Origin of the sequence: Aminivibrio pyruvatiphilus, assembly GCF_004366815.1 — a bacterium.
Lineage (GTDB): Bacteria > Synergistota > Synergistia > Synergistales > Aminobacteriaceae > Aminivibrio > Aminivibrio pyruvatiphilus.
The window spans coordinates 1-57,671 of the sequence record NZ_SORI01000016.1; the positions used below are offsets into that span (position 1 = coordinate 1).

Genomic DNA, 57,671 nt, shown 5'->3' on the forward strand with positions numbered 1-57,671 from the left:
AAGACCTGAAAAACCTGAAAAAGGGTAAGAAAGAAAGGAAACGGGGAAACGAAAACAGTTCATTTCCCCGTCCGGGGAGTTATCCCTTTACTTGAAGGAAAGAACCTGCGGATTTAGGGACATGGAGACCAGGACCTTTTTCCGGAACACGCGGTTCCAGATGAAAGCCTTTCAGCCTTCTTTATTGTGTTCAAAAATACAACAGAAAATGGGACACCATTCTTTGACAAAATACAGCGTGCATGGTATTTGTTATTTGCTGTGTGATATATTTGACTTTCGCCAGTTGTTGTTTTTTGATTCACAACATATCAGACCGAGCATCCGTCCCGAACGCCGGGGAAAGGAGGCCTGCAGGGAATTCCGGCTCCATTCGCTAAGAAGGCCGTTTTTGGAGAGCACCCGGAAGGGTGTCCATGTCCAGCAGAAAAAGGAGATGACCATGGTGAATCAGCGATTAACCAAGATAGGCGTTTCAATCCTCATTCTTTTCGCCCTGATGCTTTCCCCCCTGTCCATGCAGACCGGTTTCGCCCAGAGCAAGGAAACCGATGCCGAAAAGGCACCCTTCATGTACTCCCTGGCGGCTACCTGGGAAGGGAAGGGAATCGTCCGGTACCGCATCGCCGTCCAGCCTGCGGAGGACACCGTTCTTGAAGGCCTGAAGATCGTTGCGGCAAACCCGGCGAAGGGGAAAGTTTCCGTGGTGACCGCCGGAGCGGCCGCAGCGGAGGACAAAGTGGTCCTCGCGATGGACAAGACAACCCCGGGAAAGGTACCCATGCTTGAGTACACCGTCCTCACAGACGCCGCAGGTCCAGACGCGGTGAAACCCGTCTCCGCGGAAATCTTCTGGAAGGACAACGGGAAGGACGTCTCGACGAAGACGGACGCCGTGGGCGGCGACGGTTTTGTGGGCGGCGAATGCACGGTCATCGACAAGTATGCCCGTACCCCCGAGCTTCCGAAGTATTACCCCTCCGGCAAGGACCTCGGTGTGCTGACCGGCTCGTGGTACGAGATGGGGGTCCAGTACGGCGAACGCTCCGGCCGTGAGATCGTCGATTTCTTCGACTACCGGTTCGGTGCCCACGTGGAGAAATACGGTCTCAAGCACCTGCTCGAGGATATCAGCCGCTACGAGGCCCAGGCGAAACTCTTCTTCCCCGAGGGACTCGAGTTCGCCAGGGGCATCGGCGACGGTGCAGAGAAATTCCTCTCCCAGTCGAAGTTCCACGGAGACATTTCCAACTACCTCAAGATCGTCTTCATGAACTGCGACAACTGCCTCTTCTACGGACACCCCGGACCTGCGGACGCCGACCACGGCCTTCCTCCCAGCAGGCTGGCCGACGTCAGGGAAACCTCACCGGTCCAGGACGCCTGCTCCATGATCGCCCTTCTCGGCTCGAAAGGAGCCACCGCCGACGGCACCTCCATGCTGGTCCACAACAACGACGGCGACTTCATCGACGAGACCTGGAGATATACCTACATCGCCGCACCGACGAACGGCAACGCCTTCTGGTCCTCCACCACGCCGGGCAAGTTCTTCGACATTATGGGTGCCAACAACCAGGGACTGGCCATGGCCCTCACCGTGGGAGGAAACAAGACCTGGATCCCCAGCCAGAACATCTATGAGCGGGCCTTCGGCGTCACCTTCCAGTACATCCTCCTCAAAGCCCTTTCCACGGCGAAAAGCGTTCCCGAAGCCCTTGAGCTGGTGACAGTGGCAACTCCTGAATACCGCAAGGCCACGGGAAGGAAAACGCTCCTGAGAACCCGGCACAACAACTACATCATGCTGGACAAAAACGAGGCCCTGGTGGTCGAAGTCACGGCCAACAGGTATGCCGTCCGGCGGCCCGGCGACTACGGCGAGGATCCCGGCTACATCGTGGCCACCAACCACTTCGTGGCCGACCACAGCTACGACGTCAACAACGAGAAGACCGAATTCCCCATGACCTTCTTCGGAGACGACGTGTACGCCCCCATGAGCGCCACCCGCTACTACACCGGGTTCTGGCAGGCCAAGATGAACTTCGGAAAGCTCGATGCAGACAAGATCCGGAAGATCTGGACCTCCCACTCCTACATCACGAAGAAGGGCGAGCTCGTGGAAAAGATCACCGACGGGAAACAGTGGATTTCCGCCCATCTTGCCAGCAACACCGTCTGCAGCCATGACGGCGGGTACCCGGAAAGCTACATCGGTTCGACCACGGACACCAAGATCGTGACCGTGGACTTCAACCAGGTCCGGTACTCCGTGGGCAGGCCCTGCGAGTACGAGGGAATGCCCAGGATTTTCGATCTCCACCCGTACAAATAGAAAACGCCAGTGCACAGGGAAGCGGACCCTCCGGGGTCCGCTTCCTCTTTTTCGGGCCCCGCCCACCCATTTCCGGAAAAAATCCCCTTGCCCTTCCGCCCCGGGGAGGATACGCTAGTGTGCATTCATGGAGATACAAAGGAGGCGATCCCGTGAAACCGGGACCAACAGCCCTTGATCAGTTTGTAAAGGCGACGGATTTCCTCCGGAAAAGGGCCGCGGAAGAAGGCAGGGACGCATTCCTCGCCCTCCTTCCCGAAGAGGGAATTCCCGGGGCCGGGGACACCCGTACGGCTGCGGCCCGTGCGGAAAGCCGGGCCCTGGAGGTTGCCTCGCCCGGTTTCGCCCGGGTCCTCGGCCTGGAGGACGAAGGGAAGGCAGCTCTCTTTGCGCTGAGACTGCAGGAGCACCTCCCCCCCTTTCCGGTATCCGCACCTGCAGTGGACCGGAGCATCCCGCCTCTCCGGACGGGGCTGGCTGCCGCAGCGGGGGCCCTGATCGGCATGGGGCTTATCTCTCCTCTCACGGCCCTCTTTTTCGGCTCCCGGGAGGCGGGATTCCTTCTCGGCGCGTCCCTGGGGGCCTTCGGCCTCTCCCTGGCCGCCCTCCGCCTTCCCGAAAACCGGAAGCTGCTCTGGGCACTGGCGGCCCTCCTCGGCCTGGCCACACTCCGGGAGGCTCTCGTCTTCCTCGGGTCAGGATCCCTTCTCTCCCGGGGCTGGAAGCTCATCCGGACGAACCGGGGCTCCCTTTCCCGCCTTGTGCTCTTTCCCGTCCTCCTGGCCCTGGTGCTCCTGCTCGGCGGAAGAACGGAACAGATAGACAGGAGGGCCTCGGCAGAGAGAATCAAAGAAGACCTCTCCTCCTGGCTCGAAGGGGCCGCCCGGGTGGCCTTCCTGATGGGGACTACTGAAACGGGTGCCGGATCAGCCCCCGCCGGCGGGGAACTGGCTGCCCTCGCGGCGAAAATTCTCACCCTGGAGGGGGCTGCCCAGGACGACCTGGCTGCCGGAATGGACGAACTCGCCGGGGACATCCGCAATCTCGGCTTCGGCAGCGGCGGGGAGACGGGGGAATTCGCCTGGGATCCCCAGGCGGCGGACCGGTTCGAGGTCTTCGGGTATATCGAACCGGGCGACCGGGTGAGGGTGGAGCGCCCTCCCCTCATGAAGGACGGCAGGGTTCTCCGCCGGGGGCTGGTGCGGAAGGTGCGCAGGCCATGAGCGGCCGCTCCGTGCTCGCCGCCGATTTCGGCACCACAAAGACCTACTTCTCCAAGTGCCCCGGTGACGACCCCTCGCCGGTGAGCATCGATTTCGGTGACGGAAGGGACGGTATCCCCTCCGCCATCCTCTACAGGGAGGGGAAGGAGCCCCTGGTGGGGCAGACGGCCCTGGACACCTACGGCGAGGCCTCACCGGAAGAGCGGCGCACCCTGCGTCTGCGCACCAACTTCAAGGCCGACCTCGTCCGTTCGGAAGCGGCAAGAGCCGCGGCAGCCGACTTCCTGTCCGCCGTGCTTGCCGGTGCGAGAAAACAGCATCTCGACCTGGAGCCGGACCGACGGCAGGTTCTGTTCGGCGTTCCAAGCGAGGCGGACGATTCCTTCCGGTCCGCCCTCCGGGAAACGGCCAGGCGGGGGGGCTTCGGCCTCCCGGATCTCGTGGACGAGCCGAAGGGGGCCCTGCTCTACCACATCAGGCAGGGGGACATTTCCGCCGAGCAGGCCCTGGAGGGCGTCCTCGTGGCGGACTTCGGGGGCGGCACCTGCGACTTCGCCTTCCTGGAAGGAGGGAAACCGGTCCACTCCTGGGGGGACATGAACCTGGGCGGGCGGCTTTTCGACGACCTCTTCTACCAGTGGCTCCTCGACCGGAATCCCGGCCTGGAAGAGAAACTGGAGGAACAGGGATCCGCCTACTTCGTCCAGTCCCACCTCTGCCGGGAAGCGAAGGAGTTCTTCTCCCGGTCCATGGCCCGGGACAGGGACGAAGCCGTATCGAAGGTCCTCCCGGGCTACGGGGGAATACGGAACATGACGTGGGCGGAATTCCGGCGCCGGGGATCCTCCTGGTCCCCCTCGGCCTTTCTGCGGCGGGAGGCGCAGGGGGAGGGCGGCACAGGATTTCCGGCAGAAGGTGCGGACCTTTTCGGCCTGTTCAGGGAGTGCCTCCTCTCGGGACTGAAAGAGAAGGGGATCGATCCCCTGAGGATCACCCTGGTCATCCTCGCGGGGGGGAGCAGCCTCTGGCCCTTCGTCCCGGACATCCTCAGGGAGGAACTCCGCTTTCCCCTCCCTGCACCACAGGCTCAGGAGGGGAGAACCCTTCTCCGGAGCGAACGGCCCTATGCCGTCATCTCCATGGGACTGGCCCTTCTCCCGGCTCTGACGGCGAAGTTCGCCTCCGTCAGGGAGGCGCTCGCTTCGGAGCTTCCCGGCTTTCTGGAGCACGAGATGGGGCCCGTCCTCGCCAGGAGGTGCGCCGCCGTGAAGGAACGCATCCTCGCCGGGGCGGGGAACGAATTCTTCCGGAAGAAGCTGCGCCCCCTGCTGGAGGAGTTCCGGAACGCGGGGGGATCCCTCGCGTCCCTCCGGAGGCGGCTCGACGAACGGCTCGCCGCGGAGGCTCCCCTGCTCCGGAAAAGCCTGGAGCATAATTTTCCCCTGGTGCTTCCAGGCCTGGCGGAGGAAACCCGGGAGCTCACCGTCCGGTGGTTCGCCCGCCACGGCGTCGCGGCTCGTCCGGGAAGGGCCTCCCTCAGCGCCGGGAACGGCCGGAAGGAAGATTCCATCTCCCTTGAAATTTCGGGAATGGACGGCGTGGTGAACGTCCTCGCCGGAGTTCTCGGCAGCCTGGTCACCGCCGGAGGGGCCCTGCTCTGCGGGGGCTCCGGCGCGGCACTGGTGGCCGCGGGCCCGGTGGGGCTGGCGGTGGGCGGAGCTGCCGGGCTTGCCCTGTCGGTACTCCTGGTGCGGTGGGGACGGGACAGGGTGAAGAAAATGGCGGAGGAGATTCCCCTCCCCCCCGCTGCCGCCGTTCTTCTCATGACGGAAGCGGGCGTGGCGGAAGCGGAAAGGAACCTCGAGGAAGCCATGGGAGCCTGGCTTGATTCCAGGCTTGCCGCGACCAGGAAAGAGCTTGAAGATCATGTCCGCACCCTGGTGGCGGACGAACTGAAATCCCTGACGGAGATCGGAGGGCTGCGGCCGGCCCCCTGACCCGAGCCGAAGGAGGAACCGCCATGGAATGGACCGCCTTTCTCACCTATGTTCTCATCGCGTCCCACACCCCGGGACCGAACATCATCTTCGCCATGAACACCGCCAGAATCCACGGCTTTTTCGGAGCCCTGCCCCTGGTGTCCGGCATGATCTCCGGGCTCGTGATCATAATGACGGGCTGCGCGGCCTTCAACCTGCTGCTCGTCCGGCTTCTCCCGGCAGTCCTCCCCTGGTTCAGGGCGGCGGGGGCGGCCTACATCCTCTGGCTCGCATGGAAGATCGCCTTCCCGAAACCGCGGGAGGGAGGGGAAGAAGGCTCCGTTCCTGCGGCACCCGGCTTCCGGCAGGGATTCGTCCTTCAGTTCCTGAACCCGAAGGTCATCCTCTTCGGCCTGACGGCCCTCTCCGCTTTCGTCATTCCATGGACATCCTCGAAAGCCTGGCTCTTCGGGACCGGCCTCTTCCTCGCCCTGGCCTGCTCGAGCGGAGTGACGGTCTGGACTGCCCTCGGTGCGGCCCAGAAACGGATCATGTCCAGACAGGGGCGGGCCGTGGATCTGATCATGGGCGGCCTGCTCGCCTGGTGCGCCTTCTCCGTCTCCGGCCTCGGAAATATCATCTTCCGGTAACGGTTTTCAGGGAACGGCGTCTCCGGGCGACAACCTACGCACCGCTTCCACCTCACTGACAGCAGCACAAACTGCGAAAGAGTGAAAGAGGGGGCAATTTTCCTGCCCCCCTTGGAGCGGACGCTGATGCCCTCCGGAACGGGACCGAAATTCTCTTCTCTGTTTTTCTTCCTGCAGTTTCTGTCCTCACACCTTCAGTCAGGGTTTCACAGAGTGCAAGCGGAGCCTGATAGCACCGAATTATGTTTTCGTGCTACTATATGGCCGTCCAGGTTCATCATCCGAAAAGGAGTGGGCTTTCATGAATCGGTTCCGCACGTGCTTCCTGTACGTCTTTGTTTTTCTCTCCATCACCATCCCGGCATGTGCCGGTGAGATCACCGTGACCGACAGCCTTGGCCGGTCCGTCGCCGTCCCGGCTTCCCCGGAGCGGATTATCGGCTCGGGGTCCGGGGCGCTCCGGCTGATCGTCTATCTTCAGGCCCAGGACAGGGTGGTCGCCGTCGACTCCGCCGAACGACGGGTTCCCGGCCTTGCCGTCCTGACGTCGGCCCGGCCCTATTCAATCGCCAATCCCCAATTCCAGGAGCTTCCCGTCTTCGGCGAGTTCCGGGGGATGGACAATCCCGAACTGATCGCCGGGCTCGCCCCCCAGCCCCAGGTGATCTTCAAGGTCTCCCCCCTCTCGGGCCCTCATCCGGACCATCTCACCGCCAAGACGGGCATTCCGGTGGTAGGCCTGAAGTACGGCAACCTCACCGACAAAAGGGAGGAGTTCTATTCTTCCCTCCGCCTGATGGGAAAAATCCTCGGTAAAGCTGAACGGGCTGAGGAAATCATCGCCTTCTTCGAGGGACACCTGGCGGAACTTGCGGCCCGCACGGCGGACATCCCCGGCGGCAGGCGCCCCTCCTGCTATATCGGCGGCGTGGCGTCCCGGGGAGCCCACGGCTTCACCTCCACGGAGCCCGGATACCCGCCCTTCCTGTACACTGGGGCGAAAAACCCGGCGGCAGCGCCGGGAGAAAAGACGTCGGCCGTCGTCCAGATTTCAAAAGAAAAACTCCTCGAATGGGATCCGGATATCCTCTTCGTGGACCTGAGCACCACCACGGCCGGGGAGCAGGCAAACGCCCTCCACCAGCTCCGGCACGATCCGGTCTTCTCCTCCCTGGCCGCAGTGCGGGAGGGGAGGATATGGGGTGTCCTGCCCTACAATTCCTACACCATCAACTACGGGTCGGTGCTCGCCAACGGCTATTTCGTCGGCAAGGTCCTCTGCCCCGAACGGTTCGAAGACGTGGATCCTGCGGCGAAGGCCGACGAGATCTTTACGTTCCTGGTGGGAAAGCCGGTCTTTTCGGTCATGAACGAGGGGTTTTCGGGGCGGGTTTTCTCGAAGATCATTCTTGAGGAGTAGCGCCGTGCATCTGGAAGGACACGGCCTCTCCCCGGACTACGAACGGCACGTGGGGCGCAAGAGGATCTTTCTTTTCGGACTGGCGGCCGCCTGCCTGGTGATGGGAATTTTCTCCGTCTCCCGGGGGGCCGTCTCCATCCCTGTCGCCGACGTGGTGAGCACCCTCCTCGGCGGCGGGGAGGCGAAATGGCGCATCATCGTGCTGAACATCCGCCTTCCCCAGACCCTCGCGGCCCTCCTTGCGGGCGGAGGTCTCTCCCTGGCGGGGACGGTGATGCAGTCGGCGCTCCGGAACCCCCTGGGCTCCCCCTTCACCCTCGGCCTGTCCAACGCCGCGGCTTTCGGCGCCGCCTTCTCCATTATCGTGCTGGGAACGGGCAGCATGCAGAGCAGCGCCGTAAACGCCGTCACCATCGTCAACCCGTGGCTGACCACCGGGGCGGCCTTTCTCTCGTCTCTCCTCTGCATGGGGATCGTGCTCGTCATCTCGTCGGTCACCAGGGGCATGCCGGACGTAATGATCCTCGCGGGGGTGGCCCTCAGCTCCCTCTTCACCGCGGGGACCATGTTCCTGCAGTACTTCGCCGACGACAGTCAGATCGCCGCCACGGTCTTCTGGACCTTCGGGGATGTCTCCCGGGCCTCCTGGCGGGACATTCCCCTTATGGGAGGCCTGCTGGCCGCGGCCTTTCTCCTGTTCTTCCTCCGCCGGTTCGACCTCAACGCCGTCGACTGCGGCGACGAGACGGCCCTTTCGCTGGGAGTCCCGGCGTCCCGGATCCGCATGGAGGCCATGGTGGTCACGTCCCTGCTGTCGGCGGTGATGGTGGCTCTTCTCGGAGTGATCGGCTTCGTGGGGCTGGTCTGCCCCCACATGCTCCGGCGCTTCCTCGGGTCGGACCACCGCTTTCTCATCCCCGGATCGGTGCTGATGGGGGGACTGCTTCTGCTGGCCGCCGACACGGGCGCCAGGCTCGCCTTCGCGCCCCGGACCCTCCCGGTGTCCGTGTTCACGGCCTTCCTGGGGGCGCCGGTCTTTCTCGCCCTCATCGCCCGGAGGCGACGGACATGATCCTCTCGGTGAACGGAATCTCCTTCGCCTACAGGGGAGTGCCTGTGCTCGAGGACGTGACCTTTTCCCTTGCCGAAGGAGAGATGGCGGCGCTGCTGGGCCCCAACGGCACGGGAAAAACGACCCTGCTGAGGACGATCAACGGCATTCTCCGCCCCGCGGGGGGTACGGTGCTCATGGAGTCCAGGGACGCCCATGTTTGCCCTCCCCGGGAACGGGCGAAGTTTTTCGCCTACGTTCCCCAGCGTGGGGAACCGGTCAGGCTCACCGTCTTCGACGCCGTGCTGCTCGGCCGCCGGCCCCACCTGGGGTGGGCCGTGGAGCGGCGGGATCTGGAAAAGGTGGAGTCCGCCCTCGAAAGCCTCTCTCTTGAACGGTTCGCCCTCCGCTATCTTGACGAGCTCAGCGGAGGGGAGTTCCAGAAGGTCCTCCTGGCCCGTGCCCTGGTCCAGGAACCCCGGGTACTGCTCCTCGACGAGCCCACGAGCAGTCTCGACCTGAAAAACCAGCTCGACATGCTGGCCGCCCTCAGGAAAGTGGTCAAGGGGCACGGCGTGGCCGCCCTCCTGAGCCTCCACGACCTGAACACCGCCTTCCGGTACGCCGACAGGCTGCTCTTCCTGAAGGACGGATGCATCCGGGGGATGTTCCTTCCGTCGGAGGTTCCGGGGGAAATCATCGCCGATGTCTACGGCGTGCCCGTGGACATCGTCCGCCACAAAGGCGTCCCCCTGGTGGTGCCGTCGTGACTTCCGGCGCCCTCTTCCGCCCGGAAAAGGGCGCAGCGTTCACTTCTCCGGCAATGCACGGGAAAAACCTTTCTTGTTTTTCATTCCCTGCATCACCCCCGCAAGGGCTCCGTATCATAGCACGGAACAACATACACTTCCTTTTCTGATTACCGTGCCCTGGAACATGCTTTCCGAATAGATCATTTACACAACAAGAGGCGGCGTATTGTATGCCCCTCCGGTCAATCAGCATCCTCCGCATGCATATATAGAAATTTTTGCATGTTTATGGTCATGTGATATGATGCATTGTATTAACATAAAATTCACTTCATCTGTTTCTGTCTTGTATTCCAGGTATTTGGAGTGGCTGAACGCAACGAACCGTTTCCTCCGGCTGCAGGAAAAACAGGCATGAGGAATACACGGCGCCATCGAAGGGTCTAATGCCGCACTCCCGGCTCCGTCCGTCGGATTCGGAAGTGTGGCATTTGTAAAGTTTCCGGTTCCGGGATTTTCCCCCTGAAAAGAATTATGTAATTCACGGACGATCAAACGAAGCGACTCTCGACGAAAGATTGCCTATCCTGACCGAAAGGCGGTGAATACGATGTTCAATACCTTATACCGTCTTGGAGCGGCCCGCTTCCTCCTGTACTTCGCCGCAGTGTTCCTTCTTTCCGGGACGGGACCATCCTGCGCTTCTCCGCAGTATGAAGAATTCAACTGGGAAGCTCTTCCGGTGCACCTCCTCTTTGAAAACCACGGAGCCCCCATGATGCTGCTCGACCCGGAGACGGGGGTCATCCTCCACGCAAACCGTGCTGCGCGGATTTTCTACGGCTACCCGGATCTCTCAGGAATAAATATCAGCCGGATCAACACCCTTTCTCCCGAGGAGATTTACCGCGAGATGCAGCGGGCGCGCAGCCAGAAGGAGAACCACTTCAACTTCCGCCACAGACTGGCGGACGGTTCCGTCCGGGACGTGGAAGTCTACTCCTACGCCGTCACCGTTGAGGGACGGGACCTGCTTTACACCGTGGTAATCGACCGGACGGAGGTAGCCGCAGCCCTTGGGGCGCTGAAAAAACGAAACTTATGGATCGTCGGACTGCTGGTCGCCGCCATTCTGGCCCAGTCCGGCGTTCTTCTGCTGCTGTCGAGGGCTGTGGCACGCCGGAAAAAAGCGGAGAGCGCACTCGAAAAGCAGCTCGCTTTCGCCCGCTCGCTGATCGAAGTCATCCCCAATCCTGTCTTCGTAAAAGACAATACGGGGCGCTGCCTGAGCTGCAATGAGGCTTACAGGAAAATGACGGGACAGCCGGAGCAGGAAATACCTGGAAAACCCGTCCAGGATATTCATTCCATGGAGAAAGATGACGAATGCTGGGAAAGGGACGATGAAGCCCCTGTTTCACATGGAACACGGAAATATGAACGGCAGACGATGAACAAGGCTTCGGGTGAACGCAGAACCGTTATTTTCAACGAGGCTCCCTTCCTTGACGAAAGAGGGGAAATTGCGGGCCTCGTCGCCGTCATCACCGACATTACGGAACGGAAGCGGGCCGAGGAGGATCTCCGGAGAACCCGCGACTACCTCGACAAGCTGATCCAGCATGCCAACGCACCGATCATCGTGTGGGGCAGGGATTTTCGAATCATTCGGTTCAATCACGCCTTTGAGCACATGACAGGATATTCCGCCGATGAAGTGCTCGGCCGTCGGCTTGACATCCTCTTTCCCGACGGAAGCCGCGAACAGTCTCTCGAACTGATAGAGGAAACTCTCGGCGGGGAATTCTGGGAGATGGTCGAGATACCTATCAGGCGCAAAAGCGGCGAAATCCGCTTTGCCCTGTGGAATTCGGCAAATGTCTTCGCCGACGACGGAGCCGACCTCATTGCCACCATCGCACAGGGTGTCGATATCACCGAACGAAAGCTCGCCGAGGAACGGCTCCGGGAGACCCTTGCCAACACCCGCGTGCTCCAGAAGGAAGCCGAGTCCGCCAACCGGGCGAAATCGGCCTTCCTGGCAAACATGAGCCATGAAATACGCACGCCCCTCAACGGCGTCATGGGCTTCATCGAGCTGCTCGCTGATACGCGGCTCGACGACACCCAGCGCGAGTACATAGGCCATATCAACACCTCCGCCCATCTTCTGCTGGATATTATCAGCAACGTTCTCGACATTTCAAAAATCGAGGCGGAGCGGTTCGAGCTGAATCCCGTTCCGTCGGACATTCGCCGGCTGATTGAATGCTCCCTCGTTCCCGTCCGTACATCCGCCGACAAAAAGGGCATTCTGCTTTCCGCACGAGTGGAGGAGAACGTTCCGGCGAACGCCGTCTTCGACCCTGTCAGGCTGGAACAGGTACTCGTCAACCTGCTGAGCAACGCCGTCAAGTTCACGGACAGGGGAAGCGTGGAACTTCTGCTGAGCTTCGCCCCGCTGGCGGAAAACCGGGGAGCCTTCACCTTCTCCGTCAGGGACACCGGTATCGGTATTTCGCCCGGGGAGATTAAGCACATCTTCGACCCCTTCTACCAGGCTGACTCGTCCAAAACGCGAAAATACGGCGGAACCGGGCTCGGACTTTCCATATCCCGGCGCCTTCTGCAGCAGATGGGAAGCTCGCTCGAGGTGGAGACCGCTCCGGGCCGGGGAAGCAGATTCTTCTTCACTGTGTGCCTGCCGTGCGAATCAGGAACGGAAGAGGCAATTCCGGCAGACCGCAATGCCCTTCCCCAGGGAAACCCAGTCCCGTCCGGGACCGGGAGCTTAAAAGAAAAAGCCGTCATACTCATTGCCGAGGACGAGCGGGTGAACAGGAAGATGCTCTCCCTACTCCTCTCAAAACTCGCCCCTTCCGCCTCCCTGGTACAGGCCGAAGACGGGGAACAGGCCGTCGCCCTCTTCCGGGAACACAGGCCGGACCTCGTTTTCATGGATCTCCAGATGCCCGGGAAAGACGGTTTTCAGGCGACCGCCGAAATCCGGGCGATGGAGACGGAAAAGACTCCAGCGGAGAGGCGTTCCTTCATCGTCGCCATCACGGCAGACGCCCAGCGGGAAACCAGGGAAGAGTGCCTCGCCCGGGGGATGGACGCCTACCTCCCGAAACCGCTGCAAAGGGAAGAAATCAGGGCAGTCCTCGATCACTGCCTCGGAACGGAGAGACCATAGAGAGGAACAACGAATTCCGGCCCCCGGCGAAAAAAGGTTGAGCCGGAACAGCATCCCCCTCAGGGCAGGATCCGGACCTTTTTCAGCGACCTGCCGCAGTCCCGCAGCACCGTGGCGTCGCCTTTGATCCTGCCCAGGAGGGCTCCCGGCGACGCCATTTTCGGCTCGCTTCCGGAACTTGCCGGGGTGGGGCCGAAAAAGATGCACAGGGCGTTGCCCGCGGGCCAGAGAGCCACGTCGCCGATTTCGAAGACGTCCTGGAGTCTGTCGGCGCCGGAGTCCACCTTTTCATTCAGGGTGCCGTAAAACTCGTCGCCCCAGCGGGACATGGAAATCTCCTGGGGCAGCGTCTTCACAAGGTTCCGGGCGGCGTCACCGCCGCAGAGCTCCACTTCGAAGGTGTGCTTTTCCGTCTGGATGATCTTGATCACGGGCCTCCTTTTCGATTTATCCGCCTTCATTCTATACCACGGCCGGACGCTGTATGCAGAAGAGGGATCCGTGGTACAATTTAAGAAAACGGAACCGAAGGGAACGTGGGATCAGCATGATGGAATCTCCCCTGGCTTTTCTCGCCGGAGAGAAAGAAACATCCTCCGGCCCCGTCAGGCGAACTCTGGAGTTTGCCCTTTTCGACCTGGACGGAACCCTCATCGACAGCGAAGACAATCACTACGAAAGCGACCGGATCCTCCTCTCCCGGCGGGGCATTTCCTTCTCCAGGGAAGACAAGGCCGCCTACGTGGGAAAGGACATCTACGAGATGGTCCGGCGCATCAGGGCCAACTACGGCCTGGAGGACGACGTGCAGGCCCTCGTGGACGAGAAGAACGCCCTGTACCGGAAGATCGCGCTTACGTCGAGCAGGCTCTATCCGCCCATGCAGCCCCTTCTGGAAGGACTCGCGGAAAGAGGGCTCCCCATGGCGGTGGCCACGGGATCCAACAGCGCCATCGCCTCGGAAATCCTTGACGTGCTGGGCGTCCGCTCCTTTTTCACCCATATCGTCTCCTCGTCGGAAGTCCGCCGGGGAAAGCCCGCACCGGACATCTTTCTCGAGGCCGCCCGGAGAATGAACAGGGCCCCTGAAGCATCAGTGGTCTTCGAGGACACGAAATACGGCGTGGAGGCGGCCCTGAACGCGGGAATGACCTGCGTCGCCCTGCCCGCCCCCGGTGAGAGGACCGACGATCCGCTCTTCCGGAAAGCCTCATACCTCGTATCCGGAGGACCTGACGCCCTGGACACGGGCGACTTCTTCAGATGGCTCGACCCCCTTCTGTAACCGCCCGCCCTCCCCGGGAAATCCGCGGGGAGGGCTTTTCTCTCCCGAGGATCCCGGGGCCCCAGGACCCGGCACTATTGAGAACAATGGATTCTGCCTGGGGCATTCTTTTCCTGATATAATACCGCCACGGCCCGGAAAAACCTTTCCGGCCCACAGACCCGGAAGGAGCGTCTCCCATGGCGGAAAAACCGCAGGCTGCGGCAGACAACATGGAAAAGGTCGTTCAGTCCGCCGGAGAGCGGGTGTTCTTCCGCACCTTCCTCCAGACCATGGCTCCTGTTTCTCTGCTCCTGGTCCTCCTTTTCGCCGTTATCTTCGGTGTTCTGCTCCCCCTCCTCGAAAAAAGCCACATGGCGGAAAAAAGAAATCTCTGCAAAAACCTCATACTGGTGCAGCTCCATTATCTCGACGCCCTGCACAGGGAGGAACTCGCCGGGAACATCCCGCCGGGGGAGGGACAGGCCCGGGCTCTCGCCCGCATCCGCTCCCTCCGCTTCGGCGAGGAGGACAAGGACTACTTCTGGATCCTCGGACCCGAAAGAACTCTCCTCGTGCACCCCTACCGGACCGACCTCGAGGGCGTGAATCCCGACACCGCCGCCGGCCCGGACGGCGTTCTTCTCCGCCAGCTCTTCGACAGGATCGAAATCGCCGTCTCGTCCCCCGAGCGGGGAGGAATAGTGGATTACCAGTGGCACTTCAAGGACGATCTGAACTCCATCGCCCCGAAAACATCCTACGTGGCCCTTTTCGAACCGTGGAACTGGATCGTGGGAACGGGAGTCTACATCGACGACGCGGAAAAAAGCATCGCCGCGTGGAAAATGCGGTTCGTGGCCGCAGGGCTCCTTTCCATCGCCGCCGCGGGGGCGGTCTCCCTCTTCCTGAGCATCAGGGCGGCCATCCTGGGAAAAAAGGCAGCCCAGGCAGACCTCCTGGACCGGAGCCTGAAGGAAAAAAACAGTGAGCTTGCCCGTTCGGAGAGCCAGCTCGCCCTCATCACCCAGATCTACCGGAACGCCGCCGAGGGAATCATCATCACAGACGCAGCCGGACGCATCCTGGAGGTCAACCGGGCCTTCTGCGCCATCACGGGGTACGGTCCCGAAGAACTGATAGGCAACACCCCGGACATGCTGAAGTCGGACAAGCACGGCCCCGACTTTTACCGGGAAATGCGGGACGCCCTCAGGCAGGACGGCCACTGGTCGGGAGAGATATGGGACCGGCGGAAGAACGGAGAGGCCTTCCCCTCCAGGCTGAACATCTTCGCCTACAGGGACGGCGAGGGAAAAGTGACCCGCCACATCGGCGTCTACCAGGATCTGAGCGAGCTCCACCGGAGCCGGAACCTGCTGCAGCACGAGGTGAACCACGACGGCCTGACGGGCCTGCCCAACCGCTTCCTTTTCCATGACAGGCTCTCCCTCGCCCTCTCAAGGGCCCGGGAGAAGCGGCGTATCCTCTCGGTGGTCATGATCGGCCTGGACCGGTTCGGCGCAGTGAACAAAACCCTGGGCTACCCTGTGGGGGACGGGCTGCTCCAGGAAGCGGGGAAGAGGCTCGCCGGTGCGGCCGCCGAACCCGGTGCCGTCGCCCGCTTCGGCGGGGACGAGTTCGTCGTCCTGCTCACCGGGGGAGGCACCTATTCCTCCTGCCTCCGGACGGTGGAACGGATGCTCGCGGCTCTCAGGAACACCTTTTCCGTGGGGGACCATTCCTGCAGGATCACCGCCAGCGCCGGAGTCACGTTTTTTCCCCGGGACGGGGAATCCCCGGAGGAACTTCTCCAGAACGCATCCCTCTCCATGGAGCGGGCCAAGCGGGAAGGGGGGAACACCTGGAGGCTGTTCACCGAAGACCTCGACAGGAAAGTCCAGCACAGGATGCGCCTCGAAGCCGACCTTCGGAGGGGATTCGACGCCGGGGAGTTCCACCTTTTCTACCAGCCCAGGATCAGCCTGGAAGAACGAAAAACCGTGGGGCTGGAGGCCCTGCTCCGCTGGACTTCGGGGGACGGGACCATGATCCCTCCCGACGCCTTCATCCCCCTGGCGGAGGAAATCGGTGAAATCCGCGCCCTCGGCGCTTTCGCCCTTGAAAAGGTCTGCCTCCAGTGGGTGGAGTGGTCCGCCCGGGGCATGGAAATTCCCGTGGCGGTAAACCTCTCGGCGAAACAGATATCGTCGCAGTCTTTCGTGAGAGATGTCCTGGAAACCGTTGACCGGACGGGCATGAACCCCTACCTCCTCCAGTTCGAGATCACCGAGTCCGCCTTCATGGAGGACCCGGACCACGCCCAGGAAGTCATGGCGGAGCTGGGAGCGAAGGGGATCCGCTTCTCCCTGGACGACTTCGGCACGGGTTTCTCCTCCCTCTCGAAGCTCCGCATGCTGCCCATATCGGAACTCAAGATCGACCGATCCTTCATACTGGACATGGAAAGCGAAAAAACCAGGGGTGTGGTCTCCACCATGATCCATCTCGCCGGAAGCCTGGGGATGGAACTGACCTTCGAAGGCGTGGAAACCAGGGAACAGCTCGAAAAGCTGAGAAGCCTCATTCCCGGGGGGATGTCGGCTTCCATCCAGGGCTACCTCTTCTCCCGGCCCCTGCCGCCGGAGCGGATTCCCCAGTTCCTCGCCTCGGAGCTTCCGGACGTTTTCTGAAAACAGAGAAATTTCCCTCCCCCATTGCACTCCTGCGAAAAAGCCTTATTATGATGTATCTGATTTCACAACCGGTCCGGAAATCCGGCCAAGGAGGGTCCTTCGTGCTTCCCTGCATCCAGCACCACCGCCCATACCGTCAGATAGCCGTCGCCGCGTTCCTCGCGGCGGCGTTTTGCTTGCTTCCCGCCTGCTCCCGGGCATCTGAGGAGCCTCCACCCGCCCGGGCGGCGGCTCTGCCCTTCTCCTTCGACGATGTGAAGAACAAGGCTGAAGAACTGGCATCCCGCCCTTTCGAGGACCCGGAGGGTCAGGTTCCCGATTTTCTTCTGAACATCAGCTACGACCAGTGGCGGAAAATCCGGTTCCGACCTTCGGAAGCTCTGTGGAGGGACGAAGGTCTGCCCTTCGAAGTGCAGTTTTTCCATCCCGGCCTTTTCTACAACCGCCTGGTGGCCGTCAACATCGTTGACCGCGGCCAGGCGGCCAAAATCCCCTTCTCTCCGTCCGCCTTCGAATACGGGGATGAGGAATTCGCCGCGAAGGTCGCCGGGACGCCCCTTGATTTCGCCGGTTTCCGCATCCACTACAACCTGAACACCGGAAAGTACAAGGACGAGGTCGCCGTCTTCCTCGGGGCCACCTACTTCCGTGCCGTGGCCCGGGACGTGCAGTACGGCCTGTCGGCCAGGGGGCTTGCCGTGGACACGGCCCTCCAGTCCGGGGAGGAATTTCCCTACTTTCGGGAATTCTGGATTGAAAAGCCCGGGGAGGACAGCGATTCCATCACCGTCCACGCCCTCCTCGACAGTCCGAGCCTCGCAGGAGCCTGCACCTTCACCATCACTCCGGGAAAAGAGACGGCCATGGACACCGAGTGCGTCCTTTTCCTGAGGAAGGACGTCCAGAAGCTGGGCATCGCCCCCCTGACGAGCATGTTCCTCTACGGGGAGACGGAAAACGGCCGGCAGGGGGATTATCGCCCCGAGGTCCACGATTCCGACGGCCTCCTGGTCCATACAGGGTCGGGGGAATGGATCTGGCGTCCCCTGGCCAATCCGGAGCGCCTCGCCGTGGTGCCCTTTCCTCTGGAAAATCCCGCCGGTTTCGGCCTGATGCAGCGTGACTGGGTTTTCGACCATTACCAGGACCTGGAGGCCCGGTACGAACGGCGCCCCTCCCTCTGGATAGAGCCCCTGGGGAACTGGGGACCGGGACGGGTGGAACTGGTGGAAATTCCTTCGGAACTGGAGATCCACGACAATATGGTGGCCTACTGGGTTCCCGAAAAAATGGCGGAGAAGGGTCCTGACGGCCGGCCCGTCAGCGACGTCCGGAAATACCCCCGGAAGATGTCCTTCGCCTACCGGATGCGGTGGCTGAATCCCAGGGAAACCCTCCACACCATTGGAAGGGCGGCGGCGACCCGGATTGCCGCAGGCCCCCGGGACGGAAGCCTTCGCTTCATCCTGGATTTCGAGGGAGGAGAGCTGGAGAACCTGCCGGCAGACGCCGGGCTGACAAGCGTGGTCACCCTGGACGAGGGGGCCAGGCTTCTGGAGAAACAGCTTCACAAGAACGAAGCCACAGGGGGATGGCGGCTCGTCCTCACCGTCGCCGTAGAACCGGAAGGGGCATTCAAGACCCTCTTCCCCACGGCCCCGGCGCGGCCCCTCATTCGCCTTTCCGCCCTGCTGAAAAAGGGAGAGAACCTCCCCGAGCCTCTCACGGAGACGTGGACCTATGACATCCGCCCCTGAGACCGGAACGGAACGGCCCGCCGCTTCCTCCGATGACTGGCGCTATTCCAGGGACAGGGTTCTCCTCTATGTCCGGGCCCTCGACCTGCCCCCCTTCAGGGGGCTCGACCTCGCCGTGGAGAGCCTCAAGTCCGCAGGCCCCGCTTCCGCGTCGGAGGCCATGAAAAAGCTCCGGGAGCTCCTGGCGGAAAACGGCCTCGACCGGGGAATCCGGGACGGAGAAGGACGGCACCTCGCCTCGGTTCCGCCCCTGAACAGGGGGGTCATGGTAGCCGCCCCTCTTGAGCGGGCACCATGGAAATCGGCTTTTGCCCGCTTCCTCCGCCGGTGGAGGCGGAATCTTTTCGGCCCCTGGGAGAGAAACGGCCATGCGTGACGCCCCGATACCCAATCCTGCATGGAACCGCGCCGCCAGCTGGCGGCGCATCCTCCTTATCGCCCTGGTTCTCCTGCCCACGATCGCAGCCTCCCGGACCATGGCGGCCCTGCTGCCGTCCCGGGGCGGCACGGCCCTGGAACTCCTCCTCGTCGTTGTGTTCGCCGTGCTGTTCGCCTGGATTTCCGTAGGCTTCTGGACGGCCTCCATGGGCTTCGTCCTCCTGCTGTTCAAAAACAACCGGTTCTCCGTCTCCCGGGCCTGCGAGGGGATGGACTTGACCATCGCGGACAAGAGTGCCCGGACCGCCGTCCTCATTCCCATCTACAACGAGGACGTCAGGCGTGTGCTGGCGGGGCTCCGCACCGTCTATACGTCCCTCGGGAAAACCGGCTCCTCCGACCGGTTCGACTTCTTTCTGCTGAGCGACACCACAGACCCCGACATCTGGGTAGCGGAGGAGGAAGGGTGGCACCGGTTCTGCCGGGAGGAAAACGCCTCGGGACGGGTATTCTACCGCAGGCGCTCCAGCAACTCCCGGCGGAAGAGCGGGAACGTGGCAGACTTCTGCCGCCGGTGGGGAAAGAACTACCGCTACATGATCGTCTTCGACGCCGACAGCATCATGGCAGGAACCACCATGGTCCGCATGGTGCAGATCATGGAGGCCCGGCCGGACATGGGCATTCTCCAGACGCCTCCCGCCGGAGTGAACAGGGAAACCCTCATCGCCCGGGCCCAGCAGTTCGCAAACCACGTCTACGGCCCCATGTTCGCCGCAGGCCTCCATTTCTGGCAGCTGGGCGACGCCCAGTACTGGGGGCACAACGCCATCATCCGGACGGAGCCCTTCATGAAGCACTGCCAGGTGCCCCGCCTTCCGGGAAAGGGCCCCCTGGCGGGCGACATCCTCAGCCACGATTTCGTGGAGGCCGCCCTCATGCGGCGGGCGGGCTACGGCGTCTGGCTGGCCTACGACCTCGGCGGAAGCTGGGAGGAAACCCCGCCCACCCTTCTGGACGAGCTGAAGCGGGACCGCCGGTGGTGCCAGGGCAACCTCCAGCACACGCGTCTGCTCTTCACCAGGGGCTTCTTCCCGGCCCACCGGGCCCTGTTCCTGAACGGAATCCTCTCCTACGGCTCCGCCCTCCTGTGGCTGGCCTTCTTGCTGCTGAGCTCCGCCCAGGCCGTGGCGGAAGTCTTCTTCGAGCCGGTGTACTTCACCGGAACGAAGACCCTCTTTCCCCAGTGGCCCGTGTGGCACCCCCACTGGGCGCTCACCCTTCTCGGCTCCACGGCGGTGCTGCTGTTCCTCCCCAAGCTTTTCAGCATGGTCCTGATACTGCTGAAGGATCCCTCGGCGCGCTCTTTCGGCGGCAGGGCGAACCTCGCCTCGGGCATCCTGCTGGAAGTGGGGCTCTCCACCCTCCTCGCCCCGGTGAGAATGATCTTCCACAGTCTCTTCGTGGCCGCCACCCTCCTGGGAAAAAGCGTGGGGTGGGGCACCCAGTCCCGGGACGACCGGGGGTCATCCTGGAGCGAGGCGGTTTCCGCCCACTGGTGGGGAACCCTCTTCGGAGCCCTCTGGGGAGCTCTGGTCTACCTGGCCAACCCGTCCTTCTTCCCGTGGATCTCCCCCATCGTGGTCTCGCTGGTCCTCTCGGGGCCCCTCTCGGTCTTCACGAGCCGGGCATCCCTCGGGAGAGCCTTCCGGAACGCCGGGCTGCTTCTCATCCCGGAAGAGGTGGAACTTCCCGCCGAACTCGCCGCCCTGGAGGAAAATCTCAGGCGGCCGGAGCCCTATTCACCCTTCGCCATCCCGGGGAGAGAGGGCTTTCTCCGGGCGGTGACGGAGCCCCTGGTCCATGCCCTCCACACCTCTCTGCTGCTGCGCTACAGAAAGGGCGCTCCCGCAGCGGAGGCGGCGCAGGAGCACCTGGTGGAAAAGGCCCTTGCCGGAGGCCCCGGCAGCCTCACCGCAGGGGAAAAGATGAAGCTCCTGAAGGACCCCCGCCACCTGGCGGAACTCCACCGCCGGGTCTGGGAACTGGAGGACCGGGAGGCGGCAGCCCTCTGGGGGCTGGTCCTGCCCCCCGCCGGTCGGGGATAGCGAACACCTTAATCCGCAGGCAGCGGGGAGCATCACCGGTGCCCGCGGATTTGGAGCACCCCCCCCCCGTCCCTTGCAGGACGGACGGAATCCCCGTATGATGTCACAGGCATCATGAACACAAGACCGAACCGCCAGGAGGTTTTCCCGGTGCACCCACAACAAGCTTTTCCGGGGGGCGGCGTTCATTCCGGACGCTCCTCTTTAGATTTCCGCTCCCTCGCGGCATCTCCCCGTTCGGGGGAGCAACCGTGAACTCCGCGGCCGAACGGCCCGAAGGCATCCTTCCGGGACTTTCCGCCGGTCAGAGGGCTGCCCGGGACAGGGTGCTGCTGTACATCAAGGGGCTCGACCTTCCGCCGGACCGGGGGCTCTTCCTCGCCGCCCGGAGCCTGGAGGAAGCCCCGGCATCCCCTGAAGGAGCCATGGACGCCCTGGAGCGGCTGCTCCGGGAAGAAGGCTTTTCTCCGGACCTTGTGGACCGGGGAGGCCGGCGCATCTCCTCCTTTCCTCCGCTGAACCGGACCGTCATGGTGGCGGAGGAAATGGACCGCCTGCCCTGGAGAACGTCCCTCGTCCGTTTTCTCCGGCGGTGGGGCCGGGAACTCTTCGGAGGAAAAACCAATGGCTGACGGCGGACCCGTTCCGGCCTGGAGGCGCACGGGCAGCAGGCGGCGCCTTCTGCTGCTCCTGATCGTCCTCATCCCGACCGTCATCTCCAGCAACACCATGGCCAGGCTCCTGCCCGACCGGGGCAGCATCCTGCTGGACACGTTCCTCGTGGCGGTGTTCACCACCCTCTTCGCCTGGATTTCCGTGGGCTTCTGGACCTCCATCGCGGGACTGGTCATCCTGCTGACCAAAAAGGACGCCTACCGGGTCTCCAGGGCCTGCGACGGCCTCGGCCTCACCATCGCCGACGGAGCGGCCCGGACGGCCATTCTCATCCCCATCTACAACGAAGAGGTACAGCGTGTCATCGCCGGACTGCGGACGACCTACGCTTCCGTCCGGGCGACGGGCTCCCTGGACCGGTTCGACTTCTTCCTGCTGAGCGACACCACCGATCCCGACGTCTGGGTGGAGGAAGAGGAAGCCTGGCACAGGTTCTGCTCTGAGGAAGACGCCTTCGGGCGGGTCTTCTACCGGAAGCGGACAAGCAACACCAAGCGGAAGAGCGGCAACGTGGCCGACTTCTGCCGCCGGTGGGGCAAAAGCTACCGGTACATGGCCGTCTTCGACGCGGACAGCATCATGAGCGGCGAGACCCTGGTGCGGCTGGTGCAGATCATGGAGGCCCGGCCGGACATCGGCATCCTCCAGACGCCTCCCAAGGCGGTGAACCGGGAGACGCTCATCGCCCGGGTGCAGCAGTTCGCCAACCACGTCTACGGCCCCCTGCTGGCCGCGGGGCTCCATTTCTGGCAGCTCGGCGACGCCCAGTACTGCGGCCATAACGCCCTTATCCGGGTGGAACCCTTCATGAAGCACTGCGAGCTTCCCCGCCTTCCCGGCAAAGGCCCCCTGAGCGGCGACATCCTCAGCCACGACTACGTGGAATCGGCCCTCATGTGCCGGGCCGGGTACGGCATCTGGCTCACCTACGACCTCAGGGGAAGCTGGGAGGAAACGCCTCCCACCCTCATCGACGAACTCAAGCGGGACCGCCGGTGGTGCCAGGGCAACCTCCAGCACACCCGCCTGCTCTTCACCCGGGGCTTCTTCCCGGCCCACCGGGCCCTGTTCATCAACGGCATCCTCTCCTACGGCTCGGCCCTTCTCTGGCTGGCCTTCCTGACGGTCAACTCCGCCCAGGCCATATCGGAAGTCCTCTTCGAGCCGGTGTACATGCCCATTCTCCGGAAATTCCTTCCCGAGCTGCCTGTCTGGCGCCCCCACTGGGCCATCTCGCTGCTGGGGTCCACCACTCTCCTCCTCTTCCTGCCGAAATTTCTCGGCGCTTTTCCCATCCTCCTCGCCGATTTCAAGGCCAGGCTCTACGGAGGGAAAATCCGCCTTTTCCTGAGCATTCTCCTCGAGGTGGTTTTGTCCATGATCCTCACCCCCATCCGGATGGTCTTCCACAGCCTCTTCGTAGTGTCCACCCTCCTGGGAAAAAGCGTGGGGTGGGGAGCCCAGTCCCGGGACGACCGGGGAACCACCTGGAGGGAAGCCCTCCGGGCACACTGGTGGGGCACCCTTCTCGGCATCGGCTGGGGCGCGGTGGTCTACTGGATCACCCCGTCCTTTTTCTGGTGGATCTCCCCCATCACCTTCTCCCTGGCCCTCTCAATCCCCATCTCCGTCGTCACCGGACGGGCCGGTGTGGGACGGCTGTTCCGGAAAGCGGGGCTCTTCCTCATCCCCGAGGAGGTGGAGCTGCCCCCCGAACTGCAGGCCCTGGAGGACAATCTCCTGCGGCCGGAGCCCTACTTCCCCTTCTTCTTCTCCCGGAAAAAGGGTTTTCTCCGGGCAGTGGTGGATCCCCTGGTCCACAGCCTCCACACGTCCCTGCTGCTCCGGTTCCGGAGGGGAGCTCCTTCCCGGGAACGGGCCCGGGACAGGATCGTGGAAAAGGCCCTGGTTTCGGGACCTGACGCCCTGAACCGGAAGGAGAAGACGGCTCTTCTCCGGGCCCCGCACCACCTGCGGGAACTCCACAGGAAGGTGTGGCGTCTCGGCGACGAACAGGCCGCCGCCCGGTGGGGCCTGGTTCCTCCCGAAAAGAAATAGAAAACGGCGTGTTTGTCATTCCGAAGGACGAAGCCGGGGAATCTGCTTTTCTGCAGAAATCCGGGACCGGGTTCTTTTCTGTCAGCCGAAGACCACATGGGGGATTCCCCGCCGGGAACGAACCGCTCCCCGGGATGACAGAACCGAAAACCACGACCTTCGGCCATTAGAAAATGTGCCCCGTCTCCCTGTCGCTGACCACCATCTGCCCCCGGCAGTCGTCCAGGGTATCGCACAGGGTGTTTGGCCAGGGACGGCCCCGCAGAATGTCCAGGGTTTCGCTCTCCGCCCTGAAGGTCAGCCGGGGGTGCTTCCCCCAGTCCCTGGTGTAGCGCATCACGCAGCTCATCTGCCCGGTGGAGGGGCTGATGTCGAGTGCCATTATGGCCTTCTCCACATCGGCTCCCTTCGGCAGGGTCTCCCTGAGCGACCGGTAATGGTGGGAAATGCCCAGCCCGTGGCAGGCCTCATGGATCGCGGTCATGGCCACGGCCCCGGCGACCTGCCCCTCGAACCATGCGGCGTCCGGGCGGAGCCCCCGCTGCGCCAGGGCATTGGTGAGCTCGGGACGGTTCTCCCCCACTGTCCTCTCGAGGTCCGCCCTGATCTGGTCCGCGTAGACCAGCACGTACCGGTCGGCCGTCCGGGGCGGCCCTATTTCCGGCGGTCCCTCGCAGGCTCCCCAGTTGAAGGGGTCCGGTTCGGGGAGAGTGTCCTTCTTTATCCAGAGACAGTGCTGGTCCACCAGGTGGGAAAAGCCGGACCGGAAATTTACTGTCCGGGGCCTGTCGTCCGTCCCGGTGCACCGTCCTTCCTCCGGCTCGACGTAATGGACCGCCAGCCCGGTGACCCGTCCAAAGCCGGCTTTCTCCGCAAGGCCGTCGGGATCGTACACGAAAAGATCCTTTGTGTTCGGGTCAAGGCGCCCGTGCCTGCCCTTCACGAAGAAGCCCCGGTATTCCTCGTAGGCGGAGAGTCCGTCGCCGGGGGCCTTTCCTTCCGGCTCCCCGTCGTCGTCCGAGTCAGCGGCGCAGGGCCATATTCCCCGGACCTTCTCCCAGCAGTCGGCGATACCGTTCCCGTTCTCATCCTGGGGAAGGGTCACCCAGTGCTCTCCGGTCCTCTTCAAAACCGCCCGGACCTCCATCTCCTTTCCGCCCGCCTGGACAACCGCCGTAGCGGAAAGCTTCCCCCGTGCGCCGAAATCCTTTGCCTGAATCACGATCTCGGCCTCGTTCACCTCATCGAGGGTCACGGCGCTCTGGCCGTCCTCCGCGATGTTCAGCCCGGAACCGCTCATTTCCGAAATCACCAGGTCGGGAGCCTCCTCCCGGTCAACAAAGGGGAAATTCAAACAGACACCGGGCTCCCGGCTCACGTCCTCAAGGGAAAACCGGATTTTTCCCGCCTGCCCCGCCGGTTCCACGATCTTCGCCCTCACCCGGACGAAATTCCCCACGCCCCAGATCAGCTCCGGCATCCAGTTTTCGTAGTCCCCAACGGGCTCCAGCTCCACCCGGACCGGTACGTTCCCGATATTCAGGCTCCACGTGACCGTCCACGTTCCGGAATACATTCCGGGGGTCTTTCCCGCCGCGCCGGAGAATTCTTCCGCGAGCCCGGAATACCCGGAGAGGAGCTCCCCCTTCAGGCCGGAAAGCTCCGGCGGAAAGGATCCGAGCCCCCTGCGGATCAGGTCCATGTCGATCCCGCCCGGAGGAAGGGCATAGGTGAAGGACCCCGCCACCACGCCGCTTCCCGGGCTGTACCGGAGGGTCTCCCTGTCCGGCTCCGAGGGAATCCAGTCCACCGGCCCCAGCCCGTGCCAGGGTTCCCGCTCCTCGAGCCGCAGATCCGGGCCGGAATAGGCCATCACCGTTTCCCCCGTGCCGTCCCCGAGGTATATGGAAGGGAAGGACAGGGCGTAGCGCCCCTCCTTCGGGTTGACGGTCAGCCTGCACCAGCCGTCAATGTTTTCGGAACTGAAGGCATGCTCTTCCCTTGCAGAATGGGAGTAGTGCGACGTTATGGAAACATGCTTCGCCCGAAAGTTCTCCCGTTCCGTCACCCGGCCCGTCACGTACCCCACGGGCTGGTACCCGATCACGTGTCCCTCCCCGTCAGGGATCGGCTCCGATCCTGTGATCATGGCCGAAAGAAAGGCCGAACTGTTCCCCGACCAGGATGAGCTGCCTTCCTGATCTGAGGACGGACTCCCCCCGCTCTCCTTCCGCCCTGACCACCGCCAGTCCTTTTTTCCGGGCAGAGGCGCCTTTCCGCCCTCCCCTGCCTCCTTCATCATCGCCGAACCGGATAAACTCCGGGAAACCGTTATGGTTCCCGTAAAGGGAACCTCCGTCCAGCCGTCGCCGGGCTCCTTCCCGTCGCTCTCTTCCCTGTCCTTCTCTCCTTTCAGCAGCTCCTCCACGGCTTTCGCCAGTTCCTCCATCAATTCCGTGGACAGGCCCCGGCCCGATTTCACGCTCTCCTCGATCTCCTTCTCGAGCTCTCCGATTCTCCGTTCCAGGTCCTCCGCCGGCGCCGCACCGCAGATTCCCGCGGCAAGGGCGCAGGCGAGAAACACGAACGGAACCACGAACGCCCATCGTTTCATGACGGATACCTCCTCCCGCTCTCTTCCGGCTGCCCGGGCACCACATATTATAACAATAAAGAGTTTTCCGACACATAGCCTCCCCTAAGTAAAGACGGCTAACACTCCGGTTCGGTAGAACAGCGGTACCAGCCCCGGGTCTTCCGCCTAAAATAAAGATTAAACCCATGGGTCGTTTTGTTCATCCTCCGCCGGCCGGGCTGTCAGTTTTTCTTCCGGCGGCGGAACAAAGAAAGGAGGCGATTTTTCATGGAAGATACGCCGCGCCGTTTCAGCCGTCCGCCCCTGGTCCTGTTTTCAGCCCTTGCCGTCCTGTCTGCGGTATCCTTCTCTCTTCCTGCCGAAGCAGCCCCCACGTTTTCGTCGAAGAGTTCGGCCGTCATTTCCATTCCGGCGGCTTCCCCGCCGCTGTCTGCTCTCCCCGCCCCCGCAGCAGCGGGTGACGAGCTTTCCTTCGCCGAAGTCCTGGCGGAAGCGGAAAGCGGAGACCCCGAAATGGGATTTCTCGCAGGTCTCGGCTATGACAGGGGCGAAAGGGGCGCCCCGGAAGACCATCTCCAGGCGGCCTACTGGTACGAACGGAGCGCCGCGGGGGGAAACCCCATGGCCCGGGCCATGCTGGCCTACCATTACCACACCGGATACGGCCGGAGGGTGGACAGAAGGAGAGCCCTCATCCTCTGGAGAGACGCCCTTCCCGGACTGGTGCTGGAATACAGGAAAGGAAACTTCTACGCTTCCCTCATCCTCGACCTCTTTTACTACAGGGACCGGGACAGGTGGCATCCCAGGGGGTACGCCCCCCGTCATCCCCTTCCCCCGAGGAGGCATTACTCCGACTACCTGCGGAGGGCTCCATTCCCGCCCAGGTACAGACATCACGACTACCGGAGAACTCCTCCCGGGCACAGGTGGGGCCCTCCCGTACATCCGGGCCATCCTCCCGTCCACTACGGCCCGCCGAAGGGCGGCCCAGGCCATCCGCCGCAGTACGGGCCTCCCCCGAAAGGCCCGGGCGATCCGGGGAAGGATAAGCCGAAGGCACCGCCGCCCAAGCACGGACCTCCGCCGAAACACGGAAAGAAGAAATAGCCCCGGGTGAAGAGCCCGGAGAGAAGAGTCCCCGGAGCACAATCCCCGGGACTCTTTCTTTATGGGGTATAATAATTCTACCTGTTCTGCCGAATCAGCGGGTGGTTTCCGGGAGCGGGATTGCCCTCGGCGCTTCGGCAGGGACAGGGGAATACGAACATTGGAGGCTCCGGCATGACGTTCTCCCGCCCTGGAGGCGAATGGCTGCTCTTTCAGAAGGATCTTTTGCTGGTCAAATCGAAATCCCCCCTCTCTCTCCCGCCGTCGGAGGACGAGCCTCTCTTCGCGGACCGGCTCACGGTCACCGGCGTCCTTCCTCCGACACGGGGAAGCTTTCCCTGGGGGGAATACCCGGGCGATGATGCGCCGCCCCCGGGGTATGAGGCGGTGGGCCTGCGGGAACTGTGGGCCCTCGGTGGAGAACCCCTGTTCCACGCGGCGGGCACGGCCTTCCAGATGATGGACTGGAAGCGGAACAGCCGGTTCTGCCCGCGGTGCGGCGCCTCCATGAACCTCGCGGACAGCGATCGGGCCTACGGCTGCGCGGAATGCGGCTACATGGCCTATCCCATCCTCAGTCCCGCGGTCATCGTGGCGGTGACCAGGGACAACAGCCTCCTCCTGGCACGGAGCCCCCACTTTCCCAAGGGACGGTACAGCGTCCTCGCCGGGTTCGTGGAGCCGGGAGAGAGCCTCGAGGAGACCGTGGAGCGGGAAATCTTCGAGGAAGTGGGCATCCGGGTGAAGAACATCGCCTATTTCGGAAGCCAGCCCTGGCCCTTTCCCCACTCTCTCATGCTCGGCTTCACGGCCGAATGGGCGGGGGGCGAGCTGACCCCCGACGGCAAGGAAATCGAGGATGCCGGGTGGTTCACTCCCTCGACCATGCCCGAAATTCCGCCGTCCATCAGCATATCCAGAAGGCTTATCGAACACTGGCTCGCCGGGAGGACAAAATAGAGAATACTTGGGAGGTGGACCTATGAAAAGTATTGCGGTTTTCGGAGTGACGCTCCTGCTGGTGGTCCTGTTCGCCACGGGGGCGGGGGCGGACGGCACGCCGGAGGCGCGGGGAGTGTCGAGAAGCGGTGTGAGGCTGTCTCTCTTCACCGATTCGGAGATGGACTTCCAGATTCTCCGCAGTCTGGGCGCCGACGCTGCGGGCGGAGGTACGGCGGGAGAGATCCTGCTTGCCGCGGGGCAGATTGAGGACGGGAACCCCGCGTCGTGGTCGGCGGCCTTTCTTTCCCTCGCCCAGCGTCTCGAAAAGGACGGGACGGCGAGGCTGGAACGGGGGCATACGGTGAGCGCCAGGGAGAGCTTTCTCCGGGCATCCTCCTATTACCGGGCGGCGGAGTACTACGGCGATCCTCTGTCGGAAGACACCCGGTCATGGGGAATGAAGTGCCGGGAGACCTTCCTCAAGGCCATGGAACATTTTCCGTGGAAGACGGAAGCGGTCTTCATTCCCACGGGAAAGGGCGAGGATTTCTACCCCGGCTATTTCATCACCCAAGGGAAGGGCGGCGAACGGCGGAAAACTCTGATCGCCCAAAGCGGTTTCGACGGAACGGCGGAGGAGATGTTCCTGTCGGTGGGCAGGGCCGCCCTGGACAGGGGATACAACGTCCTCCTCTTCGAGGGGCCGGGACAGGCAGGAAAACGGCGGTTCCACCCGGATTCGACTTTCGTTTCCGACCTGGGGCCCACGGTCCGCACGGTCACGGACTTTTTGCTGAAGCGGCCCGAAGTAAACCCAAAGCAGGTCGCCCTCTACGGGGCGAGCTTCGGGGGCTACTTCGCCCTGAGCGGCGCCCTGGGTGAACCCCGCCTCGGGGCGCTCATCCTCAACTCGCCCCTGACGGACATACATGAGTACTTCCTCGCTTCCCTGGGTGAACAGACCGTGGACATGCTCAAAAAGAACAACCTTACCGTGGAAGATCTCAAGACCCTTTCGGAGAAGGACATGCCGCCCAAATACCGGCTCTCCCTGCTGAATCTGTGCGTCCGGTTCGGCAGGCCCTCCGTCGCGGAAACCTTTGACGCCTTCTCTTTTTTCCGCATTCCCGACGACCGGCTGCGGAACCTCGCCATGCCCGCCCTGGGGATGGTGGGCGCCGGAGAGGGGCCAACGCCCCTGAAACAGGCGGAATACTTCGCCGCTACGGCTCAGAACGCGACCCTTCATGTGTTCGAACGGGAGAGCGGCGCCAACGCCCACTGCCAGCTCGACAACCCGGCCCTCTCGTGGGCGGTGGCCCTCGACTGGCTGGACGAACTGTTCAGGTAGACTGAAGAGCGGCCCGGACGAATACGCCCGGGCCGCTCTCTTTTCGGCCGTCTCTCGGCTCTCGGCGGGGATCAGGCGCCGATGATCCTGCTCCCCGTCATGTTCTTCAGCACGAAGAGAGTGCTGAGACAGGCCTGGTATGTGGTCTTCGGGTTCTCGGGAACCGGCGTGTTCTCGAAGAGAACCGTCACTTTTCCCGTGGCGCCTTCCCAGCGGATCTCGTGGGTGTTGTACTCCACCGTGGGGTCGGCGTAGATTTTGATGATCGTCCGGTCGAAGCCTATCCCCGCGATGCTCAGGGCCGCGCCGATGTTGATGCTCTGGGGGTATTTTTTCATGCACTCCCTGGCGGGCCCTTCGAAAAGAAGGAGGGGCTCCTTCAGGTTCTCCAGGTCGACACCGAGCTCGTCCACGGCGGGAATGCCCTTCCACGTGGTGGAGTATTTCCTGGTGGTCATGGTCACCTTCTCCACGCCGCCGATCAGGGCGGTCTGCAGGGCGTCCAGGGCTCCGATGCCCCCCGAGGGGATGTGAAGCCTGCTGCCGCCCTTTTCCGCAGCAGCCGTCATGGTCTCCATGAGACCGGCGTCCACGAAGGCCCCGAGGCTCAGGGGGATAAAATCCACGCCCCTCTTCAGGATTTCCGGCCCCATGGCCACCACCGCGTCATGGGTGGATGCCTCCACCACCACGTCGGGAGAAAACCCGAGGAGGTCTTCGAGGCTGGTGACCCAGGGGATCTTTCTCGACTCGAGATGCTCCCTTCCCCTGGATTCCGGCGAACGGAGATAGACCGCCACCGGTTCGCACCCGGGCACCACCCCGTCGGCGAGGTGATCAAGGACAAACCGCCCTATGGTTCCGCAGCCAAGGATGGCCACGCGCAGTTTTTTCAACGGTGCTCCTCCTCTCTATTTCTTCGGTGAAACGTCGATCCCCTTTTCGGCATAGAACTTCACGGCCCCGGGGTGGAAGGGCAGGGAGGCGATCTTCGACACGTTCTCCAGGGTAATGTAGCTTCCCACCGAGTGGATGCCCTTCAGGAAATCGGTGTGCTCGAAAATGGTTTTCGTCATGTCGTAGACATCCTGTTCGGGAAGGTCGCCCCTGCCTGACAGGGTGATCCACACGGCGAAGGTGGGAACGTCCTTTTCAAGGGACTTGTAGGCTTCTTTGGGGATTTCGGCGGAGACGAAATGGCCGAACTTCCCGGTGAACTTCTCGATCTCTTCCTTCGAAAGCTCGATGAGCTTGACTGCGTGGCTTGTCTCCAGGTCCACCACCCAAGGCGCGGGGGCGGCGGTGTTCACTATGGCCGCGTCAACGGAGCCGTCACGGAAGGCGTTGGTGGTCTCCGCGAAGGAGAGATACTGGGGCTGGATATCGTCCAGCGTCATTCCCATGGTCTCCAGGATGATCTGGTTCGTGGCGAGGATGCCGCTTCCGGGAGAACCCACGGAAATCCGCTTGCCCTTCAGGTCCGAGAAGGAGTTGATGGGGGAATCCTTCAGCGTGACGATCTGGATCACGTTGGGGTACAGGGGAGCGATGGCCACCATGTCCACCGGGGCCTTGAACTGGGCCTTTCCCGCCAGGGCGTTCTGCATGACGTCCACCTGCATGACGCCGAGTTCCACCCTCTTGCTGTCCAGGAGCTTGACGTTTTCCACCGAGCCCGCCGTCACCTCGGCCACGGAGTTCACGCCGAGCTGCTTGCCGAACAGGTCGGCGATTCCGGCGGCCATGATGTAAAACGTTCCCGCCGTACCGGCTCCCGCTATGGAAACCTGCTTCAGCTCAAGGGCCGAAGCCGTCACAGGAACCCCGAAACACATCATGAGCGCCGCCGCAAGTGCTATTCCTTTCCATGCCTTTCCTTTCATCTTCTCTTCCTCCTTTGTATGGTGTGCTCTCATTTCACCGCCGTCCGAAAAAGACGCTGAACCGTGTATCATTTCCTCATATTCTTCCGGAATGCCCATACTGCAACAGCCAGCAGAATACCTGCGATATTGCTCGGCCACCCCGGCAGAATAAGGAGAATGCCGGCGACGCAGAGCACCGCCCGTTCCGGAAGGGATACCTTCAGGAAATACCAGCCCGACAGTCCCGCCCCGAGAATGACGGCCCCTAGGAGGCCGCTCCCTCCCGTGGAAAGAACGGAAAACACGTCCCCCAACCCCACCAGCGAGGGGTGGAAGACGAACATGTACGGTACAACGAAGGCCGGAAGGGCCAGGAGAAGGGACTGCTTCGACGTCTTCCAGAAATCCGCTTCCGCGATGCACGACGCGGCATAGACAGCCAGCCCCACCGGCGGAGTGATCATGGACATGCAGCCGAAATAGAAGACGAAGAGGTGGGCAGCCAGGGGTTCGACACCCAGTCTCACCAGGGTCGGGGCCCCGAGGACCGCCAGGATGAGGTACGCCGGCGTGGTGGGAAGCCCCATGCCCAGAAGCAGGCTCGCGAGCATGATCATGATCAGCACGAGGATCAGGCTGTTTCCCCCCACGGCGAGCACGAGGCTGGAAAACTTCATGCCCAGGCCGGTCAGGTTCATGACCGCCACGATGATCCCGGCACATGCGGTAGAGGCGATGACCACCAGGGAAACCCTGGCGCCGCTCTCGAAGGCGGTTATGATGTCCCGCCAGCCCATCCGCTTCTTGAAAAAACCCACCAGGACCGTGGCGAGAAGGGAATAGACGGCCGCTTTCATTACGGAGTACTGGGCGATGATCATGAAGTAGATCAGCACGAGAAGGGGAATGAAAAAGATGCCCTGCTCCCGGAGAAGGGTCTTCATGGGAGGAAGAGAATCCCGGGCCGTTCCCGAGAGGCCGAGAATCTTCGCCCTGCAGTGGACCATGGTGAACACCGTGCCGTAGAAAATCAGGGCGGGGATGAGGGCCCCCAGGGCCACCTTGTAATAGGGAACGGCCAAAATTTCCGCCATGATGAAGGCCGCCGCGCCCATGAGGGGAGGCATGATCTGGCCTCCCGTGGACGCCACCGCCTCCACCGCCGCCGCGAATTCCGGCCTGTACCCGATGGAGCGCATGAGGGGAATGGTCACCGCTCCCGTGCCCGCCACGTTTGCCACGGCGCTGCCCGAAACGGACCCGAAGAGGCTGCTTGCCACCACTGCGGCCTTCGCCGGACCTCCGGCGCTTCCGCCGACGGATTTTACCGCAAAGTCGATGTAGAACTGGCCCGCCCCGGTGATCTCAAGGAAGGCTCCGAAGAGGACGAAAATAAAGACGTAGCTCGCCGACACGCCGAGGGGAGTGCCGAAAATACCTTCGGTGCTCAGGGAGATCTGGTAGATGATCCGGGTCAGGTCGTACCCCCTGTGCCAGAGCATCCCCGGCAGATAGGGGCCGGCGACGGCGTAGAGGAGAAACACCACGGCGATCCCGGGAAGAATATTCCCCACCGATCGCCGGGCAAAGTCGAGAACGAGCACGATGAGAACCGTACCCACCGCCAGGTCCAGGGCGTCCGGGTCGCCGAACCGGAGGATCATGGCCTGGAAGTTGACGATGAAATGGCCCAGGCAGAAAAGGGACGCCGCGGCGGCCAGCAGCGGAAAAATCTTCTCCCGCTTCAGGGACGCCCCGGCGACCGCGGTCAGGTAACAGATGAGAAAACCGAAGGTAAGATGGATACTCCGCTGCCAGAGGGCGGTCAGCACCCCGAAAAACGCCGTGTAGACGTGAAAAATTCCCATGGCCGCGGAAACGGCCGTAATCAAAAGGTTCGTTTTTTTCTCAGGAAAACAATCCAAAATATAGGTCCCCCCCACTCGGTAACTTTTCCTGCTTCCCCAACGCACAAAAACTTCTATTCCATCCGGGAGCTCCCTGCGCCTTCGGGCCGGCAGCCCCCGGTTTCGTCCTTCGGAGGGCCGTCCTGGAGGGCCATGATGAATCTCTGGGCCTTCTCAATTTCGTCAATATGCCGGGCCATCTGCAGGGCGGCATCGTCGGGAGACCGTTTCCGAAGGGCATGGAGCACTCTTTTATGTCCCTCGAGGGCTTTTTTCCGTCCCTGGGGAAAAGTGATGGTGGTGGAACGGCCTTTCTGAAGATGGGAATCCACCTCCTGGAGAAGATGGAGAAGCACGGGATTTCCCGTGGATTTTGCAAGGCTGTAATGAAAATCGAGGTCGGACTGAACCACCCTGTCGGGGTCCGCTTCACCCTCGCCGCCTTCCAGAACGGACAGAACCGACTCCATCCTTTCCAGGTCTTCGTCGGAAGCCCTTTCTGCGGCAAGACGGGCCAGACTGCTCTCCAGCACCTTTCTCGCCTCCATGAAGTGGGCCAGGGCGCTGGATGAAGGGTCGGCCATATCGGGAAGGGGGGTATAGTGTTTTTTGAGGAAGGTGCCCTTTCCCTGGATAATCTCCACAACCCCCTCCTGGCGGAGGACAGAAAGGGCTTCCCGGACGCAGGTCCTGCTCACCTTGAAGATTCTCATCAATTCCTGCTCCGTGGGAATTTTATCCCCCGGCCGGAGAGAATCCGCCTCGATGAGCACCTTGATCTCGTCAATGAGCAGTTCCGTGAGCTTCTTTGCCCTCAGGGGCGACGGCATGGGCGGTTCCTCCTTCTCTTTTGTCGCTTCATCCTATCATACGATGAATTTGGTTTCAATATTTCCCGATAAAAAAGGGGGCTGCGTTCACGCAGCCCCCTGGAGGAAAAACCCGCCGCCACGGGCGGGACGATCTTTGAAGAACCTTTTTTTATTTCGCTTCCTTGTACAGGCCCACCTGCTGCAGAAGATCCTTGAACTGGGCGTCCTGCTTCGTGAGAAATTCCGTGGACTGTTTCTGGTCCCAGGTGAGAATCATGGAGCCGGACTCGTTCATGAACTTCTGGAAGGTCTCGCTCTCGGCGGCAGCCTTGAAGGCGGCATAGAGCTTGTCCACCACTTCCTTCGGCGTGCCCTTGGGGGCGAGAACCTGCCGGGTGTTGTGCATAACCACGTCATACCCCTGCTCCATGAAGGTGGGGATGTCGGGGAAGGCTTCGACCCGGACTTCGCTCATGACGCCCAGGGGCCGGATTTCTCCCGCTTCGTAGAGCGACTTGGCAGTGACGGGGGCAGCCTGGCATGCGTCCACGTGCCCGCCGGCCACGAGGGAAGGTCCCTTGGCCTCTCCGCCGGCCTGGCTGGCGATCTTGAACTTCACGTTCTCCTTCAGCTCGAGAAGCTGAAGGCCGAGACGGGTGATGGATCCGGGGTTGGACGCCGCCACGGTGATGGTGTCAGGCCGCTTCCGGGCATCCTCTATGAACTCCTTCAGGTCCTTCCATGGAGCGTCCTTCTTCACCCAGAGACCGCCCGGGTCGGAGTTGAAGGTGATGACCACTTCGAAGGCCTCATGGCCGATGGGAATAACGCCCATGAACTTGTGGGTCGAAATGGTGCCCGTGGTGTTGCCGATGGTGTAGCCGTCGGGCCTGGCCTGGGAAATTTCCACGTAGGCCTTGGCGCCGGAGCCGCCCGGCTTGTTGACGATGACGATGGGCTGTCCCAGGTGTTTCTCCGCCTCGGCACACAGTACCCTGCTCACCAGGTCCGAACCGCCGCCGGTCTCCCAGCCGATAATATAGGTCACCGGACGGGTGGGATAATCCGCCGCCAGGGCGGGAACCGCGAAAAGAACCGCCAGACAAACTGCTGCCGCTGCTGCTGCCTTTCTCAACTTCATGAACTGCACCTCCCCTTTCTTATTCCGTTCCGCATTTTTTGAGCATGAGCATCTTGCACACAGGGTACAGGATCATTGCCGCCGTCAGCACCCAGAGCACGATGCAGATGGGCGACGTAAAAATGGGCGCCACTCCGGAAATTTCGATGGTGCTCCGGAGGTTGTTTTCGAACATGGGACCGAGGATCAGCCCCAGGATGATCGTTCCGGGCTTCACCCCCACCTTGTTGAGGAAGAATCCCGCAACGCCGGAGACCAGCATGATCCCCACGTCAAACAGGCTGTTGCTGAGCGCGAAGGCCCCGATCACGCAGAGAACGGCGATGACCGGGAGCATCATCTCCTTCCGAACCGCCAGTATCCACGGGGCGATCCGTGCCGTGGCAAGCCCCCAGAGCAGCAGGGAGAACTGGGCCACCAGGAGCCCGATGAAAATGGTGTTGATGAGCAGGGGCTGGGTGGTGAAAAGCATGGGACCCGGCCGCAGGTTGTGGATAAGAAGGGCTCCCAGCAGAATAGCCGCGGGAGAGCTTCCCGGAACGCCCAGGGTGAGCAGGGGCACCATGGCGCCGCCTACGGAAGCGTTGTTCGCCGTCTCGGCGGCGATGATGCCTTCGGGAGCGCCGGTGCCGAATTTCTCCGGCTCCTTCGAGGACTGCATGGCATGGTTGTAGCTGATGATGGACGCAATGGTCCCCCCTGCGCCGGGAAGCACGCCGATGACGATGCCGATGAGGCTCGCCGGAAGAAAGCCCTTCAGGACCTTGGCGAAATCGCTCGCCGAAAGGAAGAGCCTGTTGATGGTCTTTGTGATGACCCCTTCCTTTGAACTCTCGAGAATCTGGGAAATCACTTCCGCGAGACCGAACAGGCCTATCACCACGGGGATGAAGTTGATCCCCGACATCAGGTCGAGGGAGCCGAAGGTGAACCGGGACACGTTGGTGAAGTTGTCCATCCCCACCGTGGACAGAAGGACGCCGAGGGTCGCCCCGGCGAATCCCTTCGCAAGCGCCTTGCCCGACACGGCCACGATGGCGCTCAGGCCGAAGACGGCGAGGACGGTATATTCTGCGGGGCCGAACCTCAGGGCGAACCGGGCCAGAACGGGGGCGATGATTATCAGGGCGATGACCCCGGCGATGCCTCCCAGAGTCGAGCCCACCGTGGCCAGGCTGATGGCCCGCCCCGCTTCGCCCCGCTGCGCCATGGGATATCCGTCCAGGGACGTCATGACCGAAGGGGGAGCGCCGGGGATGTTCAGCAATATTGCGGAATAGGCTCCTCCGAAAACCGCACCGGTGTAGAGGCCGAGGAGCATGAGGATACCCTCGGAAGGAGGCATGTAGAACGTGATGGGGAGCATGAGGGCCATGCCCATGGTGGCCGAAAGCCCGGGAAGGGCCCCCACGATGATCCCGAGGGCGCTGCCCCCGAAGATGAGGGCGATCATCTTGAAAGTAAAAACCGTCTCCAAAGCTGCTAAAATATCCATCACACTCATCCTTTCACTGACGGCGGGCAGGGAAAGCCATCGTCAGAATCCCCACGGGCCCAGCGGAAGGGGAACGTGAAGCAGGCCGGAGAAGAGATAATTCACGAGAAAAACAAACACACCCGTGCGCAGGATATTCAAAAGAAGGTGTTTTTCCCCCAGAAGGAACTGGGATACGAGCATGAAAAGACACGTCACAAGCACAAAACCCAGGGAGGAAAGGAAAAAGAGGTACGCCCCCACCAGGAAGATGAAAAGGATCGCCCGGACAACTGCCTGTTTTTCAGGGCGTTCGCTGAAAACGGGCTTTTCCGGACGCCGCATTCCCTGGACAAAGATCACCGCTCCAAGGAAAAGAAGCGTCCAACCCAGAAGGTCCGGGAAAAATTTCGGGGAGAGTGCCCGAAACTCTTCGGCCGCTGTGGAAAACTGCGACACGAGATACAACACTCCCCCGCTGAAGAGGATCAGGCCCGAACCCAGTATGGTGGATGGATTCTTCGTCAGCATGACATCACGGCCCGTCTACCGCTTGAACTCGTCTTTTACCTCAGACTCGGGAACTCCCTTTTCCGGCTCTTTTCTCTCGCCGTCGCACATCTGGAGACGCCAGCCGTCGGGGTCGCGAAGACGGACATTGCCCCGCCCCGTGTGGCGGTTTCTGTAGGGCTCGTTGCTGAACTCGATGCCGGCCGCCTTCAGCTCTTCATAGGTTGTGATCAGGTCGTCGGTCTTGAAGGCGATGTGGTTGACGCCGATGTTTTCTTCGTCGATAACCGTGTGGATCTCGAAAATGGGCTGGTTCGGTCCGGGAAGCTGAAGCTCCGCCGAGCCGCCGTGATGGTCCGTCCACTGGAGGAGTTTGAAGCCGAGCTTCTGGTAAAAATCAACGTACTCCTTGACGTCCTTCACGATGATCTCGATATGGTCGATCTGGGTAATCACGGTGTTTTCCCTCCTCATTCACCGGCATCTCCCATGGCGGGAAGCCGATTTTCGCCATGACCTTACCAGACAAACGCTTATTTTGTCAAGTATATAATATAAGATGCAGGGGATGGATAAAATATACCGGCGGGCTCGGAAGTTTCCTCCTCCGTCCACCGGTCAGTTTTTCTTGTTCCTTACCTATTTACCGGTCGTTCTCCCCCGGCGGGAAAAAATCTTTCCCTTTTTCCCGGAGCATAACGCCCTCGCGCCCGGGGTTACCCCGGTCATGGGTTGAAGGTGAGGGTCGCGCTTCCGTTTACCATATCATCGCTGGTTTCTTTCAGTTTAATGTGCCTGAAATACACCTTCCTCCCGCCGTCGATAGGATCGTCCGGACTCCCTTTGAACGCCTGTTTCGGATGGATGATCACGGGCAGAGGGCGATCTACATCCGCCTTCCCCGCCCAGACCTTTCCGCCGCCCGTGGCGTAATACCCGAAGTCCTGCGCAGTGAGGGCGTACTGAGCATCCTTGAAAGTGAACGTTTTCGACTCTCCCGCCTTGACGTTGTACCAGCCGATCCGCCTGTCGTCGGGCTTGTCGAACCCGGCCCAGCAGAAAGCGAACGACAGATTGTGGTCGCGGTTGTTATGTATCGTGATTGTGACAGCGGCGCAGGACGATGAGGCAAAAATCAATGACGCAGCCAATACGCAGAAAACCGATACGAATTTCAGAAAGTTTTTCATCCCGTCACTTCTCCTTCCGGACCTTCACAGTATGCAACCCGCCTCTTTCAGCACCCCATTTTTCATCTCCGGCGCCGTGACTGTTCCCGGCTTTCTGTTCTCCCGAGATTCCTTCGTACCTAAAACAGATCGCCGAGCTGCCGGAGGGCCTCCTCAAATTCCTGGAGGGACTTCTCCAGCTCATTCATCGCCCCGGCGAGGCCTGGTTCCGCGGTTCCGCTTCCTTTGCCCCCGGCAAACAGGAGAACGGTGTAATATCCGCTGCCGAGCCGGCAGATTCCAGCCCCCACGTGGGTATACTCCCCGGCCAGCATGGAATTTCGGGTCTTTCCGTCGTTAAAAAACTCCCGGAATATTTCAAGTGCGTCGGCCTCCGGCGTGTCAACCCCAGATGTCGATGCCCCGGCAAAGACCAGGCCGCTGTCCCTCAGGACTGTATCGAACGTTCTTCCGTCAGGCCTGGTGACGATGTCGAATTTCACGTTCATCTCCCGTGCCCTGGTCAGGGCCGCACTGGTGAGGGCATCGTCCGTCCGCAGGGGGACACGCCCGGAACGGGTCCTCTCGTTGTTGATAAGGTTCACCACATTGGCAGCCGCAAAGGCGAGACCGTCCCCGGGCAGGGGCGGGGTGTTTCCGGCTCCCCCGCCCTCTCCCGTGAAGAGTTCCACGCAGTAGGTCCTGCCCCCTTCCTCGTGAAAAGCCAGCCCCACGGCGGAATACTCGGGGTTCAGCAGAACTTTTTTATGCCCGGGAGAATTCATGAACTGTTCATGGAAATGAGAGGCCTTCAGGGGTTTCGTATTTGAAGCCACGTTTTCTCCGCTTCTTGCCGGATTGAGATTGAACTCGGCGAAGACGGAACTGTAGCTTTTTCCGTTCGGACGGGTGTGGCCCCACACCTTCGGCAGTTCCGAAGCCCGGCGGGCCGCCGCCTTCGACAGGGTCGCATCCAGTTTCAGATCCCGGGCGCCGGTCTTTCTGCGGTCGGCATTGATGAGTTTCAGCAGTTCATTGCTTACCGCCGAAAAAGTGTCTCCTCCCCCTGCGGGAAGGGGCTCCCCCGTCTTCACCGGCCTGTAGTCCACGCGACCGTTTTTTGCCGCGTACCTGGTGAACTTTGCCGTCCTCCTGTCGGGACCGGCGGGGCATGTTTCGCCGTCCTCGTACACAAAGGCCTTCGACATGACCACCCTTGTAATGTCCCCTTTTCCCCAGGAGATTTTATTCCTGCCGGACAGATAGGAATGGAGATACATGGTCGGTTTGGAGGTGGAAAAGTTGATGGTCCGCGATTCGCGGGGCCTCACCACGTACCAGCCTCTGGTCGTCCATGCGCCGGTGGAGTCGCAGTAGTAGACCACGGCTGTGTTGAGGCTGTCTGCGAAGTCGTTTCGGATCGTCAGTTTCAGGGCAAAGGCCGCCGGCAGGGGTCCCATCAGGAAAAGAGCGGTAAGACACAGGACCGCCAGGCTTCGCAGCCCTATCGGCATTTTTTCCAGAACGGCCTCCTCCTTTTTCGCACCTCTAAAGCTCCCTCCGCACAGCTTCAAAAGCCGGCGCTTTTTGCATGAACAGCGGCCTTACTTGTGGCTGCGGACCCCGAAATCAAAAGACAGTGTATTCGGCTTGAAACTAAAGCCTCTGGACGCCGCTTCATTGGTCTTTTTCCAGTTGCCCCCGAAAGGCTTAATGAGTTTATTGAGGGAGACGGTGATGTCGTACTTGTACACCTGTCCGGGATACCATTCTCCTTTTATCGGATTGGAATATGTGCCGGAATGACTGACGTTCCACGTTGCAGGTTTCCATCCCTGCGACTGTATCGCGCCGTAGATAGTGCCCCATTCCATCTTGTGGATGGTGAACACTCCTTTGTAGCTTATTTTCCTGTCGTAGATGGCCGTAATGATATCGCCGTTCTTGCTGTTGTTGATGATGTCGAAGTACAGAACCAGTGTTCTGTGGTTGCCGTCTGTTACCTTCGTGTTCTTTCGCGTCGAAAGTTTGCATCCCGTGTACTTGACCGTCACCCAGTCGGGTTTCGCCAGGGCGGCGGAGGCGAATGCCAGCAACATCAGCACCGCTATGCCCGTTAAGAGTCCGAATCTGTTCTTTCCTCTCATGTATTGCCCCCCCTTTGCTGAATGAACGTTCCGTCCTTCCGTACCGCAAATACTCCGTCCGATGGTTACCGCTGTTCCCCCAAAAACGGGATCCGAAACAGCACCCGAAATTTCCAGGGCGTTAGAGAATATCCGATGTGCCCTCAAAGTGAATGGGTGTTTCTTTTCGAACCTCACCCCGCAGCAGGAACCTCGACGGTAATTTCCGAGTCCTTGTGCTTCTCCACGTCTTCCCAGTCTTTTTCGGAATCGACGGATGTGACGATAACGCTGATCTCGTTTTCCTTTTCGCCGGGGCCCATGACGGTGAAATTCTCTTTCCCGGTCGCACCTTTCAGTATGACGTAGCCTTCGTCCACAGCCGGATCATAGAGCGCCGCCGACACCCCCCACATACCCGCAGCTTCGGGACGTTCGATCTTTTCATCGATGAGCGTGAAAGCGAACCTCACATCGTCGATGAAAAACAGGTCGCTGTACCCCCAGAAGGATTTTTCCAGTTCCAGCGTTTCGACTTCGTACACCCACAGCCCGTTCGCGAAACGGTTCACGCTGCAGCAGAGGACCATTCTTTGTTTATCGGGGCTGAAGAAGACGTTTTCGACGCGGGTCTGCTCTTCCGCCGTGGGCAGAAAGAAATATTTTTCCGCGTTCCCGTCATAGATGAGAACGCCCCGTTCCAAACCTTCCGCTGCAGGGTCATTTTCCGGGTCAACCGCGTACCAGTACATATTCTGATCCAGCGAAATACCGCGGGGACCATCGGCCTCACCGCCGGATTTCAGAACCCAGTCGCTCTCCTTTTCGCTCACCGCGAAAACGTCCTCCGCATTTTTCGCTTCCGCCGCCCCTGAAAAGACAGCCGTGAAAGCAATCGCCGCGAGAACAGCCGTCAGCAAAATTCTGGAATTTTTCATTTCCCACAACCTCCCTCAAAGAATTTGAACCTTGTGCGGGAAGCCCGTCTCCCGCAGCACATACGCCCCACAACAGGCGCTCCCGAAAAATACCTTACCCTGCCGGGGGAATCTCTATTCTGAGTTCCCGCGTTTTGATTTTTTCCTCGTCGCCCCAATCCTTTTCCGACGTCACGGAATCTTCACTGATGATGAGCGAGGCGCCGTCGTCCGTCACTCCGCCGCACCAGTAATTTTTCTTTGCGGTCGCTTCTTTCAGAACGACCAGCTCTTCCGCTACGGTGTCATACATTACTGCCGAGAGGCGAAGCGCAGCCATGGTAAATGTTCCGCTCTCCGTCTCGCGCACGTCGTCGATCCGGGTCATCACAAAACGTCCCGCGTCAATCCACGCAGCCGATCCTCTTGTCCCGGGAATTTCGATTCTCTTCTCCATCGTCTCCGTCTCGTACAGAATGTACGTCATGTCAGCCCGTACTCCGCTTCCGCTCATCAGCAGGAAAAAGCTCCCGTCCGGGCTGAAAAGGATGTCCCGGCACTCGTCCGCGCTATCGAGGGGCAGGAACGCCAGAAAGGCCCCGTCTTCCGCAAAGAACCAGACGCCGGTTTCGTTTTCCGCCACGGGGCCCGACTCATCCGCCCCGACGGCGCTCCAGAAACGCACCGGGCCTTCGATTTCCGGCGGCACGCCGTTCACTTCCGCTTCAACTATTTCTTCGCCCCTGAAAAGGCGCCCGTCCTTCAGCCAAAATACGGAAACGTCCGGCCCGGCGGCTTCCATCCCTTCCTGCTCGACAAAAACCAGCTCCGCAAGAATTTTCTCGGCGTCGCTTTTTTTGAATTTTTTGTTCGCTGTCTCCCAGGTAATCTCAGCCATGAAAAGAAAAGGGTCGGTCTCAATGAACAGAACCGTGTGGGAGAGCCCCATATCCGATTCCGCGTATCTCACGACCTGGCAGGGATAGGAGAGGCCGGCGCTTATTTTTTCCGGGGCTTCCGTGAACGTCAGTTTTTTCGCGTCGGGACTTTCCCAGAAAGCTACCGAGCCTATGAATTCGCGAAGAACATTCTTGTCGAGGTTCAGCAGTTTTTCCTCCATGTCCGCCGAAGGAGGGAAACGCCCCACGCCGAGCGTCACGGCAGGTCCGTCGCCGCCCTTTCCCCAACTGTAGACGAACCATGGCTTTTCATCGTCACCGTCGGAATAATCTTCGAGCACCGCGTCTTTGGGCAGCCCGACCGCCTGTATCCACAGCCCTTTCACCCACCCATCCGGTGAATCGTCTGCGTTGGCCGCAGTTCCAAAGCAGAATGCCGCAGCGGCAAAAACACAGAAAAGCGAAATGTACAGCATGACCTTTTTCATTTCCCTGAAACCTCCTGTCTGTGCATGCATCTGAACCTGAAAACCGGGGGTCATCCTGCCGAACAGGTATTCAGCCCGTTTTCTGTGCCTCTTTTTTCCGGCGCTCTTTTTTTCTATTATTTGAATATCTCCGGGTCGACGTTGAGAATCAGGCACGCCGTATCCCACACGCTCAGGTCCTTGCGCCAGTCGTAAAAATTATTCATCATCCGGGCGAAGCTGTCAGCCTCCCATTCGTCCATATCAACCCCCAGGTCGCTGAAAATCCTGATCAGCTCTCTGCCAAGCTTGACGCGCTCCGCGTCCTTCGTCGTACCGTACCAGCTCATCTCGCCGGCAGCCTGGAAGCGCTTTATTCTTTCTGCGTGTTTTTTCAGAGCTTTCGGCGCGGGGTCAATCTCCTCGAAAACCTGCTCGTTTTCCGACTGGACCTCAAACCATGCAAGGGCGAAATCCGGGTCCGGCTCCTCTATCCGCTCGACTTTAAGGGACGACGCCCAGCGTTTCAGATCACCGAGGTCTTCTTCGTTATCCTCGATTTCTGCGCTCTCGCCGCCGAATTTCGAGTGCTGGTAAAGGGTGACCCTGTACCCCGGACATACGGCGACGGAACAGACGCTGTCGTTGGGCAGACCGAATCCGCTGCCCAGGTCATATTCGCCCGGCGCAGGGATGTGCCACGCGACCCCCCGAAACTCCGGCAGCGAGTAGACGACGGCGACGAAATCTATTTCCCGGCCGCCGTTCTCCCCAGTTTCGTCATCGAACAGATCGCCTCTGCCTTCTTCGCCTTCGTTTTCATCTTCTCCGGACGTTGAGCCGCCCACGAATTTCATCCCCTCGAACCACAACTGGGTCCTGTCGGTGTAGTCGTCGAACGAATCCGCCTGGACCCCCGCCTGGACGAGGAAAACGTAGTCGTCAGTAAACACGCCGATCACCGCGAATTTTTTTGCGTCCCCGTTCTCGCCGATTTCGTACTCAGCGGTCAGGCACGGGTAGGAGAGCAATTCGGCGAAGTCCTCCGCCGCCGTATCGAACTCGATGTCGTCAGCGTCGCCGCCTCTGTTCGTTACGCTCTCCGCGATGGTTTCCTTCAATTTTTCGGGCGTCATTTCGTCGCCGGCGGGCATCCTGAAGACGCCCAGCACAAACCTGCCGTCGTCGATGGAGCGAATGTAGGTGACTTCGCCGTCCTCATCCGCGGAAAACTCGTCAACGTCCGCATCGTCCGGAAATTCCGGAATCCGAAGCCACAAACCTTCGACCCCCGCGTCCTCACCCGCCGCATACACCACAGAAGCGGAAAGGGAAAACAAAACCGCCGCGCAGAAAACGAAACACGATACTCTGAAAAACCTGCCTGTGTACTTCATACAACTCACTCCTCACAAATATGATTCTTTTGTTAGAAAATCGACCCGTAATCCGGTCCGTCCATCGCCCGGTCCACAAGCATCAGGTCGGCGAAGTCCGCCGGGCCGATACGGATTTCCGCCGCTCCGGGTTTCACGAACAGGATAAAATTGCAGTCCGTCCGGACGCTGTTGAACAGGTCATCGTCCACGAGCGCCCCGAATCTCATCGTACCGAGGCGGGATGTGAAATCGAACACGATATGTGTGTCCGTCTCCATCACCACCTCCAGTTTGTGTTGAGGCAGAGGCTGTACTCTTCGAAAAAAACCCGCCTGTGTCTCCACGGCATCCTCCCGGGTGAATGCACTACGGCAACGGTATCCCTGCAGCGGAAAGTAACCGGTTTTTTGTGTCGGGAATAGAGTTATCCGTTATGCACCATTGTATTGAGACCTGATTTTTTTGCCTCCCCCGAAAGGGGGGGTTTCAGGAGGGGTGACCATTAACTTCGGAATGCCGTATTTCGAAGGGAAGAAAAACACGATTTTCAGATCAAACCTGCCATCCGGAAGTTTGATGCGGAAGAAGAACAGGGGATACTGCAGGACCCTTTACAACGTTATTTTTTTCAGCTCCGCTCTCGAATGAATTCCGAGTTTGCCGTAAATGACCTTGCGGGCTGATTTTACAGTGTTTTCGGATATGAAAAGCCGGGCTGCGATTTCACCCGTTTGGAAACCTTCCTTCACCAACAGGGCGATTTCCCGTTCGCGGGGCGCAAGAGCCGACGTTCCGCCCTCCGCCTGTCTGACAATATTCGCCGCTCCTTCCGAAAATCTTTCACAGAGCGCGATGATGCTGTCCATTTTTTCCGAATCGAAAGTGCCCTTCAGTTCCACGAGCAGCGGCACAAGTTCGTTTCCGAACTCCGCGAAGGGAAGACAGACCCTGTCGGGCAGGGTCATCTCGAGCGCGGCAGATAGTTTCTCCAATGCTGCCCGTTTCCTTCCCTCCCGTTTCTCCGCCGCCGACAGATACAGGAGATGACTGACCCGGGGCAGCAGGAAATTCACCCTGCGGGACAGGTCCATCACCCCTTCGGTGAGGGCTTCGAGTTCCGTGTGGCGGCGGTCCGCCAGCAGCAGCGCGCCCAGGATGGAAAATGCGTACGGCCGGGCGTGAATGAACAGCATGTTGTTAATGCCGTCTGCGGTTAACAGCCAATCGGGAATTTCGTCCCGCTGGCCGAGAACGACGCCGAGAGAAGCCCGGGCCAGTTCGCCGAGCAGAAATACCGCCCTCTGGCCGGCGTTCCGTGCACGGGCCGTGAGTTCCTCCCGAAGGGAAATGTAGGCAGCCCTGTCCCCGCGTAAAATTGCAATTCTCGCCAAAACGAGTTCCGCGCAGATACGATTGCCGATCTGGTTTTCCTCCGAAGCGCGGTACACCGCTCTGTGGGCTGCGACTTCAGCTGCCCTGTCGTCGCCCCGCATGAGCATTGCCTCCGCGCGCATGACGTGCTCCCCGCCGGCGCCGTGTCCTCCGGAAATCGTCACGTAATAGGGCACGCACTCATCCATTACTTCGAGCTCCCTGTCCAGCTCGCCGGTTTTGCGCCAGTAAAGGGAGAACACCGACGAGCAGCCGAACGTCCACGGAATGTTGCCGCCGAAAAACGACGACCGGGGCGGACATTCCCCAGCCGCCTCGAAAAACCTCAGGGCCTCCCTGTGGTATGCGCTCATTTCCACGATGTCGTTGAACCTGGAGAACGACATCAGCAGCGCAAATTCGCCTTTTATTTTCAATACATCCCTGTCCTGGGGGCGGTTCGGGTCGTCCAGTATGGAACGTATCAGGCCTGCAAGTTCATGGAATTGTTCGCGCCGTCCGTTCCTGAACATGAAATAGGCCGCCATGACGAGGAACATGGGGTTCCCGCCGACGACCTCCGCCGGGCATTCCTTCACGAATCGTTCGAGAAAGCCGAGCATGCCGGCATCGAAATTATTGTAAAAATACCGCACGGTGAAAGGCAGCTTTATTACCGCCTCGTAATCCCCGGCCTCGAAATAAAAACGGGACGCGCCGAAGTAGTCTCCGGCTTCAGACAGGGCCATTCCCGCCCGGTGCACCAGCTCGCGCCGGATTTCGGGCTCGAATTCATCGAAACGGCTCCGCAGATAATCCCGCAAAAGGCTGTGCATGGAATACACGCCTTTGTCCTCCACGTACGGGATGAAAAAGTTTCCCCTCAACAGCCGGGCCATGTCGTCCGGGACGGACTGCCAATTCCCCATTATGGCCGCCTGTTTCAGGGTAAAGCCGTCGAGCAGGGAAAGGGCCGTCAGAAATTCGCGGCTTCTCTCGGGCACCCTGTTCCACACGGTATTTTCGATGAGGAAGTTCATGTCGTTCGTCTTCACCAGAGAACCCGTTCTTCTGTAGTTGTCGGTTTGGAGGCATATGGCGGCGATCCAGCCCTCGGAAACATTTTTTATGTACTCTATCTCTCTTCCGGAAATATCGATTTTTGCCCCTCGGCAGTATTGGGCGATGCTGTGCCGGTCGAACAGGAAATCCTTCGTGCCGATTCTGTGGATGTTGGGGTTGTGGACGCTCATGGGGCTTGCCGCAAGGGGCTGGGTGACGAAGACGATGTGGACATGGGGATTCGTGTGCACGGAGAAGGCATCCATCAGCCTGGACGGTATGGTGTTCCGGAAGAGCTGGTAATTGTCGATGACGAGAAATGTTTCTCTCCCGCAGACAAGTTCGCGCACCGACGCGGCAATGTCGGAGAGCGTTTCCATCGTCGGGGGGTACAGCTCCTTCAATTTCCGCGAGACCTCCCCGTCCACCTCCCCGAACATGCGGCAGATGCTTTCCCACGTCTTCGCCGGAGGTTCACCGAAGCAGGTATGCCAGACTGCGCGGGCGTTTCCGGGCAGGTTCCGCAGGAATTCCCTCATCGCGGTCGTCTTGCCGTAACCGGAGTCCGCTTCGATGGAAGTGACCGGATACTCCGGGATCGCGGCGAGGGCTTTTCGCAGATGTTCGGGAAAGTAGTACGGACACGGGGAGTTTTTTTCGGAAATTGTTTTGGAAGGCATCGCTTTCTCTCCTTCACGGACCGCCATATTCTGGGGAGCCGCCTGTCCCGTATTTCAGCAGTTTTCCGCCTGCCCGCCCTGGGACACGCACCTCTGGATGAACAGGTTCTTTTCCGCCGCCAGGTCCACCAGCACGGGATGGGGGTAATGGTTTCCGTCCCTGTCGGTCCGGAGGCAGACCCTCGGCTTCAGGATGCTCCGCTCGCCGGGAGCGGCCACCACGCCGCACCTGCCGTCGGAGAGCTCCACCTCCGTCCCCGGAGGATACATGCCGAAGGCGCTGACGAAGGTCCGCACCACCAGCGGATCCAGGTGATTTCCCGCGCTCGCTATGATCTCCGAAATTCCCTTGTACCCGGGAAGACGTTTCTTGTAGGACCGCTCCGACGTGATGGCGTCGTAGGCATCGGCCACCGCGGCGATCCTGGCGGCCATGGAGACGGACCGTCCCTCGAGACCGTCAGGGTAGCCGGAACCGTCCATCTTTTCGTGGTGATGGCGCACGATCTTCAGGACCAGGGGATCGTCGATCCCCGCCTTTTTCAGCAGCGCCTCCCCCACCTCGGGATGCCGCCGGATGAGGGCGAATTCCCCTTCCGTCAGTCGCCCGGGCTTGTTCAGAATTCCCTCGGGAACGAACTGCTTGCCGATATCGTGAAGAAGTCCGCCCACTGCCGCGGAGGCGATCACCCCGGTCTGTTCGGGAAAAAGCCGATGGGCGAGGAAGGCGCAGAGCAGCCCCACGCTGAGGGAATGGGAGAGGAGAAAATAGTCCCTCGGCCGTTCCCGGACGAGGCACAACAATATCCCGGGGTTGGCCGACACCGACTCGGCGAGAAACCGGCCGATGCGCAGCAGGGGAAAAACGTGGATGTTTCCGGGCGAACCGAAGAGGACGTCCTTGCAGTAGCTCGTCACGAACTGGAGGGTGGCCTCGAAAAGATCCCGTTCATCCCTGGCGGAAGGGCGCGTTCCGCTGCGGAATATGTCGAGGATCTCGTCCAGCGATTGTTCGGCCCGCTCCTGGACTGCGACACGGTCCACTCCCTGCCTGGCGAGAGTGGCGGCCAGGTTTCTGCGGCCCGGCGGCTCGATATGCGCAAAATCGGCGCCCTTCGGAAGAAGAAGAGCGCCCTTCGGAGACACCACATCCTCGGCTATGCGCCCGCAGAAGGTGGTGAGGTCCCAGACAGGAAGTCGAAATACGAAGGTGTCGAACATGAAGGCCCCCGGCCGATGATTTTGCACGCACTGTAGAGTATAGCATCCTGAACTGCATCCAACCTGAGAAAAAGCACCACCTTTTCCGTGACAATAGGTTCAGAATGAAAGCGAACCCGTCCTCCCAAAGCAGGACGGAAGGCCCGGGGCCCTCTGAGCGGACCGATGCGGTCAGCAGAAGAAATACGGACATGCCCCTTTTCCGCGGCAAAAGGTTCAGGAAGATCGAAAAGATGTTACCCCTGAACCTCAGAACACGCCCCGAAGCGGCAATGATTTCAGTTGTCGTTCCCGGCCGGCGGGAAAGGCATCCTCCAGGGAATCACCAATTCACGGAGCGGCCGTTTCACTTTGTGCCTGTTTATACTATTATTGGGGAACTATCCGGAACCTTTTTCCGAAAAGAAGCACCCGGACGGCAGAGAAGGAAAACACAGGGGGAAACGGCATGATCACCGGAGAAATCAAATCCCGCATCGACCGCATATGGGACACCATGTGGTCCGGGGGCATCTCCAACCCGCTCTCGGTCATCGAGCAGCTCACCTACCTGCTCTTCATCAAGCGGCTCGACGAACTCCAGACCCTGAAGGAAAGCAGGGCGGCCCGCACGGGAAAAATCCTGGACAATCCCGTCTTTCCCCCCGACCGGCAGCACCTCCGTTGGTCCCGCTTCCGGGACATGGCCCCCGAGCAGATGTACGGGGTCGTCAGGGACGAAGTCTTCCCCTTCATCAAGAACCTCGGCGGAGGAAACGGCGGCAACGGCGAACGAACCAGCACCTACAGCCGCCACATGAAGGACGCCATGTTCCTCATACCCGCCCCCAGGGTGCTGGCAAGCGTGGTGGACCAGCTCGACGCCGTCGACATGCACGACCGGGACACCAAGGGCGACCTCTACGAGTACATGCTGGGCAAAATTGCCACGGCGGGGCAGAACGGCCAGTTCCGCACCCCCCGGCACATCATCCGCCTCATGACGGACATGACCGCTCCCGTACCCGAGGACGTGATCTGCGACCCCGCCTGCGGCACGGCGGGCTTCCTCGTGGCTGCCTCGGAATACCTCGAAAAACACCACGGCGACGCTGTCTTCAGGGACGCCGCCTCCCGCCGCCGCTTCAGCGAGGCTACCTTCCACGGCTACGACTTCGACACCACCATGCTCCGCATCGGCAGCATGAACATGATGCTCCACGGGGTGGAGAACCCTGACATCCGGTATCGGGACTCCCTGGCCCAGTCCGGAGAGGACGACGCCGAAAAGTACACCCTCATCCTGGCCAATCCCCCCTTCGCCGGCAGCCTGGACTACGAGTCCACGGCAAAGGACCTGCTGCAGGCGGTGAAGACCAAAAAGACGGAACTCCTCTTCCTGGCCCTCTTCCTGAGACTGCTCAAGAAGGGCGGACGGGCCGCCGTCATCGTTCCCGACGGCGTGCTCTTCGGGTCAAGCAACGCCCACAAAAGGCTCCGCACCGCGCTGGTGGAGGAACATAAGCTCGACGCCGTCATCTCCATGCCCTCGGGGGTGTTCAGGCCCTACGCCGGTGTCAGCACCGCCGTGCTGCTCTTCACCAGGACGGGCTCCGGCGGCACGGACACCGTCTGGTTCTACGACATGCACAGCGACGGCTTCTCCCTGGACGACAAGCGCACCCTCCTGCCCGACAGCGACCTGCCCGACATCCTCCGCCGGTGGAAGAACAGGGATGCCGAGGGTGAGCGGAAGCGCACCGACAGGAGCTTCCTCGTGCCGAAGGCCGAGATTGCCGAAAACGGCTACGACCTCTCCATCAACCGGTACAGGGAAGTGACCTACCGGGCGGTGGAGTATGACCCGCCCCATGTGATACTGGAGCGCCTCGCCGCCCTGGAGGAGGAGATCGCCGGGGGGCGGAGGGAACTGGAGGAACTGCTGGGATGAAGTTTTGCCGGGAACGGGAGACTGATAAAGAGCCGTTTACCGAAATTCATCGCATTGGAGGGGGCACCATTTGAACGGTTGGCATTCTACAACTTTTCTTTCATCCGTTTGTGATATTGCAATGGGGCAAGCTCCTGATGGAAGTAGCTATAATTATGAAGGCAAGGGCTTTCCCTTAATTGCTGGTGCCGGTGATTTTGGTTTGCTAACGCCGAAACCACATAAGTATACAGATGCACCGACTAAGTTGTCCCAAGAAGGAGACATCATTCTTTGTGTTCGTGCTACGATTGGTGACCGAAACTGGGCCGATAGCCGGTATTGCTTGGGGCGAGGAGTTGCCGGTTTGAGGGCAAAAAACGACAAACTATTTCAAAATTATCTCTGGCATTGGTTGGGATTCATTGCTCCAGCACTAAAGGTAAAGGGGCGAGGAGCAACTTTCCTGCAAGTTTCAAAGCCTGACATTACCTCTCTTCAGATCCCCCTTCCGCCGATTGAGGAGCAGAAGCGGATCGCGGCGGTTCTGGACGCGGCGGATGCCCTGCGGGCCAAGCGCCGCGAGGCCATCGCCCAACTGGATGCCCTGCTGCAGTCCACCTTCCTCGACATGTTCGGCGATCCCGTCACCAACCCGAAGGGGTGGGATGATACTCACAAACTTGGCGAGTTGACAGATATTGTTTCGGGAGTAACGAAAGGTCGCAGGATAAACGGCCAAAAAACCCGTGAAATCGCATATCTGGCAGTTGTTAACGTTCAGGATCGATATTTGTCTCTAAAATCAGTCAAAACGATAGAAGCAACACTGGATGAGATTGCAAAATATTCTCTTCGCTTCAATGATATTTTGCTTACTGAAGGCGGAGATCCTGATAAACTAGGGCGCGGAAGCCTTTGGCATGAAGAGTTACGGGAATGTATCCATCAAAATCATATTTTCAGAGTGAGGGTATCGAACCCAGAAAAATTACATCCTGTGTTCTTGAATTGGCTTATCGGGAGCATCAGAGGAAAAACTTATTTTTTACGGTCAGCAAAACAAACTACTGGTATTGCATCAATAAACATGACACAACTTCGTGCTTTTCCGGTTCTAATTCCTCCATTCGACCTGCAGCGCCGCTTCGCCTCCATCGTGGAGGCGGCGGAACGCCAGAAGGCTAAAATGCGCGCCCATCTGGACGAACTGGATACCCTCTTCGCCTCCCTCCAGTCCCGGGCCTTCAAAGGGGAGCTGTGAAACGCCATGAATAAGGAATGCTTTCCCATCGACAACCTTCGGGAAGATATCGAAACCGAGGCCAAACTTGCTGCAGGGAAGGACGGTAAAGGTGCGCTGCCCTCAGATTTCTGGGCAACTTACTCCGCTTTCGCCAACACAGATGGAGGGATAATCCTGCTGGGTGTTTCGGAAAAGGAGAACGGCGTATTTGAAGTGGTCGGGGTGGAAGAACCCGGCCGTGTACTGCAGTCTCTATGGACTCTTCTGAACAATCCACAGAAGATCAGCCGTAACCTGCTCTCCGACGCTTCGGTGAGACAGTATCCCACCCGGAACGGCCGATGGGTCATCGAGATAGAGGTTCGGCGAGCGACACGGAAAGAACGCCCGGTTTTTATCAACGGCAATCCTCTGACCGGCACATACAAGCGCCTGCATTCCGGCGATTGTCGCTGTCTGGAGGAGGATGTGAAGCGAATGCTCGCCGAGCAGATGGAAGATACCCGCGACTCGAGGATACTACACGGTTTCAGCCTGGATGACCTGAACATGGAAACTGTAGATGCCTACCGTAACCGACTGTCGGCTGTGAAATCCGATCACCCTTTCCTTAGTGCGAACCCCCCCCGAATTCCTCCGAAAGCTGGGATGTTTCGGCAAGGATAGAAACACCGGTGAAGAAGGTCTTACCCTGGCCGGGTTGCTGATGTTCGGAAGGCAGGAGACGATTTTGGAAGCTCTCCCGTACTTCTTCCTGGACTACCGGGAAATTCCTGCCAGCGGAACAAAAACCGAGTGGACCGACCGTCTTGTTCCTGACGGTACATGGTCGGGTAATCTCTACGATTTCTACCGAATGGTTATTCTGCGACTCTTCCGTGATCTTAAGGTTCCATTCAGACTGAATCTCGACGAACGGCAAGATGATACTCCCGTACACAAATCGCTGCGGGAAGCTCTGGTTAATACAATCATCCACGCTGATTACTCACTCAGCACGGCGTTGTTGATAGTAAAGGGCCCAGACTACTTCGAGTTCCGCAATCCCGGGAGAATGCGCGTTCCCATGACGGAAGCCCTTGAAGGCGGGCAAAGCGACTGCCGCAACCGCATAATGCAGAGATTATTCAGTCTGATTGGCCTGGGAGAACAGGCCGGATCGGGAATTCCACGGATGCTTGAAAATTGGAAGTCCCAGCACTATCGCCCCCCGGAACTGTTCGAGAGTGTTCTGCCGGAATTCACCACAATGCGCCTCAGGACCGTCAGCCTCCTTCCTGAGCCAATTCTGGCTGAACTGCGGGAACATTTCGGAGAATCCTTCGAGAAGCTTAGCGTGAATGAACGCATGGCACTTGTCACTGCAAGGGTAGAGGGGTATGTGTCCAACATCCGGCTTCGACAGATATTTTCTCTCCATCCCCATGACATTACACTCCTTCTCAGGGAATTGGTTGGCAAGCACCTGTTCGAATCCGACGGAAAGGGACGGGGAATGACCTACCGTATTGCCGGTATTCGGCCAGTTGACCGAGGCAGCTCCATGCAGGCAAATGAAGAAAGCCCCACACATAGGGATCCCGGCTCCACACATAAGGATCCCGGCTCCACACACAAGGATCCCAGCTCCACACACAAGGATCCCGGCTCCACACACAAGGATCCCGGCTCCACACATAAGGATCCCGGCTCCACACATAAGGATCCCGGCTCCACACATAAGGATCCCGGCTCCACACATGGCGAGGTTGCAAGCGACCCCTGCGGCAACCCGGCACTGACAGGAATTGTTCAAAAAGTTCAAAGCAAGAGCAGAGCAAATAGAAATGATGTGCGATCGGCTATTCTGGCACTATGCAAAGAAGGTTTTCAGACTCCGCAACAGCTCAGCAAGCTTTTGAATCGATCTCAGGAGGGACTTCGAGAACGATATATTAAACCCTTAATCAACGAAATGCTTTTGGAACGCAGATACCCCTCTCAACCGAACCATGAACAGCAGGCCTACAGAACAAGGAGAAGGGAAGAATGAGCAACTTCGCCTTTCTGCCTGATGTTTTCAGATCCATAGCCGAATCAGCCGCCCGGGCGGAGGGGTACATCCGGGGCGACCCGAGGGCGGCGTGCTTCCATGCCCGGTTCACCCTCGAGGCTGCGGTGCACTGGCTCTACCGCCACGACCCATCCCTTTCCCCGCCCTACGACGACAGCCTCGGTGCCCTGCTCCACGAGCCTTCCTTCCAGAACCTGGTGCCCCAGGCGGTTTTCCAGAAAACCCGGGTGATCCGGAAGCTGGGCAACCGGGCGGTCCACGACGCCCGTCCCGTGACGGAATCAGAGGCGCTCCAGGCGGTGAAGGAGCTTCAACACCTCTGCTACTGGCTGGCCCTGGACGGAACCCGGGACCGGGAGTACAGGGTCACCGGAATGCCGAACCGGGAGGGAACGGGCTACGCTGATTATGTCCTCTGGGGCGACGACGGCAAACCCCTGGGAGTGGTGGAGGCCAAGAGGACCACCGCAGACCCGGAAAAGGGCAGGCAGCAGGCCAAACTGTACGCCGACTGCATCGAGGCCATGCACGGGCAGCGTCCGGTCATATTCTTCACCAACGGATACGAGACCTGGATCTGGGACGATACCGCCTATCCTCCCCGGCGGGCGGCGGGGTTTTATTCCAAAGACGATCTTTCCCGCCTCGTGACGCGCCGCACCCTGCGGAAGCAACTGGACGTGGCGGACGTACAGGAGGGCATCGCCGGCCGCTATTACCAGAAGCGGGCCATCGGGAGCATCTTCGCCCATTTCAGCACGTCCCGGCGGAAGGCCCTGCTGGTGATGGCCACGGGAACGGGCAAGACCAGGACCGCTGTTGCCCTGGTGGACGCCATGCAGCGGGCGGGTTGGGTGAAGCGGGCCCTTTTCCTGGCCGACAGGGTTGCCCTGGTGAACCAGGCGGTGGCGGCCTTCAAGAAGCATCTGCCCGAATCGGGACCGGTGAACCTGGTGACGGAACGGGACGGTGACGGGAGGGTGTATGTATGCACCTACCCCACCATGACCGGTCTGATCGACCGGTACGGGAACGGGGAAGGCCACTTCGGCCCGGGTTTTTTCGACCTGGTGATCATCGACGAGGCCCACCGGTCGGTCTACCGGAAATACGGCGCGGTCTTCCGCTACTTCGATTCCCTGCTGCTGGGTCTCACGGCGACTCCCCGGGAGGACGTGGACAGGAACACCTACGATCTGTTCGAGTTGGAGCAGGGCGTCCCCACCGACGCCTACGAACTGGAGACCGCTGTGGCGGACGGCTTCCTCGTGCCGCCGAGGGCTGAACAGGTGGACCTGAAGTTCCCCCGGGAGGGCATTGACTACAACACCCTGACCGACGATGAGAAGGTCCAGTGGGAGAGCCTCGACTGGGGCGACGAGTCGGAGGAAGGGCACCTTCCCGAGAGGGTCAACGCCGGGGCTGTGAACAACTGGCTGTTCAACGGCGACACGGCGGACAGGGCCCTCCGGTACCTGATGGACCACGGCCACAGGGTGGACGGAGGCGACAGGCTCGCCAAGACCATCATCTTCGCCCGGAACCACGAACACGCCGCCTTCCTACAGGAGCGGTTCGACCGGAACTACCCCCGCTACGCCGGACATTTCGCCCGGGTAATCGACAACACGGTAAAGTACGCCCAGAGCCTCATTGACGACTTCTCCGGGAAGGACAGCCCGCCCCACATCGCCATCTCCGTGGACATGCTGGACACTGGCATCGACATTCCGGAAGCGGCGAACCTGGTCTTCTTCAAGCCTGTCTACTCCCGGATCAAGTTCTGGCAGATGGTGGGCCGGGGCACCCGGCTCTGCCCTGACCTCTTCGGCCCGGGACTGGACAAGGAGGATTTCCGCATCTTCGATTTCTGCTGCAACTACGATTTCTTCGGGCTGAAACCCGAGGGCATCGAGGGACGGGACGCCCTTCCCCTGGCGGCCCGCCTCTTCTCGGGGAGGGCGCGGCTTCTCGGCCGCCTCCAGGCGGACCCCGGACTGGACCCGGAGGGAATTCTCCGCAAGAGCCTCGGGGATGTCCTTTACGGGGAAGTCCGCTCCATGAACCGGGAGAATTTCATCGTCCGCATGCACCTGGGGGCAGTGGATCGTTTCCGGGAACGGCCGGCGTGGGAGAGCCTCTCCCCTTCCGACCTCGGGACCCTGACCGAGGAGGTGGCTCTTCTCCCCTCGGAGACCGGGGAGGACAGGATCGAGTCCCGACTCTTCGACCTGACGGTCCTCCGGATGGAGCTCGCCCTTGCCGAAGGAGATCCGGCGCTGTTCGAGAAGCACCGAAGGAGGGTGACGGAAATCGCTTCGCTGCTGGAGGAAAAGGCGGCGATTCCCGCGGTGAAGGAGCGGCTGCCCTTCCTCGCCGCCGTCCAGGAGGAGAGCTTCTGGGAGGGCATCGGGCTGGAGCAGGTCGAGGAGGTCCGGCTGCAGCTCCGGGAGCTGGCCCCCTTCCTGGACAGGAAGAAAAAGACCGTGGTCTATTCGGAATTCACCGACGAGATCCGGGGTGTCAGGGAGGTCGGCGACCGTTCTCTGCCGAAGATGACCGGGGAGCAGTACGAGAAGAAGGTGAAGGAATATATCAGGAGCCACCCGGATCTTCTTGTCATTCACCGGCTGCGGAACAATCTGCCCCTGACGGAGACGGACCTCCGGGGACTCGAGGGAGCCCTGAGGGAGATCGGGGAGGAACACGGAGAGCAGCTTCTTCGCGGATTGCTTGCCAGGAAGGGCGCGCCTTCCCTCTCGTGGTTCGTCCGCAGCCTGGTGGGGCTTGACCGCACCGCCGCCCGGGAGGCCTTTTCCCGCTTTCTTTCGGACCGGAGCCTGACGGCGCCCCAGATCCGCTTCGTGGAGACGGTGATAGACCAGCTCACCGCCCGGGGCGTCATGGAACCTTCCGCCCTCTACGAGCCCCCCTTCACCATGCTGGATTCCCGGGGGCCCGACGCCCTCTTCTCCGGCAGGGAGAAGGTCATCCGGGGCATCTTCAGCGCCCTCGACGCCGCCCATCTCGGCCTGACGGGCCTCCGGGACACCTGGCGGGTGGCGGGCGGCGGAACGGAACGGGGTTCCGGAGACACTTTCGCGAGCGGGGAAGGAGCGGAAAAGTGACCGGCAAAGAAGGTTTCCGGCCTGCCCGGCGCTCCTTCAGGGGCTGACAGCAAAGGGAGCCCGGCGGAAGAATCGCCGGGCTCCCTCTTTGTTTTGCAGGGACTGACCGTTAAAAGCCGGGAACCGCCATGGTGTTCAGGGTCCCGATGGTGCCGTCGTGGGCATACTGGTACAGCCCGACGTGCCGCTCCCCATCCTTCGGGATGACCGTGACGAAGGTCATGGTGGGCGTGGCGTTCTTGTCGATCCAGGTGCCGGAGTTCACGTACAGCGCCTTCTTGCCGTCGTGGGTCTCCGAGGGGATCATCCTGGATTCGTGGCTGTGGCCGAAGATCACTATCCGCTTGTCGGACGCGGGGTTCCTGAAGTACTGCACCACCGCCTGCTCGTCCGTTCCCGCTGCGGAGGCCGACTTGACGAGAGCCTCCCGAACGGGAATTTTGACGGCTACTTTGTTGAGGACCTGCCGCTCGTCCCAGGTGTCCTGGATTCCCCTGAACAGGTTCACGTCGATACGGCCGCCCGCCTGGGCCTGGCGGGGCATAAGGTCGCTCATGGCGTAGATTTCGGAAAAGCCGTCGATGTTGGTCCTGATGATCTTTTCTTCGAAGTCTTCCTTTATGGGCAGTTCGTTCATCAGCCCCTCCCATATTTTCCAGTAGAGATATTCGAGGTCCTGGCTTTCGCCGAGGGAATTCGGCGTGACCGCCGGCCTGATTTTTGACGGCTCGGGTTTGCCTTCGACCACGGAGAGGGTGGCGATGCGGGTGAAGAAATACCCCGGAGGCAGG

General features: G+C 60.7%; 43 protein-coding genes (1 of these 43 running past the window's edge). 23 read left to right on the forward strand and 20 right to left on the reverse strand.

Annotation, left to right across the window (positions count from 1 at the left end; all coding sequences use genetic code 11):
- Positions 1-445 precede the first annotated feature (445 nt).
- The 8 genes from C8D99_RS11025 to C8D99_RS11060 all read left to right on the forward strand — a co-directional run bounded on the left by C8D99_RS11025 (position 446) and on the right by C8D99_RS11060 (position 12,609).
- Entirely contained in the window at positions 446-2,338 is a 1,893-nt protein-coding gene (locus C8D99_RS11025) for a C45 family autoproteolytic acyltransferase/hydrolase (protein ID WP_166670146.1), read from the forward strand.
- Positions 2,339-2,490: 152 nt separating this feature from the next.
- Entirely contained in the window at positions 2,491-3,561 is a 1,071-nt protein-coding gene (locus C8D99_RS11030) for a hypothetical protein (RefSeq protein ID WP_133958248.1), read from the forward strand.
- Complete coding sequence (locus C8D99_RS15685) at positions 3,558-5,558, forward strand: Hsp70 family protein (RefSeq protein WP_133958250.1); 2,001 nt, start codon at positions 3,558-3,560, stop codon at positions 5,556-5,558. The genes C8D99_RS11030 and C8D99_RS15685 overlap by 4 nt, the downstream gene beginning before the upstream one ends.
- Before the next feature lie 23 nt (positions 5,559-5,581).
- On the forward strand, positions 5,582-6,190 hold the full coding sequence (locus C8D99_RS11040; RefSeq protein WP_133958252.1) for a LysE family transporter: 609 nt from the start codon (positions 5,582-5,584) through the stop codon (positions 6,188-6,190).
- Positions 6,191-6,491: 301 nt separating this feature from the next.
- Entirely contained in the window at positions 6,492-7,610 is a 1,119-nt protein-coding gene (locus tag C8D99_RS11045; protein ID WP_133958254.1) for an iron ABC transporter substrate-binding protein, read from the forward strand.
- A gap of 4 nt (positions 7,611-7,614) precedes the next feature.
- Positions 7,615-8,682 (forward strand): FecCD family ABC transporter permease, encoded by a 1,068-nt coding sequence (locus C8D99_RS11050; protein WP_243833905.1) that lies wholly within the window; start codon positions 7,615-7,617, stop codon positions 8,680-8,682.
- Positions 8,679-9,431, forward strand: a complete 753-nt coding sequence (locus C8D99_RS11055; RefSeq protein ID WP_133958255.1) for an ABC transporter ATP-binding protein — start codon at positions 8,679-8,681, stop codon at positions 9,429-9,431. The genes C8D99_RS11050 and C8D99_RS11055 overlap by 4 nt, the downstream gene beginning before the upstream one ends.
- A 592-nt stretch (positions 9,432-10,023) precedes the next feature.
- Positions 10,024-12,609, forward strand: coding sequence for a PAS domain S-box protein (locus C8D99_RS11060; protein ID WP_133958258.1), 2,586 nt, complete (start codon positions 10,024-10,026; stop codon positions 12,607-12,609).
- A gap of 59 nt (positions 12,610-12,668) precedes the next feature.
- On the opposite strand, the gene C8D99_RS11065 is transcribed toward C8D99_RS11060, so the two are convergent.
- On the reverse strand, positions 12,669-13,040 hold the full coding sequence (locus C8D99_RS11065) for a cyclophilin-like fold protein (RefSeq protein ID WP_166670147.1): 372 nt from the start codon (positions 13,038-13,040) through the stop codon (positions 12,669-12,671).
- A 116-nt stretch (positions 13,041-13,156) separates the two neighbouring features.
- Between C8D99_RS11065 and C8D99_RS11070 the strand changes: the two genes are divergently transcribed.
- The 7 genes from C8D99_RS11070 (at position 13,157) to mdoH (C8D99_RS11100) (ending at position 23,545) form a co-directional block, all read left to right on the forward strand.
- Positions 13,157-13,894 (forward strand): HAD family hydrolase, encoded by a 738-nt coding sequence (locus C8D99_RS11070; protein WP_166670148.1) that lies wholly within the window; start codon positions 13,157-13,159, stop codon positions 13,892-13,894.
- A gap of 179 nt (positions 13,895-14,073) precedes the next feature.
- On the forward strand, positions 14,074-16,566 hold the full coding sequence (locus C8D99_RS11075; RefSeq protein WP_133958264.1) for an EAL domain-containing protein: 2,493 nt from the start codon (positions 14,074-14,076) through the stop codon (positions 16,564-16,566).
- Positions 16,567-16,670: 104 nt separating this feature from the next.
- Complete coding sequence (locus C8D99_RS11080) at positions 16,671-18,326, forward strand: OpgD/OpgG family glucan biosynthesis protein (protein ID WP_243833906.1); 1,656 nt, start codon at positions 16,671-16,673, stop codon at positions 18,324-18,326.
- Positions 18,310-18,702, forward strand: coding sequence for a hypothetical protein (locus C8D99_RS11085; protein ID WP_133958266.1), 393 nt, complete (start codon positions 18,310-18,312; stop codon positions 18,700-18,702). The genes C8D99_RS11080 and C8D99_RS11085 overlap by 17 nt, the downstream gene beginning before the upstream one ends.
- Positions 18,695-20,812 (forward strand): glucans biosynthesis glucosyltransferase MdoH, encoded by a 2,118-nt coding sequence (gene mdoH / locus C8D99_RS11090; protein WP_133958268.1) that lies wholly within the window; start codon positions 18,695-18,697, stop codon positions 20,810-20,812. The genes C8D99_RS11085 and mdoH (C8D99_RS11090) overlap by 8 nt, the downstream gene beginning before the upstream one ends.
- A gap of 251 nt (positions 20,813-21,063) precedes the next feature.
- The gene (locus tag C8D99_RS11095) at positions 21,064-21,444 is read left to right on the forward strand and encodes a hypothetical protein (protein ID WP_133958270.1); all 381 of its coding nucleotides are present in this window, start codon (positions 21,064-21,066) and stop codon (positions 21,442-21,444) included.
- Entirely contained in the window at positions 21,437-23,545 is a 2,109-nt protein-coding gene (mdoH, locus tag C8D99_RS11100) for a glucans biosynthesis glucosyltransferase MdoH (RefSeq protein WP_133958272.1), read from the forward strand. Before C8D99_RS11095 ends, mdoH (C8D99_RS11100) begins: the two co-directional genes overlap by 8 nt.
- Positions 23,546-23,711: 166 nt before the next feature.
- Here the strand turns inward: mdoH (C8D99_RS11100) and C8D99_RS11105 are convergent, their stop codons facing one another.
- Positions 23,712-26,159: a hypothetical protein gene (locus C8D99_RS11105; RefSeq protein ID WP_133958274.1), complete on the reverse strand. Its 2,448-nt coding sequence runs from the start codon at positions 26,157-26,159 to the stop codon at positions 23,712-23,714.
- Between the two features lie 249 nt (positions 26,160-26,408).
- Here C8D99_RS11105 and C8D99_RS11110 point away from each other — a divergent pair, with 249 nt between their 5' ends.
- From C8D99_RS11110 to C8D99_RS11120, 3 genes are all read left to right on the forward strand, one after another.
- The gene (locus C8D99_RS11110; protein WP_133958276.1) at positions 26,409-27,251 is read left to right on the forward strand and encodes a tetratricopeptide repeat protein; all 843 of its coding nucleotides are present in this window, start codon (positions 26,409-26,411) and stop codon (positions 27,249-27,251) included.
- Positions 27,252-27,425: 174 nt separating this feature from the next.
- Complete coding sequence (gene nudC / locus C8D99_RS11115) at positions 27,426-28,211, forward strand: NAD(+) diphosphatase (RefSeq protein WP_133958278.1); 786 nt, start codon at positions 27,426-27,428, stop codon at positions 28,209-28,211.
- Positions 28,212-28,233: 22 nt separating this feature from the next.
- On the forward strand, positions 28,234-29,544 hold the full coding sequence (locus C8D99_RS11120) for an alpha/beta hydrolase family protein (protein WP_133958280.1): 1,311 nt from the start codon (positions 28,234-28,236) through the stop codon (positions 29,542-29,544).
- 71 nt (positions 29,545-29,615) lie between these two features.
- Here the strand turns inward: C8D99_RS11120 and C8D99_RS11125 are convergent, their stop codons facing one another.
- The 17 genes from C8D99_RS11125 to C8D99_RS11205 all read right to left on the reverse strand — a co-directional run bounded on the left by C8D99_RS11125 (position 29,616) and on the right by C8D99_RS11205 (position 48,544).
- Positions 29,616-30,440, reverse strand: coding sequence for an aspartate dehydrogenase (locus tag C8D99_RS11125; protein ID WP_133958282.1), 825 nt, complete (start codon positions 30,438-30,440; stop codon positions 29,616-29,618).
- A 15-nt stretch (positions 30,441-30,455) separates the two neighbouring features.
- The gene (locus C8D99_RS11130; protein WP_166670149.1) at positions 30,456-31,427 is read right to left on the reverse strand and encodes a TAXI family TRAP transporter solute-binding subunit; all 972 of its coding nucleotides are present in this window, start codon (positions 31,425-31,427) and stop codon (positions 30,456-30,458) included.
- Between the two features lie 68 nt (positions 31,428-31,495).
- Positions 31,496-33,382, reverse strand: coding sequence for a TRAP transporter permease (locus C8D99_RS11135; protein WP_338024469.1), 1,887 nt, complete (start codon positions 33,380-33,382; stop codon positions 31,496-31,498).
- Between the two features lie 8 nt (positions 33,383-33,390).
- Positions 33,391-34,146 carry a FadR/GntR family transcriptional regulator gene (locus tag C8D99_RS11140; RefSeq protein WP_133958288.1) on the reverse strand — a complete coding sequence of 252 codons (756 nt, stop codon included), beginning with the start codon at positions 34,144-34,146 and terminating at the stop codon, positions 33,391-33,393.
- Between the two features lie 151 nt (positions 34,147-34,297).
- Positions 34,298-35,269, reverse strand: a complete 972-nt coding sequence (locus C8D99_RS11145; RefSeq protein WP_133958290.1) for a tripartite tricarboxylate transporter substrate binding protein — start codon at positions 35,267-35,269, stop codon at positions 34,298-34,300.
- A gap of 19 nt (positions 35,270-35,288) precedes the next feature.
- A complete protein-coding gene (locus C8D99_RS11150) occupies positions 35,289-36,764 on the reverse strand; it encodes a tripartite tricarboxylate transporter permease (protein WP_166670150.1) in 1,476 nt (491 codons plus the stop codon).
- 42 nt (positions 36,765-36,806) lie between these two features.
- Complete coding sequence (locus C8D99_RS11155) at positions 36,807-37,274, reverse strand: tripartite tricarboxylate transporter TctB family protein (RefSeq protein WP_133958294.1); 468 nt, start codon at positions 37,272-37,274, stop codon at positions 36,807-36,809.
- A gap of 15 nt (positions 37,275-37,289) precedes the next feature.
- Positions 37,290-37,727 carry a VOC family protein gene (locus tag C8D99_RS11160; protein WP_133958297.1) on the reverse strand — a complete coding sequence of 146 codons (438 nt, stop codon included), beginning with the start codon at positions 37,725-37,727 and terminating at the stop codon, positions 37,290-37,292.
- A gap of 251 nt (positions 37,728-37,978) precedes the next feature.
- Positions 37,979-38,443 carry a hypothetical protein gene (locus C8D99_RS11165; protein ID WP_133958299.1) on the reverse strand — a complete coding sequence of 155 codons (465 nt, stop codon included), beginning with the start codon at positions 38,441-38,443 and terminating at the stop codon, positions 37,979-37,981.
- A 119-nt stretch (positions 38,444-38,562) separates the two neighbouring features.
- A complete protein-coding gene (locus tag C8D99_RS11170) occupies positions 38,563-39,936 on the reverse strand; it encodes a CAP domain-containing protein (protein ID WP_133958301.1) in 1,374 nt (457 codons plus the stop codon).
- Between the two features lie 90 nt (positions 39,937-40,026).
- Positions 40,027-40,527 (reverse strand): hypothetical protein, encoded by a 501-nt coding sequence (locus tag C8D99_RS11175; protein ID WP_208321165.1) that lies wholly within the window; start codon positions 40,525-40,527, stop codon positions 40,027-40,029.
- A 215-nt stretch (positions 40,528-40,742) separates the two neighbouring features.
- The gene (locus tag C8D99_RS11180; protein WP_133958305.1) at positions 40,743-41,486 is read right to left on the reverse strand and encodes a hypothetical protein; all 744 of its coding nucleotides are present in this window, start codon (positions 41,484-41,486) and stop codon (positions 40,743-40,745) included.
- A gap of 94 nt (positions 41,487-41,580) precedes the next feature.
- On the reverse strand, positions 41,581-42,852 hold the full coding sequence (locus C8D99_RS11185; RefSeq protein ID WP_133958307.1) for a hypothetical protein: 1,272 nt from the start codon (positions 42,850-42,852) through the stop codon (positions 41,581-41,583).
- A 116-nt stretch (positions 42,853-42,968) separates the two neighbouring features.
- The gene (locus C8D99_RS11190) at positions 42,969-44,228 is read right to left on the reverse strand and encodes a hypothetical protein (protein ID WP_133958309.1); all 1,260 of its coding nucleotides are present in this window, start codon (positions 44,226-44,228) and stop codon (positions 42,969-42,971) included.
- Between the two features lie 32 nt (positions 44,229-44,260).
- The gene (locus tag C8D99_RS11195; protein WP_133958311.1) at positions 44,261-44,488 is read right to left on the reverse strand and encodes a hypothetical protein; all 228 of its coding nucleotides are present in this window, start codon (positions 44,486-44,488) and stop codon (positions 44,261-44,263) included.
- A 333-nt stretch (positions 44,489-44,821) separates the two neighbouring features.
- Positions 44,822-47,323 carry a winged helix-turn-helix domain-containing protein gene (locus tag C8D99_RS15565; protein WP_166670151.1) on the reverse strand — a complete coding sequence of 834 codons (2,502 nt, stop codon included), beginning with the start codon at positions 47,321-47,323 and terminating at the stop codon, positions 44,822-44,824.
- Between the two features lie 54 nt (positions 47,324-47,377).
- Positions 47,378-48,544 carry an HD-GYP domain-containing protein gene (locus C8D99_RS11205; protein ID WP_133958315.1) on the reverse strand — a complete coding sequence of 389 codons (1,167 nt, stop codon included), beginning with the start codon at positions 48,542-48,544 and terminating at the stop codon, positions 47,378-47,380.
- Positions 48,545-48,992: 448 nt separating this feature from the next.
- On the opposite strand from C8D99_RS11205, the gene C8D99_RS11210 reads away from it, so the two are divergent.
- The 5 genes from C8D99_RS11210 (at position 48,993) to C8D99_RS11230 (ending at position 56,880) form a co-directional block, all read left to right on the forward strand.
- Positions 48,993-50,474, forward strand: a complete 1,482-nt coding sequence (locus tag C8D99_RS11210) for a type I restriction-modification system subunit M (RefSeq protein WP_133958317.1) — start codon at positions 48,993-48,995, stop codon at positions 50,472-50,474.
- A 70-nt stretch (positions 50,475-50,544) separates the two neighbouring features.
- Positions 50,545-51,717 carry a restriction endonuclease subunit S gene (locus C8D99_RS11215; protein WP_208321166.1) on the forward strand — a complete coding sequence of 391 codons (1,173 nt, stop codon included), beginning with the start codon at positions 50,545-50,547 and terminating at the stop codon, positions 51,715-51,717.
- 6 nt (positions 51,718-51,723) lie between these two features.
- Positions 51,724-52,365 carry an AlbA family DNA-binding domain-containing protein gene (locus C8D99_RS11220; RefSeq protein WP_133958319.1) on the forward strand — a complete coding sequence of 214 codons (642 nt, stop codon included), beginning with the start codon at positions 51,724-51,726 and terminating at the stop codon, positions 52,363-52,365.
- A gap of 40 nt (positions 52,366-52,405) precedes the next feature.
- Complete coding sequence (locus C8D99_RS11225; RefSeq protein ID WP_208321167.1) at positions 52,406-53,731, forward strand: ATP-binding protein; 1,326 nt, start codon at positions 52,406-52,408, stop codon at positions 53,729-53,731.
- Positions 53,728-56,880, forward strand: coding sequence for a DEAD/DEAH box helicase family protein (locus tag C8D99_RS11230; RefSeq protein WP_133958323.1), 3,153 nt, complete (start codon positions 53,728-53,730; stop codon positions 56,878-56,880). The genes C8D99_RS11225 and C8D99_RS11230 overlap by 4 nt, the downstream gene beginning before the upstream one ends.
- 109 nt (positions 56,881-56,989) lie before the next feature.
- On the opposite strand, the gene C8D99_RS11235 is transcribed toward C8D99_RS11230, so the two are convergent.
- Positions 56,990-57,671, reverse strand: the 3' portion of a protein-coding gene (locus C8D99_RS11235) for a metallophosphoesterase (protein ID WP_208321168.1). Its footprint extends 647 nt past the window's final position; 682 of the gene's 1,329 nt are visible here — the last part of the coding sequence; its start codon lies off the right edge, out of view; the stop codon is at positions 56,990-56,992.

Bases quoted from the DNA above. Each gene is read 5' to 3' on its own strand.
- C8D99_RS11075 (WP_133958264.1), top strand. From the start codon at position 14,074: ATGGCGGAAAAACCGCAGGCTGCGGCAGACAACATGGAAAAGGTCGTT.
- C8D99_RS11210 (WP_133958317.1), top strand. From the start codon at position 48,993: ATGATCACCGGAGAAATCAAATCCCGCATCGACCGCATATGGGACACC.
- C8D99_RS11085 (WP_133958266.1), top strand. From the start codon at position 18,310: ATGACATCCGCCCCTGAGACCGGAACGGAACGGCCCGCCGCTTCCTCC.
- C8D99_RS11145 (WP_133958290.1), bottom strand. From the start codon at position 35,269: ATGAAGTTGAGAAAGGCAGCAGCAGCGGCAGCAGTTTGTCTGGCGGTT.
- C8D99_RS11195 (WP_133958311.1), bottom strand. From the start codon at position 44,488: ATGGAGACGGACACACATATCGTGTTCGATTTCACATCCCGCCTCGGT.
- C8D99_RS11130 (WP_166670149.1), bottom strand. From the start codon at position 31,427: ATGAAAGGAAAGGCATGGAAAGGAATAGCACTTGCGGCGGCGCTCATG.
- C8D99_RS11190 (WP_133958309.1), bottom strand. From the start codon at position 44,228: ATGAAGTACACAGGCAGGTTTTTCAGAGTATCGTGTTTCGTTTTCTGC.
- C8D99_RS11055 (WP_133958255.1), top strand. From the start codon at position 8,679: ATGATCCTCTCGGTGAACGGAATCTCCTTCGCCTACAGGGGAGTGCCT.
- C8D99_RS11180 (WP_133958305.1), bottom strand. From the start codon at position 41,486: ATGAAAAATTCCAGAATTTTGCTGACGGCTGTTCTCGCGGCGATTGCT.
- C8D99_RS11155 (WP_133958294.1), bottom strand. From the start codon at position 37,274: ATGCTGACGAAGAATCCATCCACCATACTGGGTTCGGGCCTGATCCTC.
- C8D99_RS11060 (WP_133958258.1), top strand. From the start codon at position 10,024: ATGTTCAATACCTTATACCGTCTTGGAGCGGCCCGCTTCCTCCTGTAC.
- C8D99_RS11150 (WP_166670150.1), bottom strand. From the start codon at position 36,764: ATGGATATTTTAGCAGCTTTGGAGACGGTTTTTACTTTCAAGATGATC.
- C8D99_RS15685 (WP_133958250.1), top strand. From the start codon at position 3,558: ATGAGCGGCCGCTCCGTGCTCGCCGCCGATTTCGGCACCACAAAGACC.
- C8D99_RS11140 (WP_133958288.1), bottom strand. From the start codon at position 34,146: ATGCCGTCGCCCCTGAGGGCAAAGAAGCTCACGGAACTGCTCATTGAC.
- mdoH (WP_133958268.1), top strand. From the start codon at position 18,695: ATGCGTGACGCCCCGATACCCAATCCTGCATGGAACCGCGCCGCCAGC.
- C8D99_RS15565 (WP_166670151.1), bottom strand. From the start codon at position 47,323: ATGCCTTCCAAAACAATTTCCGAAAAAAACTCCCCGTGTCCGTACTAC.
- C8D99_RS11225 (WP_208321167.1), top strand. From the start codon at position 52,406: ATGTTCGGAAGGCAGGAGACGATTTTGGAAGCTCTCCCGTACTTCTTC.
- C8D99_RS11070 (WP_166670148.1), top strand. From the start codon at position 13,157: ATGATGGAATCTCCCCTGGCTTTTCTCGCCGGAGAGAAAGAAACATCC.
- C8D99_RS11120 (WP_133958280.1), top strand. From the start codon at position 28,234: ATGAAAAGTATTGCGGTTTTCGGAGTGACGCTCCTGCTGGTGGTCCTG.
- nudC (WP_133958278.1), top strand. From the start codon at position 27,426: ATGACGTTCTCCCGCCCTGGAGGCGAATGGCTGCTCTTTCAGAAGGAT.
- C8D99_RS11105 (WP_133958274.1), bottom strand. From the start codon at position 26,159: ATGAAACGATGGGCGTTCGTGGTTCCGTTCGTGTTTCTCGCCTGCGCC.
- C8D99_RS11170 (WP_133958301.1), bottom strand. From the start codon at position 39,936: ATGCCGATAGGGCTGCGAAGCCTGGCGGTCCTGTGTCTTACCGCTCTT.
- C8D99_RS11230 (WP_133958323.1), top strand. From the start codon at position 53,728: ATGAGCAACTTCGCCTTTCTGCCTGATGTTTTCAGATCCATAGCCGAA.
- mdoH (WP_133958272.1), top strand. From the start codon at position 21,437: ATGGCTGACGGCGGACCCGTTCCGGCCTGGAGGCGCACGGGCAGCAGG.
- C8D99_RS11205 (WP_133958315.1), bottom strand. From the start codon at position 48,544: ATGTTCGACACCTTCGTATTTCGACTTCCTGTCTGGGACCTCACCACC.
- C8D99_RS11040 (WP_133958252.1), top strand. From the start codon at position 5,582: ATGGAATGGACCGCCTTTCTCACCTATGTTCTCATCGCGTCCCACACC.
- C8D99_RS11165 (WP_133958299.1), bottom strand. From the start codon at position 38,443: ATGAAAAACTTTCTGAAATTCGTATCGGTTTTCTGCGTATTGGCTGCG.
- C8D99_RS11220 (WP_133958319.1), top strand. From the start codon at position 51,724: ATGAATAAGGAATGCTTTCCCATCGACAACCTTCGGGAAGATATCGAA.
- C8D99_RS11160 (WP_133958297.1), bottom strand. From the start codon at position 37,727: ATGAGGAGGGAAAACACCGTGATTACCCAGATCGACCATATCGAGATC.
- C8D99_RS11045 (WP_133958254.1), top strand. From the start codon at position 6,492: ATGAATCGGTTCCGCACGTGCTTCCTGTACGTCTTTGTTTTTCTCTCC.
- C8D99_RS11185 (WP_133958307.1), bottom strand. From the start codon at position 42,852: ATGAAAAAGGTCATGCTGTACATTTCGCTTTTCTGTGTTTTTGCCGCT.
- C8D99_RS11110 (WP_133958276.1), top strand. From the start codon at position 26,409: ATGGAAGATACGCCGCGCCGTTTCAGCCGTCCGCCCCTGGTCCTGTTT.